The organism is Salegentibacter sp. BDJ18, assembly GCF_017579965.1.
Taxonomy (GTDB): domain Bacteria; phylum Bacteroidota; class Bacteroidia; order Flavobacteriales; family Flavobacteriaceae; genus Salegentibacter.
In genome coordinates this window covers 1-57,671 of record NZ_JAFLQX010000006.1, presented here as the reverse complement: position 1 = coordinate 57,671, position 57,671 = coordinate 1, and the positions used below count along the sequence as shown (strand labels likewise).

Sequence of the window (57,671 nt, the reverse complement as noted above, 5' to 3'; positions counted from 1 at the left end):
ATTTCCCGCATACTGTATTTGCCGGCAGTACCGGTGAATCTGAAGTAGCACTTTTAAAATCGAGATTTAAAGCAAATAAAGATTTAATCTATATCTGCACCGACGGAAAATGTGATCTTCCTTTAAATTCCGTAGAAGAATCTATTAAAAAAATTAAACATTTTTAACAAAACTTAAACATAAAAGGTTCTGCCAAATAAAATATTTATAGTCAATTTGTTGATTGAAAAATTAATGATATTATGGATAAATTAAACGATTGGGGCGCCATCGCAAGAGAATACGCAGAAAAATTTATCGATTACCTACCAACCTTATTAGGAGCACTTGCGCTTCTAATTATTGGTCTTTGGGTAATTGGCATAATAGTTAAATATGTAGATAAATTATTTCAAAGAAAAGATTACGATGAAACTTTAGAAGTTTTTACGCTTAATGCTCTTAAATGGGGTTTACGCATCCTGCTTTTTGTTCTTTTTATTACTCAATTGGGAGTAGAAAGCGCTTCTTTGGTTGCCGCAATTGGTGCCGCTGGTTTAGCTATAGGTCTTGCAATGCAAGGCTCACTTTCTAACCTTGCCGGAGGTGTACTTCTTATTATATTAAAACCTTTTAAAGTAGGAGATTGGATAGAAGTTCAGGGAGTTTCGGGTACTGTGGTTGAAATTTCTTTATTCTACACTAAATTAGACACCTTTGGAAATCAACGTGCAGTAATTCCCAATGGCGAGTTAAGTAATGATAATATTATTAACTATAGCTTTAATGGTACGAGAAGGGAAAACCTAACTTTTGGTATTTCTTACGATGATGATTTAAAGAAAGCAAAACAAGTGCTTAGAGATCTTGTGGAAGAGCAGGAAGATGTACTTAAAGATCCCGCCCCACAAATTATTGTGACTGAACTTGGAGACAATTCAGTAAACTTTGGAGTAAGATATTTTGCAGAAAACAGTAAATTCTGGGATCTTCACTGGTATATGATTGAAGAAGGAAAGATAAGACTGGAAGAAGCCGGAATGACTATTCCTTATCCTCAGCGAGATGTTTATTTATACGACCAAACTAAAATGAATGGTACGATAGAAAAGAAATTGAACAAGAACAACTCAAATACTGCAGATTAACCGGCAATAAAATCTTTTAAGTAATAAGGCTCAAAATAAGCGACATCTTCGGTGTCGCTTATTTTGTATTTAGCTTCAGCCAAACTGCACATTTCACGTGCAGAGGGTAATTTATCTGATATAAATTTAGCGTTGGAATGTTTGCAAATTTCTTCAAACTTTTCTACGCCATTTCCTATAAAAACTGTTTTCTTCTTTTCAAGAAATTCAATAAAGGAACTTTCATCTAAAACCTCAGCTTTAGTTTCTCTAATATTCTTCAAATTTTGATCAAAGACTGCTGAATAAACTTCCATTCTACGCGCGTCTAACATTGGAATTATAAATCCTTTTTCCAATTCTACCTGCGCCGCTAAAGAAGCGAGCGTAGCGATAGAAATTAGAGGAATATCTAATGAAAAGCACAATCCTTTAGCAGTAGAAACACCAATTCTTAGACCGGTATAGGAACCAGGCCCTTTACTTACCGCAATTGCATCAAGATCTGTTACGGCAAAATTATTTTCTTTTAGAATTTCATCTATAAAAACGTGCAACTTCTCGGCGTGCGAATAATTGTTACTCTTATCTTCTTTAAGCGCAAGTTGAACGCCATCTTTTGAAAGTGCGACAGAGCAGTTTGTAGTAGCGGTTTCTAAGCAAAGTATTAATGCCAAATCTTCAAATTTTTCTTATTCTTATTTATTAGTCACCTCAACATCATCACCTTCTTTCAGGCTTTTTGTCACGGTATTATAAGGGCCGGTTATTACCGTTTCCCCTTCTTCCAGGCCTTCGGTAATTTCAATATTACTATCGTCCTGGATTCCCGTGGTAACTTTTCTAAGTTCGGCTTTTTCTCCTTCTTTTAGAAAAACGGCCTCATATTTTTGATCTTGATTTTTACCTGCCGTGGTATCATTTTTAATCACAATAGCACTAATAGGCACTCCAATTATATTGTCTTTTCTATTGGTAATTATATCTACAGTAGCTGTCATCCCCGGTCTAAATGGAGAATAATTCTCATCTTTTCCCGCTAAAAACTCTTTGTAAGATTCTTCTATAATACGAACTTTCACTTTAAAATTGGTTACCTGGTCTGTAGTAAGAGCAGCATCAGCCGAATTAGAAATTTCAGTAACAATTCCGCTGAATTCTTTTCCTAAATAGGCATCAACTTCAACAATTGTAGAATCTCCTACCTGTACTTTTACAATATCATTCTCGTTTACATCTACTTCAACTTCCATATTGGTGAGATTGGCCACCCTAAGAATTTCGGTACCGGCCATTTGCTGGGTTCCTACAACCCTTTCACCAAGTTCGGCATCAAGTTTTGAAATGGTTCCGCTCATAGGCGCGTAAATATTGGTACGTCCAAGATTATCTGTAGCTTCTTTTACCGTAGCCGCTGTACTTTGCATATTGTAATAAGCCGATTCTTTATTGGCCTGTGCTACTTCATATTCTGAAACGATCCTGTCCCATTCTGCTTTAGAAATTACACCCTTTTCAAACAAGCTTTTGTTTCGGTTATAGTTAGCTTCAGCTTGCTTTAAACTTGCCTGGGCCTGGGAATAATTTGCTCTTGAAGTTTCTAATCCTGCCTGGGCTCTATTTACGTTAGACTGGTAAATATCTGGATTTACCCTCACCAATAGGTCACCTTTTTCTACCGCCTGACCTTCAACCACGGGAAGCTCTATTATTTCTCCTGAAACTTCTGAAGAAAGTTTTACTTCAATTTCCGGTTGAATTTTTCCGGTAGCCGAAACTGTTTCTATAATATCTATAGGTTCAATTTTGGTTATTTCTACTTCTTTAAAATTGCCAGATTTACCAAACCAACCGGCTTTTTTCCCTACTATAAGTAAGACAATAAGCGCGAGAGCAATTCCGATAATTATAAAAAGAGTCTTTTTCTTCATGGTTTAAAATTTAAGATCGGTCACCGGTACTCCAAAATATAATTCAAGTACTTTTAGTTTAAAAATGTAATCGTATTTAGTTCTTAGCACTTCACTTTGTGCATTTTCATATCTCAATTTTGCCTGGCTAAATTCAAAAGCATTAGAAATTCCCACATCAAAACGTTGTGTAGAATATTCAAAAGCCTGCTCTTGCGCGTTTGCTGCAACCAGGGCCGCTTCGTAAGCTTCAAAAGCTCCTTCGGCATCTACATAAGCCTGATAAACATTCGCTTCAAGATCTAATTCTGCCTGCTCCAATTCATATTCCGCACGCCTGGCATTTACCTGGCTTCTTCTCACCTGGTTCCTGGTGGCAAATCCGCTAAAAATTGGTACACTAACCTGCACCCCGTAAGTCATACCATCGTTACGTTGTAATTGTTCAAAAAATGGTAGCGGGCTACCAATAGTAGTAAGCGTATTTGGTGCCACAACAATGTCACCGGTTTCTTCTACCACACCAATCTCCCGGGTAGGATCGTTAGGATCTATTTCTGCACCCACTATTCTTCCCTGTCCAGATTCCCTGGTATTATAGTTAAAGAAAGCTCCTACACTTGGGTAGTAAGCTCCTTTGGCAATTTCTACGTCTTTTTGAGCAAGTTCACGGTTTGCTTCAGCAATTTTAATTTCAGAACGTTCTTCTTTGGCTTGTTCTACTATATCCTCTACCGGGTTATCTAGAATTTCGGTTCCAAAAATATTATAATCTCTTTCTACGATATCAAAATTCTCATAATCTTTAATAAGCAGGGTTTGAGCTAAACTTATAAGAGAAATTCTAATATTATTTTGGGCCACAATTATTCGCTGTCTTTCATCGGCATTGGTAGCTTCAATTTCCAAAAGATCTCCCTGCGGTAAAGAACCGGCTTCTACGAGTTCCCTGGTTCTTTCCATTTGTTCCTGGGTAACTTCATTTTGCATTCTAAGAATTTCCAGGTTTTGCTTGTTAAAAAGCACCTGTAAATAAGAATCTGCTACAAACAACGTAATATCATCTTTCATCCTGTCTAGCGCATACTGGCTGGCAAGTTCAGATATCTTTGCACGTTGCAATTGTTTAAAGTTTCTTAGCCCATCAAAAAGGTTTAGACTTGCAGTTACTCCTGCAGAAAAGTTCCTGGTGGTTTGCGTTTGTAAAACTCCAGTAGTTACGTTTTGGGTAAGACCCGTATTCCAGGAATTTGTTGCAGATGCATTTATATTAGGCAGAAAATTACCAATTGCGTCTCTTCTACCAAGCTCTGCCAACTCCACATCGAGTTCGCTTTGTTTTACTGAAATATTATTTTTCAGGGCGTAATTAACGCACTCCTGGAGTGTCCATTTTTTGCCTTCCTGTGCTTTTAGCACTAAAGCAGAAAATAAAAATATGATTAGTAAGCTGTATTTTTTCATAATAGGAATTGTAGTTGATGAGTCTATGAAGTTCTAAACTTGTTACATTTTGAATTAAAAATCTAATTACCGGCAAACTCCGGACTAGGTTTTACAATGTTCCAAACCTTAATTTTATCGTCTTTAGAAATGCCATTTATTACCTGAACCTGAATTCCATCGCTTATTCCTAATTCCAAATCCCGTCTTTCAAATTCCTGATCTCCGGTTTGCACTTCTACAAAAGGCTTCTGGCTGTCTGGATCAAATTGAACAAGTGCTTCTTTAATAGCTAAAACCTCATCTGCCCGGTCTAAAATAATAGAGGCATTTGCACTTAAGCCGGCACGAATAAAGGTAGTATCGGCTTTATCTAAAGTTCCTTTTATCTCAAACTGAATGGCTCCGTTTTCGTCTACACCTTTTGGTGCTATATAATCTAAAATGGCATTAAAAGTTTTATTTTCTATGGCACCCACAGTTACCTCAAGCGGTAAATCTTCTTTAATTTTCCCCACTTCACTTTCATCAACTTTTCCTTCAAAAATCATTTCGTTAACATCGGCAAGCGTGGCTAAGGTAGTACCATCGTTAAAGTTGTTACTTTCAATAACCTGGTTTCCTACTTTAACCGGAACATCCAGCACCATTCCATCTACAGTAGATCTTATAAGCGTGTTGGCTGCACTACCAATACCGCTTGTGGTACCGGTTTGAACAATTTCAAAATTCTGCTCGGCAGAGCGGAAGTTTTGCTGCATTCTTTTAAAATTAGCTTCAGCATTATCAAAATCGTTTTGAGAAATCACTCCTTTTTCAAACAAAGATTTCTGTCTTTCAAAGGTTTTCTTTTCATTTTCTAAATTTATCCTCGCTGTAGCTACGGCATCTTTCGCACTTTGTAATGAATTTACATTGGGGATCACCCTAATTTTGGCAATAAGGTCACCCGCCTTCACTTTCTCACCGGCCTCAATATATATTTCATCTATAATTCCTGAAATATTTGGTTTTATTAGCACTTCTTCTTTCGGAACAATATTTCCCGTTGCCACCGTTTTCTTCACGATGGTTTCTATTGAAGCCTGCTCGGTTTCATAAACCGTAGGATCTTCCTGATTTTTTTGAAACAAATAGTATAACGCCCCTACAAAAACCACGGCGATCAATACTAAAATTGAGATGGTAACTGTTTTTTTCATTTTTTGATTGAATTTGTATTCTTTACTTTTTTTTGTTATTCGGTTCTAAGGGCATCTACAGGCTTGATCTTAATTGCGTTTTGCGCCGGAATAAGCCCGGCCAGCAAACCAGAGCAAATTAAAATCATTAAAGCAGTAAGTACCACTCCCAGGTCTACACTTGGATTGGCAAACATCATTTCTGAAGTATCCATACCGCTTAAGGCATAATTTATTGCGGCAATAATTCCGGTGGCAAAAATTATCCCTGCCATTCCTGAAATTATGGTAAGAAAAATAGATTCCATTAAAATTTGCCCCCTAATAGACCAGGGTGTGGCGCCAAGTGCACGCCTAACCCCAATCTCGTTGGTTCTTTCTTTTACTACAATGAGCATAATATTGCTAATTCCAATTATCCCTGATAGCAGTACTAAAATCCCTACAAAATAAGCCACTGCTTTTAAGGCTATAAACAAACCGTTTATTTTGTTGAATTCTTCGTATAAATCAAAATTACCTACGGCTCTATCATCTTCAGGATGAATAGAATGCCTGCTCTTTATGAGATCTAAAACGCTGGATTTTAAGCTGGTAATAGAATTTTCATCTTCGGCAGTGATCGCCATCCAACCTACGGTATCTCCCATATTAAAAGCCTGGGAAAAAGCCGTAAAGGGCACATAAATTTCTTTCTGTGCTTCTTCTGAATTTCCACCTCCGCCACCTTTCTTTTTGTATGTGCCAATTACCATAAAATTTACACCATTAATTTTGAGATAAGTTCCCAGGACTTCTTCCTCCTTTTCGTACAATTCGCGCCTTACCCCTTCACCAATTATGGCAACTTTACGCTTTTCCTGAATATCCAGATAATTAATAAACCTTCCAGAAGTAACATCCATAGGCTCCTGCTGAATGATTTCGGGATAATCTCCATACACGTTAAAGGCACCGGTTTGTAAACCGCGAACCACATTGTTATTTCCACCAAATCCCCCTAACTGGTTCCTGGGAGATATAAACCTAAGTCCAGGTACATTTTCCCGCAAGGCTTCAACATCAGAAGTTTTAAAATTATAGCGCCTGCCTTTGGGAAGGCCTTTATAAGGTTTAGAAGCCGTTTGTGTCCACATAAACATAGTATTGGTAGCTATACCTCCAAAACCTTGTTTTACGCCATTTTCAAACCCTTTACCGGCAGCCAGTAAAATAACCAGGATGAAAATTCCCCACATTACCCCAAAAGCCGTAAGTAAAGTTCTAAACCAGTTAGCACTTAAGGCTTCAATTATCTCGTTCCATTTATCCCTGCTAAACATATTATTCGTCTCTTAATGCTACAATAGGTCTAATTCTCGCAGCCCTCCAGGCAGGGAAAAATCCGGCGATTGCACCGGCCAAAACCAGGATAAAAACGGTAGTAAGGGCTACATTGAAATTAACCGAAGGATTGGAAATATACTGGGTTTCTATAAGCGGACCCACAAACTCCAATAGTAACAAACTGGCAATTAAACCTATAAACCCAGCAATTGCGGTTACAAAAATAGATTCGTGAAGTACCATTCCAACTATAGAAAGTGGCTCGGCGCCAAGTGCTTTTCTAATTCCAATTTCCCTGGTTCTTTCTTTTACAATTATGAGCATAATATTACTTACACCAACAATTCCGGCTATAATAGTACAAATACCAACTCCCCAGAAAAAGAATTTTATCATATCCATAAGATCGAAGAAACGCTTGGCATTTTCCAGAGAGTTATTAATGCTAATGGCACTTTCATCGTCTGGCGCTATGGTGTGGGTTTCTTTTAACTGATTTTCTATAGCTTCAGAAAAACGAGTAGAAGCGGCCAGGGCTGCTTCAAAGTTTTCTGCAGGCTCTAAGGTAAAAGCCATATTTGCAATATTATTACCGCCTCCAAAAACACGTTGTGCGGTAGAAAGTGGCATAAAAACCCTACTTTCTTCTCTTTCCCCACCCGGATCGGTAAAAACACCTATTACTTTAAAATTTACTCCTGAAATTTGAACATACTCACCAATGGGATCTTTTTTGTCTTTAAAAAGGTCGTTGCGTACTTTATTACCAACAACTACAACTTTTTCGAAATTTTGATGGTCTTTAAAATTTACAAATCTTCCTTCCACCATCCCACTGTTTTCCAGAAACTGATAATCTGGATAAACACCTTCTACACGATAAGAACCAGATTCTTTTCCAAAATTCACTATTCCATTCCAAATTCTGTAGATAGAAGATCTATATTCTAAATCGTCCTGATATTTAACGGCGGTGTAATTGAAGTCTTCATTTTTCATCTGAATTCTTCTCCCGGGATTCAGGCCCTTATATTCTTTAGAAGTCACCCCGGTATAAACATACATTATATTGGCGGCATCCCTTTCAAACTCTTGCGCAATACCATTGCGCATTCCTTCGCCAATTCCCAGAAGAACTACCAAAATAAAGATGCCCGAAGCCACAGAAAGCCCGGTTAGAAACGTTCGTAATTTATTTTTACGAATTGTTTCAAAAATTTCTTCCCAACGTTCAAGATCAAACATTTTGTAGCGCTCTAACCTGGTTAACGGGGGTGTCCTGTATAATTCTACCGTCTTTTAAATTGACGATTCTTTTGGTCATTGCTGCAATATCGGGTTCGTGTGTTACAACAAGTATGGTACGGCCTTCATCGTTAATTTCCTGAATTAAATTCATCACCTCGTAAGAGGTTTTTGAATCTAAGGCACCCGTAGGTTCATCGGCTAAAAGTACTTTTGGGTCGCTGGCAAGTGCTCGTGCAATTGCTACACGCTGCTTTTGCCCTCCAGAAAGCTCATTGGGTAAGTGCCCTGCCCAATCTGCAAGACCTACTTTTTCAAGGTAACTCATTGCCTTATCTATACGTTCACCACGTTTAATTCCCTGGTAATACAGCGGAAGTGCAACATTATCCAGAGCGTTTTTATAAGAAATAAGGTTGAAGGATTGAAATATGAAACCCAAAAATTTGTTACGGTACCGGGCCGCTATTTTTTCGTTTAGATTTTTTATAGGAACGCCATCTAAAGTATAAGAGCCTCCATCGGCTTCATCTAGCATCCCTAAAATATTAAGTAAAGTAGATTTTCCAGATCCTGAAGATCCCATGATAGAAACGAGTTCCCCTTCAGCAACGCTAAAATTAATTCCTTTTAAAACGTGTAGTGAATTACTACCCATTTTATAGGATTTATGAAGATCTTTAATTTCTATCATCGTAGTGAAAAATTACAGGTTGTTAACTTTTAACTAAAAGTGTCACCCATAAGACTCTACGAAAAGCGAAATGTTACATATAATTGAAGAAAATATTTTAAAAGCTGCTTATGCGTTTCCAGACTTCTTCGCTTTTTTTCGGGAACGATATATAAAATATCCCAGGCCACCCACCAACAAATAGGGAAAAGCCATGAGGTAAAGAATCCCGTTATTAATACCTTCGGCAGCACTGGTGTCTGTATCACTTTCTAAAACTGCGCGGCACATAGAACATTGCGCTTCAGCTAATTCAGGAAGAAGAAGTAAAAAGAAAAAGATAAATAAAAACCTGATTTTCATAGCAGTAATTTCTAAATGCAAATTTAATAAATTTTACTATTAAGCTCTCTTTGCAGTTGTTAAGACTTGAATTACTTCAGAAGAAAAATTAATAATACGGAAACATAAAAATATAAACCAAAACCCCTGTAATTGCAACATAAGACCAGATTGGAAAGGTCCAGCGGGCAATTTTCGCGTGTTTATCATATTCGCCGGTTAAGCCGCGATACATAGTAAAAAGTACCAGGGGAACAATAATTGCTGAAAGCACTATATGCGTAATTAAAATAAAGAAATAAATAGGACGTAAAATTCCTTCTCCACCATAAGGCACGGGATCGTTACTAATTTTAGAGATCACATAACTCACCAGAAATATGGCTGAAAGTACAAATGCAGTGATCATCACATTTCTATGCAGTTTATATTCCTTAATGCTCATAAAGAAGTAGCTAAGCATTAGTAAAACAGCCGTAGAACCATTTAAAACCGCGTGAAAAAACGGGAAAGTTCCTGTTTGTGCGCCAAAAATATTATAACGCTCTGGGAGGTACATAAGAATAAGTACCAAAACCGGCACAAGTATAGATAATGCAATTATTACCGGCACCGCAATTTTATCGCTTTTTGTTAGTGCTTTTCTCACAGTAGTTTTTTAATATCTTCAATTAAAATATCAATTTGCGGTTCTTCTTCACCTTCTACAACCGATTTATTTCTTTCTACAGATCCTCGATAATAAATTATTGGGTTTCCAAAATTATCTAAACGTGATCTAATATAACCTTCTTTATCAACAAGCGCAAAAAGGCCCTGGTGAGCAAAACCACCGGGAACTTCACTATTTTCACCGGCATAAATATTATATCCGCCATTTGCCAGCCCGTAAATGGAATCTTTTTCTCCGGTTAATAGATTCCAGTTGGGATGATCTATTCCATAATTTTCAGCATAAGCATTTAAAACTTCTGGTGTATCATGTTTTGGATCTATTGAAAATGAAGCAATTCCAAAATCTTCTTCATTTTTAAATTCTTCCTGAACTTCTACCAGGTTTTGATTCATAATTGGGCAAATTGTAGGGCAGGTTGTAAAAAAGAATTCGGCTACATATACCTTCCCACGGTAATCTTTACTACTAACCGTGTCACCATCCTGATTTATTAATTGAAATTCTGGGGCTTTTTTCTTTCTCCCGTTTATTTCGATATAAGAAAGTGCCTTATCGGTATTCAATTTTTTGTCGGCTCCTTTAATATTTAATCGGTCAGATTTTACTACTTCATCGCTACTAATCGTTTCAACTATTTTTGGAATAACAATTATTCCGAAAATTAAAATGATAAGCGAAAGCCCTATATAAGAATACTTTTTTTTCATGCTAATTGTTTTTTCTTTCGGCGTTGTTCTTTTTTAAAGCCAGCCTGTATTCAGCAAGAATAACTTTTACATCGTCGTTCATTTTATCACTCAATTCTGCCACCGAACGGGAGTCATACCCATAAACCTTTCCAAAATCTTCATCTTCATCACGCCCTCTTAAATTAAGGTCTTTATCTACAATAAAAACGTAAGGCGTATAAGTATTATTAAGCTGGTGTGGAGTGTTGAAACTTTCAAATACCTGTTCTACCTGTGCTGAAGTTCCAAAAATGAATTCCCATTTTTCAGTTTCAGAAATACCGCTAAATTCTTCTTTAAATTTTTTAGCTTCTTCCCTGGCTTCTTGTGGTAATACCACTACAAACTGAAAATCTTTGAATTCGTAATATTTTTCAAGTATTTTCTGGTCAAGATTAAAGGTGTTTCCCTTTAGGTTATCTAGATCTTTACCAAAAAAAGCTACAATGCTAATTTTATCTTCTAAACTAATAGGTTCCCCATCAAGACTTTCAAATTTAGAAACATCATCAACTTCCGGAGTTAACACAGGTAATTTTGCGAAATTATTTTGACCTGAAGCAAAAAACATATAAGCAATAATGGGCAATGCAAAAAGCACTAAAAGCACTAAAAACTTTTTCATAATCGGGTCTATAGAAGTGAGTGCAAAAATAAAAAGACGGTTTCACAAAACCGCCTTTCTCTAAACTTTTAACTTTTAAGCCAGATTAAAAATCCCAGGCTACGTGATTAGATTTAAACACCTCATAAATATAGTCACCTTCTGTTAGAAGAATAAAAATAAGGTAACTTATAAGAAAAACTGAGGTCCAAACAATTGCTCTTCGCAATCCTTTGGTTTCGCCTTCAAGGTGCATAAAAGACCAGGCGATATAATATGCTTTATAAATTGTAAGAATTATAAATATCCAGTTAAGAAGAGACATGCTTAAAAAAGAAGTTCCTGTAAGAAATTCTGGTTTAAAAATCCCTAAAACAACTTCTATAAGTGTAACGATAGATAGGATTACAAATACCGTCCAGATCTTCTTTGTATTAGATTCGTGATGATGTGCTGTACCGTGTGCCATTTTTAATATTTTCTGAAATTATACCAGGTAAAAGAATGTGAAAACAAATACCCAAACTAAATCTACAAAGTGCCAGTAAAGACCAACTTTCTCTACCATTTCGTAATTCTTTCTTCGCTCGTAAGTACCAAGAAGTACATTGAAGAAAATTACTATATTAATAAGTACCCCAGTAAAAACGTGAAAACCGTGGAAACCGGTAATAAAGAAGAAAAAATCTCCAAATAATGGCGGGCCGTATTCATTACGGGTAAGGTTAGCACCTTCTACCACTCCTGCTGCTTCACTATCTAATTTAGCAAGAGACTCTTCACGGGAAAGGATGGTTTTTTCACCCTCCTCGGTCATTATCTGCGTTCTTATTAAAAGGTCTGGATTTGCAGCAAAACCAGCTTTTACTTCTTCTATAGAATAAGATGGCATGGCTTTTTCAGATTCAAACCATACTCCATTTTTAGATTCGTGCTCTACCCTATCTGAAGCTGCCGGGATAGCAATATCTGCCAGTGCTACCCTATGACCGTCGCCATCAATAAACTGAAGAACGTTACCTCCATTAGTGTACACCGCGCCATAAGTTCCATTGATAAAATTTTTCCATTCCCAGGCTTGAGAACCAAGGAAAATAATTCCCCCAATAATGGTAAGAAACATATAAAAAGTAACTTTGGCTTTATTTAACTGGTGACCGGCATCTACTGCCAATACCATGGTTACCGAAGAAAAAATAAGGATAAAAGTCATTAATGCCACATAATACATTGGCGCATCTACCCCGTGTAAGAATGGAAAGTGATTAAAAACTTCGTCGGCAATTGGCCACGAATCCATAAATTTAAAGCGGGAAAACCCATAAGCTGCAAGAAAACCAGAGAAGGTAAGTGCATCGGAAACGATGAAAAACCACATCATCATTTTGCCATAACTGGACTTTAAAGGCTCATTTCCACCACCCCAGGTTTTACCTTCGGTGCCTGTTCTAACAACAGTAGCTTCCATAGAAGAGTATTTAAATTTTAAGTATTGCGCAAAAATACGCAATTTTATTATCTAAAGAAATATAAAAACACAAACAGGTAAATCCACATAAGATCAACAAAATGCCAAAAAGTCGCACCTAGCTCAATTCCAAGCATTTGACCTTTTTTATAACGTTGTTTAAAATGGTTATAAATTACTACCAAAAGCGTGATAATGCCCGCCAACAGGTGAGCCATATGCACTAGAACCAGTACGTAAATAAAGGAAGTGGTAATACTACTTTCACTACCGGTAAAGTAATAACCTTCGGCAATAATTTCAGTAAATCCATTAAATTGAAGCGCCACAAATAAGACCGCAAGCACCAGTGTGCCAATAAGTAAAGCCGAGGCGTTTCTTCGGTTTCCGGTTAAAACACTTTGTTTTGCTAATATAAACGTGAGGCTGCTTAAAACTATAACAAGGGTACTCCACATGAATGCATTTGGAAGATCAAATTCTGTTAACCAGTCTGGTCTTGTTTTACTTACTACATAAGCACTGGTGAGCCCACCAAAGGTCATAATCATACTAATTATCCCAAACCAGAGCATCATCTTCTTTGCTCTATCGTATTTGTGCTTTTCGGCACCTTGAGTTAAATCCATTCTCTTATAAATTTATCAAAAACATATACTATTTGAAGTAGCGTAATATAAGATACGCTTGCAAACATCAATTTCTTAGCGGCCTGCGCCGTCTTTTCCTTATACAATTTCAAAGCATAATACAGCATTCCCAAACCGAGTAGAAGAATGAGCCCACCAGCTACCGGCGACAGAAAAAGTTTACCTGTAACTCCAAAAACAGGAATTAAAGAAACTAAAATGGTCCATACGGTATAAAGAATTACCTGTATGGCCGTTCCCTTATCACGCTTTCCAGTAGGTAGCATAAAAAAACCTCCTTTTTTATAATCGTCAAACAACCACCAACCTATTGCCCAAAAATGAGGAAACTGCCAGAAAAATTGTATCATAAATAAAGTTCCGGGCTCTATACTAAAATCTCCTGTGGCCGCTACCCAACCTAGCATAAAAGGAATTGCTCCCGGAATTGCACCTACAAAAACTGATAACGGGGTTTTAGTCTTAAGTGGAGTATAAACACTTACATATAAAAATATACTAATTGCCCCAAACATAGCCGTCTTGGGGTTTATAATGTATAAAACGATAAGCCCGGCGATGGTAAAAACACTCGCTATTAAAAACGCTGTACTTACCGACATTCTACCATCGGGAATAGGTCGGTTTTTGGTGCGATCCATAAGTGCATCAAGATCCCGCTCTATAATTTGGTTATAAGCATTTGAAGCGCCCACCATAAAGTAACCGCCAATGGCAAGTAAAAAAACAGTAACAAAGTCTATGCTATCTGCACCCAAAAAATAACCTGCAACCGAAGAAAAAACCACGCTTACGGCAAGCCGCACCTTGGTAATTTCTTTAAAGTCTGTTAGGATAGAAGCCGAGGAAGTATGTACACCGGTGCTGCTCAAAAATAGGTTTTTTCAATTGGCGCAAAGATACTCCTTAATTGGGTTTTGGCAAGGGTGCAAAAATGTTAATTTTCAGCACTTAACAAAATGAAAAAATATTGAATAAAACTGCTTAAAATACTATAGTAATTTAGCAATTTATTTAATAATCGTAATACCAGTTAAAAATATCGGTACGTAAACCAAAATTTATCCAGGAAGTTGTATTCTCATAATTTTGATGCGTCTTTACATCGGGGTTAAAAGAGCGATAAATAAAACTACCGTAAAGCTTTAAATTTGTTGCCGGGTTTACAATATAACCTGCTTCAATATTCGAAAAGAAAGAAGTTGTAGTATTTCCCTGGCCAATTTTCACACCGACATCAAAAGGCCGCTGGCGCTCGCTGGTATAGATGTCTCCTCCATAGGCAGCCTGGTTTGTTGCCATATTATAATCAAAACCTCTTTTGCCGTAAATTACTTTGGCACTTCCATACCATCTATCATTTTTATAGCGGGCAATAGCTAAAATCTCCCTGAAATTAGAGCCCCACAAGTGAGCCATAGACTGGTTATTATGCCCATAATTTAAAACCCCTGTGTTATGCGAATAAGTGTAAGGCCGTACCTGGTTATATTCTGCCTGTAGAAATAACCCGGGGATTTTGAAAGCATCAAAATATTTCACTCCCAATTGATACCCAAGTTTGTTTTTCCAACTTTGATTCCCACCAAAAACATCAGAGGTAGAGAATTCATCTATAATCATTTGACCATAGATATTAATTTCATCTGAAAATTTATATTTTGAAGTAAGGCCAATAATTGCATTGCCGCCACGTGCCCCGGTAGAAAATTCTATAGCCCGATAAAAAATTACCGGGTTCAAATAATTTAAATCGAAGCCCCGGCTATTATCATTTTCCCAAACCACAGATTCAAATAAACCAATATTAAGTCTTTTGGTAACATTATAACTCAAGTAATGGTTGGCCATATATTTTGTTCTAAAGGAACCATTTTCTGTAACTGCCGGTCTCACATCACGCAAAGACATCCAGGTATTGGTGTATTTTAACTTCCAAAATGTGGTGTTGAGTTTAAAATAAGGATATGGTGAAGCATTATCACTCATTAAAAGGGAGCGATAACCGTCTCCAATAAAGTTTTTGCAGTGGCCAAATTGAAGATTAAAAAACTTATTAGGTGTGTAAGATAAATACCCTTCAGCTACAGGATAATCATAACCTTCGTCCATAAAAGGTTTTGCAATTCCCCGGCCGGGTATTATAGCAGGATCGCCGCCATCTGGCCTAATAGATTCGGCAAACCTATTGTAATAATCGGCAAACCTGCCCTGATTTTCGTAAGCTACCGTATAAAAATTAAAGTTTTTCCCTAAACCACCCTGAAAAATAAGAGCGCGGGTGTTATTATACGTAAAATCGAAGTCTGTTTGCTGAAAATCTTTTCCTAACTGAAGATCTAAAGCAAAATCCAGGGTAAACCAATAATCCTCGGTTTGATATTGCACCAAATGCTCATTCCATAACTTTTTGCCAAACCAGGATTCTGCATCCCGCAGCATTTTATCTTCTTCAGCTTTAAAATTATAATATTTAGAAACTTCAGAAAAAAGCAAAGGCTTTGAAGCCGAGTGAGTATTCACTCCTATTTTGTTGAATTCAGCATCAAAACGGCTGTAGTATTCATGCGATAAAGGAATATTTATCTGACTTTCATACCGAGGGCGCGTAAATTCTTCCGATTGAATTTGATCATATTCATTAGTCAGATCATCTTCTTGAGGTTGCTGAAAATTGATTTCTGAAATATCAGGTTCAACCTGGGAGGGAGTAGAAAAATCTTCAGTATTTAATTCCAGCGGAATTTTTACAGGCATTTTAAATTGAACAAAAATTGGTCGGGAATTATAAGTGGCCGGCTTAATTTGAGGCAACATATTAAAAACACGCTGCATTTCTTCCTTTAATTCTGCATAAGCTGCATCAGTATAAACAATATTAAAATTTCCGGTTTTATCAACTTCAAAAATAACAATGATTTCTCCCCTATAATTTTCTCGTATTACCTCTAAAGGAACTTCAAAATTATTCAGTACAAATTTGGTAAGGGTATTTTTAAAGCAGGTTTCTTTATTAGCAAAATCTACATTGGTACATTGAGGAAATTCAGGAAAACGCTGGCTATTATCCTGGGCCTGAGATTTTAAAATAATCGCACTTAGCAAGAAAAGAAGAAACAGGTAGTTCTTCATACTTAAAGTAGGGAAAGATTGGTTACACCTTCGAAATATACATTTTTTTAGATAGAGTAAACCAGCTTAAAATAAAAAATCCCGGGACAAGCCCGGGATTTAAATTTATACTAAATAAATTTCTTAGTCCTGAATTTGGAATACAATTGGTAAAGAGTACATAACCCCTACTGCCTTACCACGTTGTTTACCCGGTTGCATACTAGGCAATTTATTAATTACCCTTGCTGCTTCACGCTCTAACCTTGGGTGTGGCGCTCTGGATTGCACATTGGTAATATTTCCTTTTTCATCTATCTTAAACTGAACGATTACCCTGTTTACACCAGAAAGGCCAAGTTCTGCACCAAGATCTGTATCGAACTCACGGTTTACAAACTGACTAATCTTTTGGCTCATACATTGCTTACGCTCTTCGTTGTTATTTAGGTTTTCACAACCCGGGAAGATTGGCACATCTTCAATTACAGCGAAGGGAACATCTGCAACCTCTTCTTCTACGGGTGCTTCAACAACCTCTTCTACCTCAACAATTTCATCCATATTGGTTTCAGTAGACTCAATTTCGTCTTCTTCTACCTCTTCCTCATCCTCTACAACTTCAATAACCTCTGGTGCCGGAGGTGGAGGTGGTGGAGGTGGAGGTGTATTCTGCATCTCTGTAATTGGGATTTCTTCATCGTCTAAATCGTCCATATTTAACTGGCCGGTATCAATGGCTTCCTTGTCATAAGTCTTCCATTCAATTGCCCTCCAGGTAATTAATAGAACAACAATAAGCCCCAATTGCAGAAAAAATACACTTCTTCTGGTTAAATCGGCTTTTGGATTTTTCTTTGGTTCCATAATAGGTTATTGATTAATAAGGATTGCTAAATTAAATATTTTTTCTAAAAAATTAAATTAATCTTACTATTTAACCTTTTTAGACTCTTTTCAAAGAGAAGAAAGATAAGAACAGCAAGCAAAATTCCAGCAGTATTCGCCAAAATATCATACCAATCTGGTTCTCTATAACTGGTAAGTATACCCTGTAAAACCTCAATTAACATACCAAACAGTATAGAGAGGCCGGCTATTTTAAATAGGTTACCTTTATAAGTAGCTTGAGGTCTATTTTTTTGCATAAAATATACCTTCCACAATGCTACAAGTCCAAAATAGGCTCCAAGATGTAAAAGTTTATCTGTAGGATTAAAACTCCCAACACTAATCTTACCCAGTTTAACTAAAGAAGAAACCGTTAGTAATATAGTATAAAGGCTCGCTACAAATAAAGTTATTTTAGCTACCAAGAACTTCTTTGTAGGCATCTGCACTTAAAAGATCTTCCAGCTGAGATTCATCAGAAAATTTAATTTTAATCATCCAACCTTCTCCGTAAGGATCTGAATTTACTTTTTCCGGCTCATCTTCAAGGCTCTCGTTAAATTCAATAATTTCGCCAGAAAGAGGCAAATAAAGGTCTGAAACTGTTTTTACAGCTTCAACTGTTCCAAAAACCTCTTCTCTTTCAAGGGTTTCGTCTACGGTTTCTACTTCTACATAAACGATATCACCTAATTCGCCCTGGGCAAAATCTGTAATACCAATTGTAGCCGTATCACCTTCTACCTTAATCCATTCGTGGTCTTTGGTGTACTTTAAATCTTGTGGAATATTCATTAGTTCTATTTTATATTAGAGCAAAGTTAATTTTTTAAAGCAATACTTCAAACAAGCCTCAATTAATTTCCAAAATTATATCTAAGTGTAATACCCGATCTTATGGTTGTTTGCGGAAATGCAGTAGATACCGCATATTCAGAGAAATTATGTTCGTAATAAAATATTGCCGTTAGATTACTGGAAATCGCATAATCTGTTGTGAAATTAATACGCCATATATCCTGGCCGGCAATTACCTGGCTGGTTTCTAAATCTAAATACCTTATAATACTTTTATTTCTTCTAAAGGAAACATCTGCTTTAAAATTAAGATCGCTGCTTAGAATACGATTGGTGCCTCCAAGGCCGGTGGCAATTCTTAAATCGCTAATTCTATAACCCGCACCTAAAATATATTCGTTTCCGGTGGTTTCAGTCAATAAGTTATTATCAAAACTCAGGGAAAGCATTCGGTCTTTTCTTACTTCTGCTAAAAGCTGAATAGCATTTTTCGTTTCCAGGTCTAATCGGAAAAGCGGCGTGAATAATTCGGTTAAAACAATATTAGAATACAGCATTGGGTTTTTAAAATCCCCGGCCTGGTTGGTTTCAAATTCATTCTCGGGATCGTAATCCAGGTTTGTTTGAAATTGATTAATGGTATAGTTAGACTGATAGCCATGATTGATAGAAATTCTTCTGAATTTATCTTTAAACCAACCAATTCGCATTAAACCGGTATACTTCATATTCCAGTTTGGCAAAGGCATATCTCTAAAAGCTCCCAACTTAATATCTTCGGGATCTTTCCCTGCATAGGCCGAAACAAAAGCCGGTAATAAAACGGCCTGGTTTGTTTTTCCTATTCCCACCGGATAACCGTCTTCATCTACATTATTGGGATCTAAACCTCTCTCTTGAGCAATACGGCGAGCAATATTTAGACGATTTTCCCTGAAGTTTTCAAAAGTTTCAGAAGATTGCTCATCTGACTGATTAAAGGCGGTTTTTATAAGAATGGTAGAAATATTAAAATTCCCATAATTATAAGGCGTCAAAGAAATATATTCCATGGTAGTAGGATTTACCCTATAATTCTCTGAGAAATTTTCTGAATAATTCCTGTTCGCGCTAATATCTACCGTAAGATCTGGAACAATATCCAGCGAAGCCTGCACGTCTAATTGCTCATTCTTTAAAGTAGAATACTGCTGATTAAAATTTTGAAACAGGGTTAACCAACCTCTTCTTGCAGCAGTATATCTAACTTCATCCTGCCAACCAAAAGTAAAGGCTGTACTGGGCTGCAAGGTGCCCATAAACCCTACGCTGGGAGTATAACCAGGAAGAAAAGTCCCTTCATTTTCGCGATAGTTTACCTGCAGTCTACTTAAAATAGTTACAAAATCTACAAACGTATTAAAGCCCTTGCTGGTTTTTTCAAGCACTTCGGTATTTTTGGCACGCTCTGCATCTCGTGGACTTCCATCTAATGTAGGCACCCCGGCACTTCGTTGCTTTATAGTTTGGCCTCCACGCCCTTCTTTCTTTTCCAGACCCAGGTACGAATACAGGCTCTCCATATCTAAACTTGCATTTATTTGGTGAGAACTTGAATTCTGAACACTATTTCCTATATCTGGAATTCCTTCCAGGTTTTCGTAAATCCTGGAACCGCGTTGCCATTGGAAATCGCCTGTATAAGAATACGTAGCATTTATAAATTCCAGCACAGGAATTTTATCAAAAGGAAGATCGTAATTAACCTGCAGGTTTTGATAATGTAAATCTGGTGTGCCTATACTGAAAAAATTATCCCAAACCCCAATGGTATTGTTGGCAAAACCATCTTCATCTATATAATTTCTTACTATTCGATTATTGGAAGCGTTGAAGCTGAAATTTAGAGAATTGGTAAGATTATAATTTATACCATATTCCCAGTTAAACATATAGTTTCGCTGGTAAAGTGTTGGAATTCCCAAATCATCGTCTGAGAGTTCCAGGGATCTAAATTTTTGTTCGTTGTATTGTCTTAAAATCGTAGAACTGGCATTTATATTAGAAGGCAGTAAATTCACATTAAAATCTCTTACCAGGGAATAATAATCGCTGCTATCTAAAGCCGAAATATTTTTGAAAGGTTCTACCTGTTTGGGTTCAAAATTAAACTCGTAGGTTGCCCCGGCTCTTACATTTTGGTTTAAAGACTCTTCAATTTCAAAATCCCGATGATCTACCTGATTATAAGAAGTTGTAAAAGCAAAATTCTCTATATCGTAAGGCATGGGTTTTGCCTCGCCAGTGCGCTCCTTCCGCAAGCCTATAATATTTACACTTTGCCGTTTTGTATAAGACTGCGATTGTTTTTTTACCCTATCTCTTTCTACAGGATCTACAATATCGGCAAGTCTAGTTTCCAGTTCTAAATCAAGAAATTCCTGGTCGTATTTTGGTGTAATTAACTCCTCGCCCCTACTATAATTAAACGGAATTTTTACACCCCATTTTTCTGGAAGTAACTGGCCTGCATTTATATTAGTAACCACATCATATTGCTGTGAATTTTCCCGGCTTCGCTGATTTGGCCCCTGTTCTATTGTCCCAAACCCCACGGTACTTTTTCTACCGGTAGCGGCAACCGTAGCAAAATCTGAAAAATTGGTGTCCATATTAACTATTGTTGCCCAACCGCCTTCATTATCAAGATCTGAAAGTCTTAATTCGTTAAACCAAACCTCTCCACATAAATCCTGAACCCCATTAGTGGGAGTTCCGTTTTTTAAACCTAACATTAATACTCTTACATTTCCAAAACTGGGGTTTCCTTTTATCCCAAGGCGTAATTGATCCATTTCATAAGAATCTTCTTCATCTATCAATTCTAAATTTTCGGTAAAGAAATTTAATTCTCCAGAATTTAAAGAAGGATCTCCCAAAACACCCGTTTTTACGCGTTGAAGTAGTTCCAACGGAAGATTCATTCTGTTAATTTCCGGCCAGATATCTTCAGCAGTCATCGCGCCAAAAGCCGTTGGACTTAATGGAATTTCAATTTGATAATAATTATCGGTAAAATCGGTTCCCATTCTTACAAAAGCTACCAACTGTCCCTCTTTTAAAGGAGTTTGGTTGGGTAGCGATTCAGCGTGTAAAAACATTTCAAGGTTTTTATACTGCCGCATATCTATCTGGAAATTTTTGTAAACCGCCCTTGCATCCTGTGGTTCCAGATCACAAACCCTAAGAGAAAGGGATTGTTCGTTTTGCCTTATATTGGTGTTATTTTCAAAAAGCTCTTCTCTAATTACGCCCGGAGGTAAAACATAAGGCACCGGTTGCCGATTTTCGTTTTCCTCAATATTTACTGCTGAAACTTCAAAAAGAGTGTTTTGATTTTCCGGAAGAATATTTCTATCTCTTAAACCTCGATTATACCTTCGGTAGTCACCTCTCACCAATTCCATAGTTCCAAAGCGCAATAAAGTTTCTTCTTCAAAGCCACTAAGAAACATTCTCATAAAACGAATAGATCTATAATCGGCTATACCTCCTTTAGCATCTGTAGGCTCGTAAATTGGAATTTTAAACTGAAGCCAGCGTACAGGGAGTTCATTTCCATTTCTAAGCGTGGTGGTAAGTTCTTTCTCGTCAGTTATATATTGATTATTTTCTACGCCCATCCCCGGGAAGAAAGGTATTTTATATTCAAAATAACTATCTATAGTGTTCATCGTATTATCCCGGTTCACATCTTCAGTAGTTGGCAATGTTGTATTCCCCCTATTGGTATCGCCAACTTCTGGCGGCGAGTTGCCATCTGGCCCATTATAATTCCTATAGCGATTAACTATATCGCCGTCGGTATTTAGAAAATACTCGTAATTATCTGCCGCAGGATCGGGCAAATTGCTGAATTCAGGAAATTTTAATGATTCTTGCGCATCTGAAAGACCATCGTAACCCACATCCTGGTTGGTTCGCTCTTCCCCTTCAGAATCAAAAGCATAAATTAAGGATTGGTCTGCAGGGACTTTGGCAACCTGCGTTTCTATGATATTTTCTGCGCCACCACTAGCGGGCAAACCGTTTTCATATTGTTTACGACCATCTTTCAGAACATCTTCAGAAATATTCCCTAGATTAAAATTGATAGTTCCCGCTGAATTTCCCCTATTTTCAGAATAAATATAAGGGTCCATTACCCAAAATTCTATAAACTCTACATTGCTTTGTTCAAAATTGGTAGTATTTATTCCGCGCATTATTCCTCCAAAACTTTCCGAAGGATTGGGCAGGGATCCATTTGTGGCTGCAGGGTTAAAATTATAAGGCCCACGTTCTTCAGGAAAATAAGCTACATCCATAGTGTACACCACCTGGGGCTGTCCTTGCACTACATCGGTATTCGGAAAAATTTCGCTCAAGGCAACTCTTCTTGTTGCGTAGGTAGAAATATCGTTATCTGTAATCCCATTGGGGCGGTTACTGCTATAAAAAATAGGATCTATAGTATACCAGGCCAATTTCGCCCTTTTATCACCCACCTTTATATCGCCATTGGCGCGTTCCCCACCATACCCAAGCGGAACACTACTTAATTCCCAACTTAATGGAGCACTAATATCTATTGTAGTTTGCGCTGCTTCAAAATCGTCTATATAGGTGGTTGCTTTTCCCTGAAAATCGTTAATTGCCGGTGCCCCAGGTTGTAAATAGGCAAATTCTCCAGTTACCGAAAAGTTAGAAGGTACATCGGTATCTATGTTGGGCAACTTATTTACCAGCCTAGTAAACAAAGGAACCTCGGTAGAATAATTCACATTAAAACCGAAAATTGAATTATTTATGGGCTCGTAACTATAATTTGCTTTTTGGGTTAGCGGGCGTTCCTTGAGGTTTAAGAAAGTAGCACCAACCAGGAAATTTTCATTAAACTGATGTTCTACATTTATCCCTGTAAAACGTTTGGTTTGCTGTCCAAACAAGGCATTATTTTCGGTATTTACCTGGATTGGAATATCTGAAGCTAACAAAGCTTCGTCTATAATTTGAACTCTTCCCAATTCATAATTCACTACATAATCTACACCTTCCTGCAACAGCCTACCCCCGGCAGTTACGGTAACAGATCCCGGCGGAAGGTTAAAGCCAATAGGAATTCCTTCAACTTCGCCCGATTTATATCTCCCTTTTAACTGAAATTTATTCTTATCGGCATCCTCCTGTTCTGCCTGTGTTTTCGTGGTTCGATATAAAGACCTAAAAACATATTTTTGTTGATTGGCATTCCAGGTTTCAGGGTTATTATAATCTTCAGTTCCCGTATTGGGGGAGTTATCAAGTTTTTCAAATAAATGCCGCCCAAAGGGTTCTACCGAAGTAAAAATTATATTTCCATTTTGTGGATCTATTGTTAGACCAGGCACATAATCAAAGAAACCATCTCCACCATTTATAGGGTCGTTATTGTTATTTAATTTATCGAGGTTAAAAACCCTAAGCAATGGGGTTTCCCTAACATCTTCAGGCAATGGCACCGAGCCATCCCCAGCAGGTTTTATATAATTTAGTGGCTGCGGATCTGTATATAAAATATTCATTCTAAAATCTTCCCGCTCTAATTGATAAGCGCCAAGACTATAAATATTTTTCATCATTAAATCCCAAACAGGCTCATCTACATTTGTAATGGTGCTTTTTAGCATTTTAACCACCAGGTTCTGGTTTATTCTCTGGTTGGTTACGGGCTCATTGGGATCTTGTGTTGGGTTTTGAGCAGGATTATTGTCTCCTGTTGCATTCACGCCATCGTTGGCGAATTCTCCAACCTGGTAAACTTCACCGTTTACCGTATACTGAAAGGCGATGGCTAAAATTTCATCATTGCTTAATCGCTGGTTTAAGGAAATATAACCAAGTTGGGTGTTCAAACTATACTCGTTGGGCTGCAATTGTCTTGCATTCTCCAACTTTACATAATCCAGCCCTTCTGAAACCTGAACTCCGCCAAAACCGTTATCTACCGTTGCCACATCTCTAATTGCAGACGTAAGAACAGATTCTGCCGAACCATTTATACCAAATGGATTAAAATCGTTATTCTCGTTATCTGGAAAACTTCCACCTGGCTGATTAAAAAACCCTGCTGGAATATTATCTAAACCTATATTTCCCGGTAAATTAGTTTCGCCCAAATCCTGAATAGCAACAATATTCCTCGTATCGGTTAGGTTTTGAACATTATTGGTTCTATTGGTTACCCAAACCTGCACCCTTTTAATTTGAATATTGGTATTTATAAAAGGATAATTTTTAAGCGCCTCATCATAGTTGTCTCTAAAATAATGAGAAAGAAAAAAGTGACGATCCTGGTCGTAATCCAGGGCAAACTTTTCAAACTCTTCTACAGTAGAGCCACCTTCCACATTTACCGTTCTTCGTTCTGATTTCTGTTCAGAAAAAACACCGGTAATTCGGGTTTTACCAAATTGTAATTCGGTTTTAAATCCGAACAAACTTTGTGCGCCCTGCATTAGCGCATTATTGAGCGGCATATTTACATTTCCTACTTCAATTTTTCTTACAATATCATCTTCGGTAGGCGTGTATTCTAACTTTAATTGATTTTGAAAATCAAATGTAGATTCGGTATCGTAATTGGCGGTAATTTGCAAACGTTCTCCAATTTGCCCAAGCAGGCTTAAACTAATTCGCTGATCGAAATCGAAAGTGAGGTTTTGCCTGTTCCTGGGAGAAAAAGCAGGGTTATCCTGTTTGGTGTAAAGTAAGCCCAAATCCATCTCTACCGTTCCCTGCGGAACAATATTAATTTCTGAACCACCAAAAATGCTTTCAAAAAAACTATTATTTACGTAAAAGTCTGGCAATAAATCTCGCTGAATTTCCGCTGCTCCTTCTTTTCGCCCGGCCTGCGCATCAATTTTCTGCTTAAAATAATTGCGCATTTCTTCATCTAAGACCAGGTTTTCGTATTCTTCAGGAGTTAAAATTAAAGGGATAGAAAGATCTAAATCTCCCAACTGCTCCCGATAAATATACCGGTCTAAAATAGGATCGTATTCGTAGAAAGAAGAGATTAATTCAGAATCAGGCAGCGTTATTTCACCCAAAGTATACCCGGTTTCGGTGGTATCCTGAGGGGTTTCCTGTGCAGTGGAACTCAATGAAATTATCAATGACAACAACAAGCTGAGCTTAACCGAAGTTGACAATTTCCAGTAATTGTGCCTCAATTCTTTACAAATTTTTAAGAGCCATTTTTATAATAGATTCTACGGTAGGGCTGTTAGAATCTTTCATTATCTTATCTACTACCCTTGTAGCCTGCTTTCTTGCGAAGCCGAGAGTCTCTAATGCAGATAACGCTTCTTCTTTTATAGTATTGTCCTGAGGAACAAAAACTTCGTCTTCCCCATAGACTTTCAATATTTTATCTTTTAGGTCCAAAATTACGCGCTGTGCGGTTTTAGCACCAATTCCTTTTACACTTTGTATGGTGGGAACATCGCCATTTGCAATAGCATCTTTAACCTGGTTGGGTTCTAAAGAAGATAACATTGTCCTGGCCGTACTGGTACCCACACCCGAAACCGAAATTAGCAGCCTAAAAATATCCCTTTCAGACTTTTGATAAAAACCATAAAGCGTATGGGAATCTTCCTTAACGTGTAAATGGGTATAAATACTTATATTTTCTGAATCTGGTATGAGAGAAAAAGTATGAAGAGAAATATTGACCATGTACCCCACGCCGTTGCAAGCGATTACTATGTAGGTAGGATTCTTCTCTATTAATTGCCCCTTAAGATGATGAATCATAAAATTTTAAACTTAACGAGCCAAATGTAGTAAATAAAAGTTAAGCCCGAAATCTTTGCTTCGGGCTTAACTACTGTATATGCAACTTATTTTACTCGATAAGCGAATTTAAAAATCCTTCGGACTTACCTCAAAATTGAAATAATTCTACTTATGTACGAATTTGTAAACTTACTTCTTTTGTTTCTTTTCTTTTTCCTGTGCATCAACTACAGTTACCGCAGTCATATTCACAATTTCTTCTACACTTGCGCCAAGCTGAAGAATATGCACTGGCCTACGCATTCCCATCATAATCGGCCCAATAGAGTCTACTTTGTTCAGCTCCTTTATAAGTTTGTAAGTACTGTTGGCTGAATCAAGATTAGGATAAATTAAAGTATTTACTTTTTTCCCTGCCAGTTTTGAAAATGGGAACTTATTTTGAAGCATTTCACGGTTAAGCGCGAAATCGGCCTGTAACTCTCCATCTACATTTAGTTCAGGATGATTACGGTGTAAATAAGAAACAGCTTCTTTCACTTTTGTAGCACGCGGATCTTTAGATGAACCAAAATTGGCATAAGACATCATAGCAACTACCGGCTCCAAACCAAACAGCTGCACAGTTCTCGCCGTCATTTGGGCAATTTTAGCAAGATCTTTTGCCGGCGGATCTATATTAATAGAAGTATCACTTATAAAAAGAGGACCTCTAGACGTATTCATAAGGTTGGTGGCAGCTACACGTGTTACTCCCGGAGCCATTCCAATAAGTTCCAGCATAGGTTTTACTACTGCAGGATAGGCCCTGGAATATCCTGAAAGCAAGCCATCGGCATCACCTTCGTTAACCATCATGGCGGCAAAATAGTTACGTTCCCGCATTAGTTTTTCGGCATCATAAAGCGTTACACCGCTACGGTTTCTCGTCTTCCAATAAACCTGCGCGTAAGCTTTTCTATGCTCTTCTTCCTCATCAGATTTTGGATCTATAATAGCAACTTCTTCGTGAAAGTCTATTTCTGCCATTAATTCTTCAATAAGCTTTCTGCGGCCCAGTAAAATTGGAATAGCGATTCCTTCATCGTGCACAATTTGTGCGGCTTTCAGCACATCAAGATGATCAGCTTCAGCAAAAACAATTCGTTTAGGATTCATTTTTGCACGGTTTAGCAACAACCTTGTAATTTTGTTATCACTGCCCATTCTTTCAAGCAGTTCTTCTTCATACCTATCCCAATCCTGAATAGGTTGTCTCGCCACACCGCTTTCCATTGCAGCCCTGGCCACTGCCGGTGGCACTTTAGCAATTAAACGCGGATCAAATGGCTTTGGAATAATATAATCTGAACCAAAATTTAAACGGGTTTCTCCATAAGCGATATTCACCTGCTCTGGTACGGGTTCCTTGGCCATTTCGGCTAAAGCTTTTACCGCGGCCATTTTCATTTCTTCGTTAATCTTTGTGGCCCTAACATCCAAAGCTCCCCTGAAAATAAACGGAAATCCAAGTACATTGTTTACCTGGTTGGGGTGATCACTTCTTCCCGTAGCCATAATAATATCCTTACGGGTATCCATTGCCAGTTGATAATCGATCTCGGGATTTGGATTGGCCATGGCAAAAACGATAGGGCGTTTCGCCATACTTTTTAGCATCTCTGGAGAAACAATATCGGCGATAGAAAGGCCAACAAATACATCGGCATCTTTCATGGCTTCTTCCAGGGTATCTATTTTCCTGGAAGTAGCAAACTCTATTTTTTCTTCAGAAAGATTTGGACGATCTTTTCTAATTACGCCCTTACTATCTGTCATTATAATATTTTCAGCTTTTGCTCCAAAAGCTTTATAAAGTTTAGTACATGACACCGCTGCCGCACCGGCACCGCTTATCACGATCTTCACTTTTTCCATCTTTTTCTTAGCAAGCTCCAGTGCATTTAGCAAAGCCGCAGCCGAAATGATGGCTGTCCCGTGCTGATCGTCATGCATTACGGGAATATCCAGCTCAGCTTTTAATCGCTTTTCTATCTCAAAAGCTTCGGGAGCTTTAATATCTTCAAGGTTAATTCCGCCAAAAGTTGGAGCGATATTTTTAACCGTTTCAATGAATTTATCTACATCTTTAGTATCTACTTCAATATCAAAAACATCAATATCGGCAAAAATCTTAAAGAGCAAACCTTTACCCTCCATAACCGGTTTAGAGGCTTCCGGACCAATGTCTCCAAGACCTAAAACAGCGGTTCCGTTAGAGATAACGGCAACGAGGTTTCCTTTTGTAGTATATTTATAAGCGTTTTCTTTATCTTTTTCTATCTCCAGGCAAGGTTCTGCCACCCCAGGGGAATATGCCAGGGAAAGATCCCTTTGTGTTGCATACTTTTTTGTAGGTACTACCTCTATTTTCCCGGGCTTGGGTTTGGCGTGGTAAACCAGTGCTTCTCTTCTTTTTCTAGGATTATTGCTCATAATTTAATTTTTCTACTTACTACAAAGGTAGCAAGCTTGGTTTCAATATTGAACTCTAGCGGAAAAAAGAAAACTTAAAATTCAGAAAATTGACGGATTATTCCATCTCCCGTATTTTAATGAAAATTTAATAAAAGAGGAGCTGTTTTAGCCTGAAAAGCTTATAAATTCTAATGATTCTTGCAATTTACTGAGGTTAAAACTTCAACATTATTTGCTTATAAATTCAATATTTCGTTTTAACCCTTCAAATTTTGTTCTTTTCACAGCCGATTTTCTAAAGATCTCATTAAAAGTTTCTTTGGTAAGTTCTTCCCAGCCCTGTTTATCTTTTTCTAATAATTCTGGATGCGGATTAAACAATGGTTCGTTGTGCGGTTTTGAAAAACGGTTCCACGGGCAAACATCCTGGCAAATATCACAGCCAAACATCCAGTCTTCAAACTGGTTTTTATAGGAGTTAGGCAGTTCATCTTTTAACTCTATCGTGAAATACGAGATACATTTGCTACCATCTACTTTGTAAGGTTCAACAATAGCATCAGTTGGACAGGCGTCTAAACAAGCGGTACAGCTTCCGCAATGATCGGTAACCGGTGTATCGTATTCAAGTTCCAGGTCTACAATTAATTCAGCTATAAAATAGAAAGAACCGGTTTGTTTGGAAAGTAAATTAGAGTGCTTTCCAATCCAGCCCAATCCGCTTTTTGCAGCCCAAACTTTATCCATAACCGGTGCCGAATCTACAAAAGCCCGACCGTTAATTTCCCCAATTTCATCTTGCATAAACTGCAATAGTTGCTTCAGTTTATCTTTAATTACAAAATGATAATCCCGGCCATAAGCGTATTTGCTAATTTTATAAGAATCTTCCCTCTGGGTTTCTTCAGGATAATAATTCAGCAAAAGTGAAATTACACTTTTAGAACCTTCTACAAGTTTTGTAGGATCCAAACGCTTATCAAAGTTATTCTCCATCCAGCGCATTTCGCCGTGACGATTTTTCTTGAGAAATTCTTCAAGGCGCGGTGCTTCCTTTTCAAGAAATTCTGCTTTAGAAATTCCACAAGATAAAAATCCGAGGCGTTCGGCTTCGGATTTTATCAACTTTGTGTAAGCTTCCTTCAGAGTATCCTTCATAGTTTTACAAAGATGCGATTTTTAAAACATTTGAAGGATTTAAAAACCAGGAGCTCTGGAAACAATAATATCCTGGCTCTAAAAAATATGGGATATTTGCCTATGGCGTAGCTTCTGCAAGCGGAGCCATATGCTCATGGGTAATTTTCCAGCCATCACTGGTTTTAATAAAAAGTAAAGTTCCCTGCATCTTAAGATCATAAGCTTCTTCACCCCTTTCAAATTTGAAATTAGCATGAAAAGTTACATTAGCAACATCACCACCATATATATGGATTTCCAGATCTTCCCAGTCCCACTTTTCGACTTCAGTAATGCTACCAAGAAAATTTCGTTCGAATTCTTCATTTTCTTTAGGACCCTGCCTTTCACCGCCATCCTGGAATTCGGTAAATTTTGGCCCGTAGGCGTGCATCGAGATTAGTTTATCTGTATCATTATTTCTTATGCTTTGCTCTATCTCCTCAAGAGCATCCTTCACTTCCTCCTTTTCTTGCGCGTATTCCTTACTCAGATCAATTTGGCAGTAAGCCGAGCTGAATCCAAAAAGTAAGGCAATTAGAATAAACATTTTAGTTTTCATGATACTTTGTTTTAAGGTTACTTTTTTTTCAAATACGTGAATACTTAAGATACAACCATTTGATTTACAAAATAATAAGGGTTTGCAGGGGTTTTAAGTTGTTTTCTGAGAGATCTCTCGGAACAATAGCTTTTTAGAAAACTTAAGTGCGCTCAGTAAGAATTAAAAGGAAGTAATGATTGTTTATTGATCTAAAGTCAGGTCAATAATAAAGTAGATGGTCTTAGTGGAATATAAAATCAGGATCTTGATTGAAATTTTAGAATTGCATTTTTTGGTTTGAGCGTAATGAGTGGCTTAATATCGATCTCATCAAAACCAGGAACTATTTTATACTGGCTTACCAATTCGGTAACTGCAATGATCATCTCGAACATGGCAAAGTTATTACCTATACATTTCCTGGGACCGGCACCAAACGGGAAATACTGAGATGAATATTTTCTTCCTCCCTCAGCGAAGCGTTCCGGCTTAAAAGCTTCGGGATCCTCCCATAGTTCAGGATGACGATGAACCTCATGAATGGAGAACAATAAATTTGAACCAGGCTCGAAATATTTTCCTTCGAAATTATCTTCTTCCAGGTTAACCCGGTCTATAAAATATGCCGGCGGATATAATCTCATAGACTCTTCAATCACCTGCTGGGTAACCTGGCATTTGGTCACATAGCTCATTAAGTCCAGGTCCTGTTCCTTTAAAGAAGTAATTTCTTCATAGATCTTCTCCTGCCATTCCGGATTTAGTGCTAGCAATTGAGCCGTAAAAGTCAGGGAATTGGAAGTAGTCTCGTGACCGGCCGTGAAAAGTATCAGGATCTCATCAATAAGTTGCTCCTCATCCATAAAATTCCCGTCATCATACTTCGCATCCAGCAGCATATCTAAAAGGTCATCATATTTTTCTTTTGAATCCCTCCTTTCCTGAACAATCTTTCTTAGAATGTTCCGGGCTTCGGCAGTAAGTTTAAGATAGCTATCAATTTTTCCGCTTGCTTTAAACCACCAACCCAGATAAGGCTGTCGCAGTTCCTTAACAAGCATTTTCTGGGTCTCTTCTGTAATATATTGCAACCTGTTGATCTCTTCCTGATTCGCAGCACTGCTAAACAAAGATTTCACAACGGTTTGAAAAGCTAGATCATTATAAATAGGAAAAATATCCAGTTCTTCATTTACTGTGATCTTTTTATATTCCAGTAATATTGCTTGCTTAATGGAATCAAGCAGATTAGCAAGTTGTTTTTTATGGAATGCAGGTTGAATCAGCTTTCGCTGTTTTTTCCAGTATTCACCTTCTGAAGTTAGCAATCCTTTTCCAACATATTTAACCAAATCCTTAGTCTGGATCTCAGACTTCACGAAGTTCTTCTGATTTTTTTGAAGTACATATTCCACCAGTCCCGCATCCCTGGAAAATATCACCGATTTATTAAATCCAATATTTAACCGAAATGTATCTCCTTTCTTCTGAAAATTATCATGATGAAAAGGCAGAGGATTCTTTAAGATATTAGCGGAATGCTTTAGGAATTTCAGTAAAGATACTTCAGGTATTTTGCCAGATTCAGTCATCAATTATTGATTAAAGAGTCCGCCCTGAATACCTCCTTTAACCCTGCCCAAATGTTTGTAAGCAGCCTCGGTAACTTCCCTTCCTCTTGGAGTTCTATAGATAAAACCTTGTTGGATTAGAAAAGGTTCGTAAACCTCTTCAATAGTTTCGGCACTTTCACTTACTGCGGTAGACAAGGTAGTTAATCCTACCGGGCCACCTTTAAATTTATCTATTATGGTTTCCAGGATCTTATTATCCATTTCATCTAAACCGTGGGCATCTACATTTAATGCTTTAAGCCCGTATTTAGCGATCTCCATATCTATTTTTCCATTCCCTTTAATTTGGGCAAAGTCGCGCACTCTACGCAGTAAAGCATTGGCAATTCTGGGTGTTCCGCGGCTTCTACCGGCAACTTCTATGGCAGCATCCAGGCTAATAGGAACACGAAGTATCTCTGCACTACGCTGCACGATGTCTGAAAGCAATTCGGTTGAATAATATTGCAAGCGACTGGAAATACCAAAACGTGCCCGCATAGGCGCCGTAAGCAATCCTGAGCGTGTTGTAGCTCCAATAAGTGTAAACGGATTTAAATTGATTTGAACTGTTCTCGCATTTGGCCCAGATTCAATCATAATATCTATTCGATAATCTTCCATTGCCGAATACAGGTATTCTTCAACAACGGGACTCAACCTATGGATTTCGTCTATAAATAAGATATCACGTTCTTCGAGATTAGTAAGTAAACCGGCAAGATCACCGGGCTTATCCAAAACGGGACCTGAAGTTACTTTTATTCCAACTCCTAATTCGTTAGCCAGGATATGGGCCAAAGTAGTCTTCCCTAATCCGGGAGGCCCGTGAAATAGCGTATGATCTAAAGCTTCTTCCCTTTGATTAGCGGCTTCAACAAATACCTTAAGATTCTCCAAAACCTGATCCTGGCCGGCAAAATCATCAAAACTTAAGGGGCGTAACGCCCTTTCGATATCAAATTCTTCTGGGGAGAAATTTTCTCCTGAAGGATCAAGATTTTCATTCATAAAACATCAAAATTATGGAGCTGTGTATAAGCAAAGATAAGTAAAATCCTTTGGGGCAAGTCTGTAAGAATTTAGCGAATTAATTATCGCTAAAAATAAGTCTAAAAGCAAAAAACCTCTCCGTTTCTGGAGAGGTTTTTATATATTCTATTTATCAAGCTTAATGATTTAATTCTTCTTCGTGATCCTGAAGTGGAACGTTCTGCGGAACAAAATCCTGACCAGGAATTACGTAATCTGTTCCATCAAGGTTCATCTTACTATAATCGTAAGACCAACGGTAAACTGAAGGGATTGCTCCAGGCCAGTTTCCGTGAATGTGTTCTACCGGAGTAGTCCATTCTAAGGTAGTAGCATTCCAAGGGTTTTGAGTAGCCTTTTTTCCGTAGAAAATAGAGCTAAAGAAATTATAAAGGAAAACTACCTGAACACCAGCGGTAATAAGTGCGAATACCGTAATAATCACGTTTACATTCGCAAGATCATCAAAATAAGGGAATGCAGTGTTTGTATAATAACGTCTTGGCAAACCGGCCAGACCTATAAAGTGCATTGGGAAGAAGACCCCGTAAGCACCTACAGCCGTGATCCAGAAGTGAACATAACCAAGGTTCTTATTCATCATTCGGCCAAACATTTTTGGGAACCAGTGATACACACCCGCTAGAAGACCGTAGATCGCAGATATACCCATTACAAGGTGGAAGTGAGCAATAACGAAATAAGTATCGTGAACGTTAATATCTAATGTTGAATCTCCAAGAATAATCCCTGTTAGACCACCGGTGATGAATGTTGATACAAAACCAATGGAGAACAACATTGCGGGGTTCATTTGCAGGTTTCCTTTCCAGAGTGTCGTGATCCAGTTAAAGGCTTTTACGGCAGAAGGAATAGCAATTAATAAGGTTGTAAATGTAAATACAGAACCTAAGAATGGATTCATCCCTGAAACGAACATATGGTGACCCCATACAATCGTAGAAAGGAATGCAATTGCAAGAATTGAAGCAACCATCGCACGATAACCAAAAATTGGTTTACGCGAGTTTGTAGCTAAAACTTCAGATACAATACCCATTGCAGGTAGAATTACAATATAAACTTCCGGGTGCCCAAGGAACCAGAATAAGTGCTCAAATAAAACCGGAGAACCTCCCTGGTGACTTAATACTTCACCCTGTATATAAATATCACTAAGGAAGAAAGAAGTTCCAAAACTTCTATCCATTATAAGCAAAAGCGCTGCAGATAACAGAACCGGGAAAGAAACCACACCAATAACGGCAGTAATAAAAAATGCCCAAATGGTAAGCGGAAGTCTCATCATAGACATTCCCTTAGTTCTAAGGTTAAGTACCGTAACAATATAGTTAAGTGAACCTAAAAGTGACGAAGCAATAAAGATAGCCATGGAAATTAACCAAAGCGTCATTCCCATACCAGAACCTCCAATAGCCTGTGGTAATGCACTAAGCGGCGGATAGATAGTCCAACCTGCAGAAGCAGGACCAGACTCTATAAACAGCGAGCTTAACATAATACAACAAGATATAAAGAACAACCAGTAAGAAAGCATGTTCATAAATCCAGATGCCATATCCCGTGCTCCAATTTGAAGTGGAATAAGTAAGTTACTAAAGGTACCACTCAAGCCGGCAGTTAATACAAAGAACACCATGATGGTACCATGTATGGTTACCAAAGCAAGGTAGATTGAGGGTGTCATCACACCTTCGGGAGCCCATTTATCTCCTAAAAGCCATTCGAAGATCATAAAAGATTCTTCTGGCCAGGCTAGTTGCAAACGGAAAAGTACGGACATCATAATCCCTACAATACCCATTAAAATACCTGTGATAAGATATTGCTTGGCAATCATCTTATGGTCTGTACTAAATATGTATTTAGTAATAAAAGTTTGTTTATGATGATGTCCGTGATCCTCGTGGTGATCGTGAGCCGGTGCTGTTGCTATTGCTGACATATCTAAAGTATATTCTTTTTAGTTCTGTTATTCTTGTGATTCCATAACGGTAGCAAACTCATCTTGCTCGCTTAACCATTGGTTGTATTCTTCTTCGCTTTCTACTACAATCTTCATCTGCATATTATAGTGTGCATCTCCACAAATCTTGTTACAAAGCAAGAAGTAATCAAATTCGTACGAATCTAATGGAGCTTCTCCTTCAGCCATTAAGGCCTTACTATTCTCTTTTCTTATTTCATTAATGGTTTTTACTTTATCAACCATATATTCTGAATCTCGCATCTCTGCAGTAGTAATATCTGGAGTAAAGGCAAATTGGGTTACCATACCAGGTACTACGTTCATTTGTGCTCTAAAGTGAGGAAAATAAGCAGAGTGAAGTACATCCTGAGATCTGAATTTAAACAGAACCTGCTTTCCAACCGGTAGGTGCAGTTCTGTAGTGATCTTATCATCATCGGCATACGTATCATTCACGTTAAGTCCTACGGTGTTTATACCTTCAATAAAACGCACGTTAGCTTCCCCTAAGGTATTGTCCTCTCCGGCATATCTTGCCTGCCAGCTAAACTGCTTAGCGTAGATCTCAATTACAATTGGATCATCGTCTTCGCTAATATTCATAATATCACTCCAGGTAAATAATCCGTAGATAATTAAACCTGCAAGAGTAATTACCGGAATAATGGTCCAGATAAATTCCAGTTTATCATTATCTGCAAAGAAAAGAGCTCTGTTTCCCTTTTTCCCCTGATACTTATATGCGAACCAGTGAAGCAATGCCTGTGTAATAACCTGCACTACCATAATAAGTCCGATAGATATAAACATTAATGTATCTACCTCGTTTCCGTGCTCTGAAGCAGCTTGAGGAAGGTATAATTTACTCCAATGCCAAAAGCTATAAGCCATCCCCACGTAAAGGAAGATCATAAACCAAAGCATAAGCTTGGCTTGTTGCCTATTATCATTATCGTTAGCTATCTCAGCACTTTCGGCACCCGGGCCTTTAGATAGCTGAAAAATTTTTGACATTTGCCAACCGGTAACGGCCAATAGGGCTAGTACAATTATTACTAAAAATACGGTCATTTTATAATTTCTTCTTTAAACAATCTTTTATTAATAGTGGAAGTGTTCACTTTCCTTAATATACGGGTTGCGTTTAGCAAGCAATGGAGCTTTAGTAAGCGCGTTAAAGATTACAAAAGTAAACAATCCTCCAAAGAAAAATACTGCACTTATCTCAGGAATTCCTATAAACCAGGATTCTCCCACAGTTGAAGGCATAACCATTGTAAATATATCTAAATAATGCCCTACAAGGATAATAACTCCCGTCATTACCACAAACCAATTAATTCTTTTGTAATCGCTATTCATTAATACTAATAATGGGAAAACAAAATTCAATACCACCATACCGAAGAATGGCAAGCCGTAATTCTCTATACGACTAATAAAGTACACTACTTCCTCAGGAATGTTAGAATACCAGATAAGCATAAATTGTGAGAACCAAAGGTAAGTCCAGAAAATACTAATTCCGAACATAAACTTAGCTAAATCGTGTATATGACTGTTGTTAACAAAAGGCAGGTGACCTCTTGATTTCAGGTAAATACTTACTAATGCAATAACAGTAATTCCTGAAACAAACATACTTGAGAATACATACCAACCAAATAGAGTACTAAACCAGTGCGGATCTAAACTCATAATCCAGTCCCAGCTCATCACAGATTCTGAAACAAGGAAGAATACTAAAAATCCTGCCGCAAGTTTAAAGTTCTTTTTAAAGTAATGATTATCGGTAGCTTCATCAAGTCTTCTTGAATTTCTAACCAGAAAATGTCTAAAAATAAACCAACCTCCTAAAAATATAGCTGCTCTTATTAAGAAGAAAGGCACATTTAAGTAAGCTGTTTTATTCTGAATAATTTCATCGTGAGCTACTACTTCTGGATCCATCCAAATAAATAAATGATTCCAATGTAGACTTGAGAATACTAAAAGTACAAACATAATAATCCCTCCTGGAACAATGTAAGCCGAAATAGCTTCCATAACTCTAAACAACACTGGAGACCAACCTGCTTGCGAAGCATATTGTAGCGCATAAAATGCTAAAACTCCCAGTGAAATCATAAAGAAAAAGAATGCAGCAACATAAACTGCAGCCCAGGGCTTGTTCTGTAATTGATGCAATTTATGCTCAAGATGTTCGGTATCATGCCCTCCGGCTTCAGCAGCGTGAGCTTCATCCTCATCAGCATTTCTGCTAGGTTCATCATCTAATAAAAGCCCGTGTTCGGCTTCTGCAAAGGTAGCATCAGCTTCCTCTTCTGCATGGGGTGTTTCACCGTGATGTTCTTCTGCAGCCATCATTTCTCTAACATCATCCAAATCTGATGGCGCCTGAAGAAACCCAATTACGAGCCCAATAGCACCAACAATCATAAAAATAAATGCTGTTAATTTTAATTTACTGGATAGCGTATACATATTTATAGATCTAAATGCTTTGTTCTTAATTATTGTTTTCTTCTTCAGGAGTTAGCGCTGCACCTTCACCCTGAGATTCTTCTGCATTTTGCTGAGCTCTTTCTACTTCTACAGGATTGGCTTCAGCAATAGAGGCTTCTTTTTCTTCCTCAAAAGGTATTTCTTCACCACCTTCCAGCTCATTCTTAAGATTCATTACATAATGAGTAATTTTCCAACGCTCTTCTTCACTGGTTTGTGCTGCATAAGAACCCATTGAATTCAACCCGTAATAAATTACGTGATAAACACTTCCTTCGGTGATAGCACGCCCGGCATCATCGTATGAAGGAATACCAAGAATCTTTTCCCTTTCAGCAAGAATTCCCTTACCATCTCCATTATCTCCGTGGCAAACCGCACAGTAAATAGTATACAGTTGTTTCCCTTCATTAAGGTTGTCTTCTGTATACGGAAGTGGATTATTAAGATTGGCTTTAGCATTAGCCATACCTTCTGGTGTATTCTCGTAATCGTAAGGCATCCATCCTCTTGGAATAGTTCCTTCTACCGGAAGTTTGGCTTCCTGGCCGTTTACAAAAATATCGTATTCCCCATAAGCTTCATAGCCTATTGGTTTATACATATCTGGCATATATTGGTAATTGGGCTCGTCACTATCTGCACAAGACATTACAACGCCCCCAACCAGGAACAATACTATCGTTTTATAGAACAAATTTTTCATTCTGTCTATTTATTATCTATTAATTTAATTTCAGCAGCTCCGGTATCGTAAAGGAATTTTGTTAACTCATCTACGTTATGATTCGCAACATCAACTTCCATAAGGAACATATCATCAGTTGTTCTAACATCTGGATTTTCTGCTTGTTTAAAAGGCCATAACTTACTTCTCATATAAAAAGTAATTACCATAAGGTGAGCTGCAAAAAATACGGTAAGCTCAAACATAATAGGTACAAATGCAGGTGAATTCTCGATGAAACTAAAACTTGGTTTCCCTCCAATATCCTGCGGCCAGTCTTCAATCATTATAAAATTCATCATTGCAACTGCCACCACAAAACCAACAACACCGTAAAGAAAAGAGGTAATTGCCAATCTTGTAGGCGCTAAGCCCATAGCTTTATCTAAACCGTGAACAGGCATTGGCGTATAAATTTCACCAATATGATAACGAGCCTCTCTTACCTGCTTTACGCCCTGCAAAAGCAGGTCGTCATCATTATAAATAGCGTGTATAACTTTTGATGCCATCTTAATTACTTATTTTTTAGTTCAGTTGCCTGTGCTACCCAATCTTCACGTTGTGCCGAATTAGGGAAGTTTTCTATCACTTCATCAAGCAATTCAAAATCATCCTGGGTAAGTTTACTTACCTGAACATAGGTATAAAGACCTACCTGGTGTAAACGCTGTTCAAGGAAAGGACCTACTGCCTTAAGTTTTTGAAGATTATCTGCCGTTTGATTTTCCGGATTAAATGATCCGGTTCTTACTAGCATTACATCTATTCTATCCTTTTGAACCTCAGAAAGCACTAATGCATCTGCGTTTACGGTATCGTTATGCCCATCGTCACCTTCAGCTTTATAAGCATCGTCATCACCCATCTTCTTATCTACTTTTGTAGCGATGTTCTTCTTAGGCTCCCCTACATTTACCGGAGTGTAATGTTTTACATCATCTCCATGCTCTGCTCTAAGTTTTTTGTACTTAGCACCAGAAGACTTAAGTATAGTTTTTACCTCAGCCTGTGCAATTACAGGAAATGATCTCGCATACAATAAGAACAACACAAAGAAAAATCCAAGAGTACCAATAAAAATACCTATGTCTACAAATGTTGGAGAAAACATAGTCCAGGAAGACGGAAGATAATCACGGTGAAGTGAAGTTACAATAATTACAAAACGCTCAAACCACATCCCGATATTTACTACAATAGAAATAAAGAACGAGAACATAATACTGGTACGCAATTTCTTGAACCACATAAACTGCGGAGAAAACACATTACAGGTCATCATAGACCAATATGCCCACCAATAAGGGCCGGTTGCCCTATTAAGGAATGCATATTGTTCATATTCAACCCCAGAATACCACGCGATAACAAGCTCAGTAATATAAGCAACCCCAACAATAGAACCCGTGATCATAATTACTATGTTCATTAATTCTATATGTTGTACCGTAATATAATTCTCAAGGTTAGACACCTTCCTCATAATAATAAGAAGGGTATTTACCATCGCAAAACCAGAGAATACCGCTCCCGCAACAAAGTAAGGAGGGAAAATTGTGGTATGCCAACCCGGTATAACCGATGTAGCAAAGTCAAAAGATACAATGGTGTGTACAGAAAGTACCAAAGGTGTTGCCAAACCGGCAAGTACCAAAGAAACCTCCTCAAAACGTTGCCAGTCTTTTGCACGTCCACTCCATCCAAAACTTAAAATTCCGTAGATTTTTTTATTAAAAGGAGTAATTGCACGGTCACGAATCATTGCAAAATCGGGAAGTAATCCTGTCCACCAGAATACCAATGAAACAGAAAGATAAGTTGAAATTGCAAATACATCCCAAAGCAACGGCGAGTTAAAGTTTACCCATAACGAACCAAATTGGTTTGGTATAGGAAGTACCCAATAAGCTAACCATGGACGTCCCATGTGAATTAACGGGAACAAACCAGCCTGCATTACAGAGAAGATAGTCATCGCCTCTGCTGAACGGTTAATTGCCATTCTCCATTTTTGCCTAAATAATAAAAGTACGGCTGAAATTAAGGTACCGGCGTGACCAATACCTACCCACCAAACAAAGTTGGTAATATCCCAGGCCCAGCCTACGGTTTTATTAAGTCCCCAGGTTCCAATACCTGTAGAGATAGTATAAATTATACAACCTACACCCCAAAGAAAGGCAATAAGGGCAATTGAAAAGACAATCCACCAGGATTTATTAGCCCTTCCTTCTACCGGCGCAGCTACATCCACGGTAACATCGTGGTAGCTTTTATCCCCGGTAACTAAAGGCTTTCGTATAGGTGCTTCGTAATGAGACATATCCTTTTTTAATTGATTTCTTTATTAATTTATTAAGCTTCTGTTGTGTTCCTAATTTTGGTCTGGTACATCACGTTTGGTTTAGTACCCACATATTCCAATAAATGATACATCCTGTCATCTTCCTTCTTATCTCTAATCACAGCACCTTCATTGTTAATATCACCAAATGTCATTGCTCCTTTATCACAAGCTGCAGAACAAGCTGTCTGGAATTCACCATCTTCAATAACTCTTCCTTCACGCTTGGCATCAAGAATGGTTTTTTGAGTCTTCTGAATACACATAGAACACTTCTCCATAACCCCTCTTGAACGCACAGTTACATCAGGATTAATAACCATTCTTCCAAGGTCATTATTCATATGGTAATCAAACTCTTCGTTTTCAGAATAGTTGAACCAGTTGAAACGACGTACTTTGTAAGGACAGTTATTAGCACAGTATCTTGTACCAACACAACGGTTATAGATCATTTGGTTTTGCCCCTGTCTTCCGTGAGAAGTTGCAGCAACCGGACACACAGTCTCACAAGGAGCGTGGTTACAGTGCTGACACATTACAGGCTGGAAAACTACCATAGGATTATCTGCCGGCTCTTCCAATTCTCCAAATTCAGAAAGAGAACTTCCTAAACCAGAAATATTTTCTTTCTTATCAAGATCATCTATAAAGCTATCTTCCGAAGAATAATATCTATCAATACGCAACCAGTGCATATCACGAGATCGTCTCACTTCACTTTTCCCTACTACAGGAACATTATTCTCTGCGTGACAGGCAATAACACAGGCACCACAACCGGTACAGGCGTTAAGATCTATAGAAAGATTAAAATGGTGACCAATACTACGATCAAATCCATCCCACATATCAACTTCAGGAGAAGTTACCGGTTTTTCAACGTGATCTAAAGATACTTCAGGAACCGAATTCCATTCGTGTACATCTTTAGTATTAAAAACTTCTAATGTAGTTTCTTTAATAATATCTCCACGACCCATTAGAGTATTGTGAAGCTGAACGCAAGCAAATTCGTGAACTCCCGGAGCTTTCTCTATAGTTACTGATTGTACTGCGTTTAAGTTCTTATATAATGGGTAAGCATTTACACCTACCTGCATTTCTTCCTGAATCCCTTCTTTCTTACCATAACCTAGCGCAAGTCCTACCGTACCTTTGGCCTGTCCCGGCTGAATAAGCACAGGAACATTTTTAACTACAGTACCGTCTAATGTAACATTAGCATAACTTCCATTTAGGCCGCCGTTAGAAACATTTTCGTTCTCAAGACCCATAGATTCAGCATCGGCTTTGGAAATGGTAAGGTAATTATCCCAAGACGCTCTTGTTAATGGATCTGGCATTTCCTGCAACCAAGGGTTATTGGCCTGCTGACCATCTCCCATAGAAGGTTTGGTATAAAGCGTTAGCTCCATCCCATTATTTTCTGAAGGTCGAGCCAACTCACTAGCAGCTGTTGCAACATTTATAGATTCTGAAGCTTCAGATGCTCCAACTTCTACCGGAGAAGTGGCTTTAAAAACACCGTCGTGAAGTGCAGTATTCCAGGAAGGAATACTACCACTCCAGGTTTCTTTAATATACTCGTGATAAGATTTCTCATTATCAGTCCATTTTAATAAGCAGTCCTGAAACTGTCTTGTATCAAATAATGGTCTAATTGTAGGCTGCATCAAACTAAAGTCTGAAGCTGTGTATTGAATATCACCCCAGCTCTCTAGATAATGTGGAGTTGCAGCTACAAACTTACATAGCTGAGCTGTTTCATCAGGCTTCATACTAAAAGCCAAAGAAACTTCAACTTTCGCCAATGCTTCAGCAAACTCTTTCCCGTTTGGCAAAGAATACGCAGGATTCACCCCTGCCATTAAGACGGCACCTACAGAACCGGATTTCATATCCTCAACCGCCTGCATAACCTCTTCAGCATTACCCTGACGGATCATACGAGGATTATTAGTATCCATAACAGCGCTTCCTAAGGCCTCATTTATTTCTAGCACTAAAGCCTGGGCGTTAGCATCTGGAATTCCTGAAATAACTACTGCTCCACTTCCAGCTTTTCTTAGCTGACGCGCCGCTTTCACAACTGCATCATCTATTTTAGCAGGCAAATCACTGGTAGAAGAACCACCGGCAACATAACCATACAACGCAGCCAGAACAGCTTTTTGCTGAGATGGAGTTACAGGGTAACGCTTATCGGCATTCGCCCCTGTTAAACTCATATTAGATTCAAACTGAACATGACGAGACATTTTGCCATTCTTAGGCACACGACCCTTAGCATAGCCAGCATCATAACCACCGCCCTGCCAATCGCCAAGGAAATCGGCCCCTACAGAAACAATAGTTTCAGCTTTAGAAAAATCGTAATTTGGTAATGCACGCTTTCCAAATTTAGACTGGAAAGCATTTAAAGCATCGTTTTCAGAAACCGTATCGTAAACTACGTGACGTACATTAGGGTACTTTTCTGAAAATTCATTAATTAATTTTGTAGTTGAAGGGCTGGCAAATGTTTGAGTTAACAAAATCATATCACCAGAAACATTCTCAAGGGCACTTCCAACCTCACGGTCAAACTCTTCCCAGGAAACATTTCTTCCTTCAATCATTGGGCGTTTCACCCTATTAGCGTCATACATTGACAATACCGAAGCGTGTACACGGGAGTTAACCCCGCCTTTAGACTTCGATAATTCATTATTTTCAATCTTAATAGGTCTTCCTTCCCTGGTTTTTACCAATACGCTTGCAAAATCAAAACCATCTGCAATGGTAGAGGCATAGTAATTAGCTACACCAGGAACAATACGCTCCGGTTGCACCACGTAAGGAATAGATTTAATAACAGGCCCTTCACAAGCAGCCAATGAGGCCGCTGCTGTACTAAACCCAACATATTTTAAGAAATCCCTTCTTGAGGTTTTTGAACTTTCAAGGGAATTCTTATCCCCAAGAAATTCATCAACCGGAATTTCTTCAGCAAATTCTTTTTGTTGGAGCGTCTCAACAACAGAGCTGTTTTCATTTAGCTCTTCAACACTTTTCCAGTATTTTTTGTTTGATGACATATATATCTAGATATTAACTTCTTAATTAACCCCGAACACCCGGGAAAAAATTTTTAGTAATGGCATTTGGCACATTCAAGACCACCCATTTGAGCTACTGTAAGCTCTTCTACACCATACTTTTTAGACAATTCTTCGTGAATTTTCTCATAGTATTCATTTCCTTCCATTCTAACTTTGGTATCACGGTGGCAATTAATACACCATCCCATAGTTAAAGGAGCGTCTTGATAAACCACTTCCATCTCTTCGATTGGGCCGTGACATTTTTGACATTGCACCCCAGCAACCGATACGTGTTGAGAGTGATTAAAGTATGCGAAATCTGGAAGATTATGAATACGAACCCATTTTACAGGTTTTTCCTCACCAGTATAATCCTGTTCTGCCGGATCCCAACCTACAGCATCATAAAGTTTTGCAATTTCACCGTCATAAAATTCTTTTGAATATTCAGCTGTAGCAGTTTCTGGAGCTACTTCTGAAATTGATTTGTGACAATTCATACATACATTAAGCGATGGGATACCCGCCTGCTTAGATGTTCTGGCTGAAGAGTGACAGTATTTACAATCTATCTGGTTATCACCAGCGTGAATTCTATGTGAATAATGTATTGGCTGAATTGGTTCATAACCCTGATCTACCCCAACCTGCATAAAGAAGCCGTAGGCAAACCAACCAATTACCAGCAAGCCAAAAACAGCACTTACTAAAACAAGGAATTGATTTTCAACGAAAGATTTCCAAATTGGTTTTCTTTTAGGTTTTTCAGGAACTACAACACCACTTGCCTGAGCAAAATTTCTAAGTGTTTTGTTTACAAGGAATAATACCGCAAGCAGCATTACCAGAACGAACACCAGAATTGCCAGAATAACATTTACCGATACACCCCCGCCAGAAGAATCTCCTCCACCTGCCTGCCCACCGGTTTGCGCCGCTTGAGGTTCTGGTTTTGGTTGTTCTACATAAGCAAGAATATCATCAATATCAGCATCTGATAATTGAGGAAAAGCCGGCATTGCGGTTTGATTATACTCTTCGTAGATCGCAACGGCCTGGTCATCTCCAGACGAAATTAAATCCTGGCTGTTTTTAATCCAGCGGTACAACCAATCCATATCTCTCTTCTCGGTAACGCCGTGAAGAGCAGGACCAATACCCGCAGAATATGGTTTGTGACAGGCAGCACAAAGTGAATTAAACAGAGATTTTCCATTCGCAGGATCCCCGAGATCTGACGCAGCAGCTGCATCAGCTTCTGAAGATTCACCCGATGATTCATCGGTTTGCTCCTGGCCTTCCCCTGCGGCATCCTGAGAGGCCTCCTCCTGTGCAATTCCCAAAACGCTAAATGAGATAAAAAATGCTACACTTAAGAGCAATAGTCGCGAAGTTGAGTGGCGGTATTTCACCTTTTTCATATTATAAGTTGAATTAACGTCTTAACTTTGGTACGGTTTTTAAAGCCTTAAGCCTTAGTAATATTAACACTTTGTACCCTTAAATTCGGCAACAAAAGTAATACTTATAGTCGATTTTAGGAATGTTAGATAAGTGTTAATCGGTAATTTATATCAGTTCTAAATAATAAAACCAGGCTTGTTTAAGTTATTAAATTATACTTTTGCCTTAAATAAATAACTATGAGAAAATTAAGCATAAACAAAATACTCTTAAGTTGTTTTCTTTCAGGATTTTCTTTACTGAATTTAACAGCTCAGGAAGGCCAGATAAATATAAGCGAAGACGATAAGCTCTCTAAACTTTTGGAGTTAAAATCTGAAATGAGCGAGAATAACGAAATTGGAGACCGGTATAAGATTCAACTTTTCTACGGAAATAATGGAGAAGCAAACGAGGTAATAAAAGATTACCGAAGCAAATTTGAATACCCTTCACTAATCGCTTACGAAGCGCCTAATTATAAGGTTTGGGTTGGTAACTTCAGGAATCGTTTGGAAGCCGACAGGGCGCTTTTAAAAATAAAAGAAAGCTTTCCTTCTGCTTTTATTCCAAAGCCCAGACGCAGATAATTCTTCAGAAAAAATTAATTTAAATAGAGCTTTAATTTATTTTAAATAAAATCATAAAAAAAGCGGCCCTAAAGCCGCTTTTTTCTATTTAAGAGTAAAACTTAATTATTTAAGTTTCTTTTTCACTTCTACTTCACGGAATGATTCTATAACATCCCCTTCTTTAATATCGTTATAATTCTTAACCTGGATACCACAATCGTAACCTTTGGCTACTTCTTTAACATCGTCTTTAAAACGTTTTAAAGAAGCAAGTTCGCCGGTGTAAACCACCACGCCTTCGCGAATTAAACGTATTCCAGAACTTCTGTAGATTTTACCGGAAGTAACCATACAACCTGCAATAGTTCCTACTTTAGAAATCTTAAAGGTTTCTCTAATCTCTGCAGTACCAGTGATCTCTTCTTTAAGCTCTGGAGAAAGCATTCCTTCCATCGCATCTTTAAGATCGTTGATCGCGTCGTATATAATCGAGTAAGTTCTGATATCAATTTCTTCCTTATCGGCTACCTGTCTTGCATTTCCAGCAGGACGAACGTTAAATCCAATAATTACCGCATCTGAAGCCGAAGCAAGTAACACATCACTTTCTGTAATAGCACCTACTCCTTTATGAATAATATTCACCTGAATTTCTTCAGTAGATAATTTAAGGAAACTATCGGTTAATGCTTCTACAGAACCATCAACATCACCTTTAAGGATAATATTAAGTTCTTTAAAGTCACCTAAAGCAATTCTACGTCCAATTTCATCAAGGGTAATATGACGCTGAGTTCTAACACTCTGCTCACGTTGTAACTGAGTTCGTTTAGCGGCGATGTCTTTAGCTTCACGCTCATCTGTCATCACTTTAAACTTATCACCCGCTTGCGGCGCACCATCAAGTCCAAGAATAGAAACCGGCGTTGCTGGCCCTGCTTCTTTAACCTCGTGTCCACGTTCATCGTGCATTGCTTTCACCTTACCACTATGGCGACCTGCTAATACATAGTCTCCAATTTTTAAGGTTCCTGCCTGCACAATAATGGTAGCAACATAACCTCTACCCTTATCAAGGAAAGCTTCTACTACGGTACCTGTTGCAGTTTTAGACGGATTAGCTTTTAATTCAAGAATTTCAGATTCCAGTAAAACTTTCTCAAGAAGTTCTTCAACTCCCATTCCTGTTTTAGCTGATATATCGTGCGACTGAACTTTACCACCCCAGTCTTCAACAAGCAAGTTCATCCCTGCCAGTTTTTCTTTAATTTTCTCTGGATTCGCCGTTGGCAAATCAGATTTATTAATCGCAAAAACGATAGGAACACCGGCAGCCTGGGCGTGAGAAATAGCCTCTTTGGTTTGCGGCATCACATCATCATCTGCAGCAATTACAATAATCGCGATATCTGTTATCTGTGCACCACGGGCACGCATCGCTGTAAAGGCTTCGTGACCAGGAGTATCCAGGAAGGTCATTTTTTGACCGTTTTTAAGCTCTACACCGTAGGCTCCAATATGCTGTGTAATACCTCCGCTTTCCCCGGCAATAACATTTTCTTTACGAATATAATCCAGCAAAGAAGTTTTACCGTGGTCTACGTGACCCATTACAGTTACAATTGGTGCTCTTTCTTCGAGATCTTCAGGATTTTCAGGAACTTCTTCTACTGTTTCCTCGATATCTGCAGTTACAAAGTCTACTTCGTAACCAAATTCATCTGCAACAATAGAAAGTGTTTCAGCATCTAAACGCTGATTCATTGTTACCATCATTCCAAGAGACATACAGGCCGAAATTACTTTCGTTACCGGCACATCCATCATCGTAGCAACTTCACTCACGGTTACAAACTCTGTAACCTTAAGGATTTTACTATCTGTTTCCTGCTGTGCAAGATCGTCTTCTGAACGTTGACGGTGTTGATCTCTTTTATCTCTTCTATATTTAGCTCCTTTACCTTTACCAGATTTACCCTGAAGTTTTTCAAGGGTTTCTCTAACCTGCTTTTGAACTTCTTCTTCGCTAGGCTCTTCTTTAGTAATAGGTTTAGCTCTTTTTCTAGGGGCTCCTTTCTTACCACCACCCTGGTTTGAAGCTCCAGGCTTCACATCTTTACTAATTCTACGACGACGCTTTTTACGCTTTTCTTTCTCCTTTTTCTCTTCGGCAGCTTTCTTTTCGTCTTTCTTCTTTTCCGGTTTTTTAAATTGAGAAAGGTCAATTTTCTTTCCGGTAAAGTTAGGGCCGTTAAGTTTGGTATAATTAGTCTTATGAGTCATTGACTCAGCCTCTTTAGGCTCTTCTTCTTTTTCTGAAGGAGTTTCCTCTTTTTTAGAAACTTCTTCGGGCTTTTTCTCCTCTTTAGAAGGTGCTTCTTCTACAGGTTTTTGAGGTTCAGGCTTTTCTATTTCGGCTTCAGGCTTTTTAGCTTCCTCTGGCTGCTTAGATTCGGCTGGCGCTGGTTTCTCCTCTTCTTTTTCGGCTTTCTTCTCTGGTTTTTTATCCAGGTCTATTTTACCTACTTTTTTAGGACCAGCTAATTTAGCTCTGGCAGTAACTGCCTCTTCTTTGCGCTTCTCGTCCTCTTTCTTCTCCTCGGCTTTGCGCTTTTCTTCGAGCTCTCTTTCTCTTGCTAAACGCAATTCTTCCTTCTCCTTTCTTTTTTCCTCACCAACTTCTTTAGACTCGACTTTCTTAGACTTATCGGTCTCAAATTCATCAGAAAGCACCTGATAAACTTCGGATGAGATTTTGGTAGTAGGACGCGCCTCAATATCGTGACCCTTAGAATTTAAAAATTCTACAGCCCGGTCTAACGAAATATTGAATTCACGTAATACTTTGTTTAGTCGCATTGTTTTTGCTTCAGCCATAAATTGCCCTCTAAATTAACCTCTTTTAATTATTATATATTCAATGAGTTTTTTACTACTCTTCAAATTCTTCTCTTAAAACCTTCACTACTTCTCTAATGGTTTCTTCTTCTAAATCGGTAAGTCTAATAAGGTCTTCCAATTCCTGTTCCAAAACACTTTTTGCAGTGTCCAGCCCAACTCTTGAAAATTCCTTAATTACCCAATCTTCAATTTCATCAGAGAATTCCTTCAATTCTACATCTTCCTCAACCCCTTCTCTAAAAACGTCTATTTCGTAACCGGTTAACTGCCCGGCAAGCCTAATATTATGACCTCCACGGCCAATGGCTTTAGAAACTTCTTCCGGCTTCAGCATAACCTCGGCCGTTTTATTTTCTTCATCTAATTTAATAGATGTAATTTTTGCAGGACTCAGCGCCCTGGTAATATATAATTGATCGTTATTGGTGAAATTAATCACATCTATATTCTCATTCCCCAATTCACGTACAATGCTATGAATTCTGGAACCTTTCATACCTACACAGGCACCAACAGGATCAATTCTATCATCATAAGTATCTACCGCTACTTTAGCTTTTTCACCAGGAACACGAACCACATTTTGAATGGTAATTAAACCATCAAAAACTTCAGGAATCTCCTGTTCGAATAGTTTTTCAAGAAAAACCGGAGCGGTTCGAGAAAGTATAATTGTAGGCTTGTTTCCTTTAAGCTCTACACTTTCTATAATTCCTTTTACGTTATCTCCTTTTCTGAAAAAATCTGAAGGAATCTGGCGATCTTTTGGTAAAACGATCTCGTTTCCTTCGTCGTCTAACAAAATAATGGCTCTATGCCTAATATGATGAACTTCTGCGGTGTAAATTTCGCCTTCAAGCTCTTTAAAGTGCTTGAAAATATTGGTGTTATCGTGTTCGTGAATTTTTGAAATAAGATTTTGTCTTAAAGCTAAAATTGCACGGCGCCCCAAATCTACAAGTTTTACTTCTTCTGATACATCTTCACCTACTTCAAAATCGGGCTCAATTTTTCTGGCTTCAGTAAGTGAAATTTCCTGGTTAGGATCTTCTACCTCACCATCGGCCACTACAACCCTGTTTCTCCAAATCTCTAAATCCCCTTTATCTGGGTTTACAATAATATCAAAATTATCGTCTTCACCATATTTCTTCTTTAACGCACTTCTAAACACATCTTCAAGGATGGCCATAAGCGTTACACGATCTATCAATTTGTCATCTTTAAACTCTGAAAATGACTCAATCAAGGCGATATTTTCCATATCAATTTGAGGTTAAAATGTTATCATAACTTTAGCGTCTGTAATCTCAGAATATGGCAATACCGCTTCTTTTTCTACGGTATGCTTTCCTTTCCCTACCGGTTTTGGCTCCCTGGCTTTCCAGTTAAGCTTAATCCCGTCCTGATCTACATGGGTTAAAGTTGCTTCAATTTTTTTGTTATTGGTAGTCACCTGTAGTTTTCTACCCAGGTTTTTCCTGTATTGCCGTTCCAGATGTAAAGGCTCAGAAACTCCAGCCGAACTAACTTCCAAAGAAAAATCTTCTTCTTCCCTGTCTAGATTGTGTTCAATCTTGCGACTTACCGCAATACAATCGTTAACAGAAACCCCATTATCACCATCTATCACAACAGATATCTTATTGTCGTTGGTAATGTTTAGGTCTATTAAAAATAGTGAATTATTTTCCTGGAAAGCTTCCTTCAACAAATTTTCTACTTTATCCTGCAACATAGCTTATAAAAAGAGGGGACTTTATGTCCCCTCGCTGTACTTTTTTAGTTTCAACGCTGCAAATATAATAATAATTTCAGAGAAAGAAAACCAGACTTTAAATGAAATTTTATACTTAACTTTAATAAAGCAATCATTTTTAATCTTTTAGAGGAATTAATGAAAAAGATACTCGTTCCTACCGACTTTTCTGATACCGCCGAACATGCACTAAAAATTGCGGCGCAATTAGCCAAAAAACATAATAGTGAGATCTATCTTCTACATATGTTAGAGCTACCCATGCAGCTTATAGATCCTGTTGCCGGAGGCAATAGCCAAAATTTACCGGAATCTATTTTCTTTATGAAACTGGCTCACCAGCGGTTTGCAAAACTTATGCAAAGACCTTTTTTAAAAGATATTAAAGTTCACGAAACCGTAATGTTTCACCAGGCTTTTGACGGAATTATGGAAGTTAGCGAGGATTATGATTGTGATATAATTATTATGGGTTCTCACGGCGCAAGCGGTTTTAAAGAAATGTTTATTGGGAGTAATACCGAAAAAGTGGTGCGTTCTTCCCATATACCGGTACTTGTAATTAAAAATGAACACGGGAATTTTGAAGTTGAAAATTTTATTTTCGCTACAGATGCCGATGGCAGCAACAAACATACACTAGAGAAAGCTTACAACTTTGCGCAATTAATAGAAGCAAAATTCCATTTACTTTTTATAAACACCCCTAATAACTTTATTACCAGTACCGAGGTAAGGGAGCGTATAGATAATTTTATTTCAGGTTTTAATATTCACGATTACGAGATGCATATTTATAACGACGTGAGTGTAGAAAAAGGAATTTTAAACTTCGCCATGAAACAGAAAAAAGCTTTAATTGGGATTAGTACTCACGGCCGCAAAGGTCTGGCTCACTTTTTTAATGGTAGTATTAGTGAAGATTTAGTAAACCACGCCAATATGCCGGTTGTTACCTTCAAAATTTAAAGAAAGGATTTTAGAGCACCGTTTCTAACATTTTTCCAGAGGTAATTCCAGAAAGATTTATTTTGGGTTCGTTGGGTTTTTATGCCTTCCTGCTCTTTTTCTTCTGAAGTGGCATCGTTATTTACAATTAGATTGGCTAATGCCGAAAGAAACTTATTCTCCTCTTCCCCGTCATTTTGCAGCACTTCTACTTTAAAATCTTTGTACACAAGTTTCATATCTCCGGTAGAATTCTGATTGTTCCCCGTAAAATTAAATCGCATATCTCTAATTCCACCTTCAGCTTTCACGTTTAAGGCCGGCTCCATAAACTGGTTAATCCCTTCGCTGGAAATCCTATCCATTTGCCCGGAAATTGAGAATACATCAGCTCTATTTGAGATATCAAAATTCCAGTTTACATTTAATTTGGCCTCCCCCTGAAACTGAGTTTGCACATCAATATCTGTTCTGGGGAAATCTTCAGCATCCATATTTACATTGCTAATATTATAAATACTGGCATTAAGATTTTTAAAGGTTACTTTTCCAGGTCCTCTCTTTGGATTCACCAACTCCTGGTACTGTATTGCCAGGTTATTAACTTTAAGCGTATCTAGTTTTAGCTTAAAAGGCAGTTCTCTAATCATTTTACTATACATAGGCTTTTGCCGGGGATCGTCTTTCACTTGCTTATCCCGGTATATCTTAATATCGCCATTTGTTATTGTGGTTGCGCTACTTTCAAGACTAAGGGAATCGTTCTTAAAACTCCAGTTAAAAGATTCTAAAGCTAATTCTCCCAGACTCAAATCAAACCTGTCTTTTTCATAAGGAATATGTTTCTGAAATTCCTGCTTATCATATAAAGGTTTCATTTTAATATTGCTGAAGCTAAGAGAGTTCTCATTCATTTCCATCTTTTCAACATACATATCATGCAAATCGTTGAGATTGAAAAATAAACTATCTGAAGTCATTTCGAGCTCCTCGTAATTAAAAGGTAGTGCACTTTTTAAAGATTCTCGATTTACACTTACTTGTTTTAAATTTAGCGAAGGGATATTTGCAAAAAGCTGCTCTTTAACCGAATCGTTTTTAGCCATTTTAAAATTGCCATCAATCACCTCAACCGATTTGATTAAAAGGTCTATTTCAGCAGAATTTCCTTCTTTTGAAGTGTCTTTTTCTTTTTCAGCTTCAGTATAAATTGTCACTTCCGGTTTAGTGAATTTTAAGGTATTTATTTCAATATTTTTATTGCTTATATATTCAAAAATATCAATCCCGTCTATCTTAATTTCTTCCGCATTAATTTGCATTCCGTTCTTTTTATAAACGGGATTACTTATTGATGCACTTCTGCCAAGGAGGCTTGCATTAAGGTCTTCATATTTAAATTCGGCCTTTTTAAGATTTTCTTCCAGGGCAGTTTCCATTTTGTTTTCAATAAACATATTGCCTCCAATTATAGCAATAGCCAGAACAATAAGAATAACAATAAAACTCAGGAATAATTTAGATTTTTTCTTCAAACTCGCATTTTTTATGACCGAAATTTACAATTTCAAAACACTTAGCCTCACTGTTTAAGAGTTTTTAACTTAAAAATTTAACCCCAAAGTTTTCTTTGCGTTAAATTTTAGCAAAAGCCTATAAGTATCAAATTTTCGATGGTTTTTGATTGTATATTTGCCCCATAACCTAATAGAAATTATGATTTTTAAGCTTAGTATAAAAATAGTATTTATTGCCGTAGAAATTTTTCTTGCGGTGTATAGTTTTGCACTAAGCGACAGCCTTCTTATTAAGTTTCTATTTTTTGCAGTTACTGCAGTAATTGTGGCATTTTCTGTAACTAAAATAACTAATAAATTACTACCTATAGATAAAGACTATATTTCTTCGGAAGAAGAATCTGAAGAAAATTAAGAGTCAAAGTTTTAAAAGAGTAAAATCCGGAAGATTCATTCTTTCGGATTTTTTTATATTTTGCCCTTACGTATGAAGTTAATTTGCATTTCAGACACTCATAATAAGCACGAACAAATTCCTATCCCCGGGGGAGACATTCTAATTCATGCGGGAGATATTACCGAAGGAGGAACTAAAAGGGAAGTAGTAGATTTTCTAAAATGGTTTGCTTCACAGCCACACAAACACAAAATTTTTATTGCCGGCAATCACGATTTCTTTTTTGAAAAATCCAGCAAAGAAGAAATTCAGGAAATTATCCCTGAAAACGTTCATTATCTAAAAGAAAATGGAATTACAATTAAGGGAATTAAATTTTGGGGTTCCCCGGTAACTCCCGGTGATGGTACCTGGGCTTTTAACCAACCACAATCCCAGGAAATAGATGCTCACTGGGAAAAAATTCCAGCAGATACTAACGTTCTAATATCTCACACTCCACCTTATAAAATTAAAGATGTTTTAAATAATGGAAGGCATATTGGTTGCGCTTCGCTATTTAAAACCATAGAAAATCGAGAAATTAAGTTTCATATTTTTGGCCACGTGCACGATTCTTATGGAATTACTACTGTAGGAGGAACAAAATTCGTAAATGCGTCCTGTTTAGATAATAAATACCGATATCTTCACCCGCCACTCGAAATAGCGATTAATTAGATACAAAAAACTTCGTTTCATCGCTATAAGGGAAACCCCTTAAACTTACTGTAGTACTTTTCTCTCACATAAATAGCTTCTAAGTTTAAAAAAAATACAAAAAGTTTATTTAGTCGTTAAATATTTGCTAATCATAGGATTATTAGAACTTTTTTAACAGAGAAAAGGAAATCATGGTGTAATTTAGCGAACGCTAACACCTAATACCAACACCTATGAATAATAATACTAACCCAAATACCACATTAGATGAGGTAAAAAACCTGATTTCTTACAGTATTTATAATTTTGATTCTGAAGAGAATTCAAATTATAATCTTATGCATCGTGCTATTATCAAAAAATATTTTGATGCAAAAAATGTAAAAATTAATTACAAGGAACAAACGGTAGATTTAAAAATACCGGTTGGAAAACGTAAGTATACAGGAATTACTTTTGAATGCCAGGATTTAGAACGTTTTTTAAAATCCTGTCTAAAAAAAGACGAAAAAAGTATGGATTTCTACCAGGAAATCCTGAATCACTACAACATTTACCACGCGGCTTAAAATTTTAAGCCCTTAAAGACTAAAGCCATACGCCCTACCGTATGGCTTTTTTATTATTTTATTTTTAATTATTTCCATACTACTGTTTCAACATAAATTAGTTAATTTTGAAGCTTTAACCCTGGAATTAAAAATACACGCTTTATACCTTATCGCTTACTATGAGTAAAAAACAGCAACCCACAGATCATAAAAAATACTTCATTTTTGAAAAGAAGAATTACCAGTTTATGTTTATAGGGCTGGCGGTAATAGCTTTAGGTTTTATTCTAATGGCCGGTGGTGGAAGCGACGATCCAAATACTTTTAATCCAGATATTTATAATTTTCAGCGTATTCGCCTGGCTCCAACTTTAGTACTTCTTGGTTTCGCAATAGAAGTATATGCTATTTTATTAAATCCCAAAAAGTAAACTACATTGAACGAATTAGATGCTGCCATTCTGGGTATAATCCAGGGGCTAACCGAATTTCTACCTGTTTCTTCCAGTGGCCATCTGGAACTTGGTAAAGCAATCTTAGGAGATAATAGCATTCCCAGTGAATCACTACTTTTTACCGTTATTCTCCACGCTGCCACAGCACTTAGTACTCTTGTTGTTTTTAGAAAAGATGTAGCAGAAATTTTTAAAGGACTCTTTCAATTTAAATGGAACGATGAATTCAAATTTTCATTAAAGATTATTCTTTCCATGATTCCCGCTGCCATTATTGGGGTTTTCTTCGAAGAACAATTAGAGAGTTTATTTGGTGGCAATATTATTTTTGTAGGCTTTATGCTTATTGTTACTGCCTTACTATTGTGGCTGGCAGATAAAGCCAAAAACACCGATAAACCTGTAAGTTATAGTAATGCTTTTGTTATTGGGGTAGCCCAGGCCATCGCAATTTTACCCGGAATTTCCCGTAGCGGCGCTACAATCTCTACTTCTGTATTATTAGGAAACGATAAAACCAAAGCGGCAAGATTTTCATTTTTAATGGTTGTTCCTTTAATTTTAGGAAAAATAGCCAAAGACCTTTTAGATGGCAACTTAATGGAAAGCACAACTTCTTTCTCTATTTTAGCCATTGGTTTTATTGCCTCTTTTCTTGCCGGGCTCGCGGCCTGTACCTGGATGATTAGTATTGTAAAGAAGAGTAAGCTCTCTTATTTTGCCATATACTGCTTTATCGCAGGAATTGTTTCTATAGCGGTTGCTTATTATAATTAAATAAATTTTTCTTGGAATTACTTTTCTAAGGAGAAACCAAATAAACTTTTATGACCACAGAAATTGAAAAATTCACTCCTGAAGATTTTAAAACCGGCCAGATCCTGGTTTTTGATAAGCCCTTGGAGTGGACATCATTTCAGTTGGTTAACAAGGTGCGTTGGTTAATTAGAAAAAGCTGCGGAATAAAAAAGATAAAAGTAGGCCACGCCGGTACTTTAGACCCTTTGGCTACCGGAGTTTTGGTAATATGCACTGGGAAATTCACCAAAAAGATTCCCGAGCTGCAAGGAACCGAAAAAGAATATACCGGAACTTTTACCCTGGGTGCCACAACCCCTTCTTACGATATGGAAACTGAAGTAAATAAAACCTTCGAAACAACTCATATTGCAGAGGAAGATTTAGATGGCGCCGCGCTTCAGCTTACAGGAGAAATTGAACAAACCCCGCCGGTATTTTCTGCTTTAAAAAAAGATGGGAAACGCCTTTATGAATACGCCAGGAAAGGAGAAGACGTGAAATTAGAGAGCAGGCCGGTTACCATACACAAATTTGAAGTAGATGCCCCACGGTTTCCCGAAGTAGATTTTAGAATAGTTTGCAGTAAAGGCACCTATATAAGAAGCATGGCGAACGATTTTGGAATTGCACTTGGCTCTGGTGCTTACCTCTCTTCCCTTAAACGAACGCGCGTTGGCGAATTCACTATAGAAGAAGCTTTAGACCTTCAATCTTTTGAAAAATTATTACCTTCAGCATAAAATAGAACATTACACGTTTTATTTTATAGCATGGATTTTTTCGATAAACATAAAGCCCTTATAATAACCGTACTTTTTTGTTCGGTTTTAATTCTTGGCCTTTATAATTTTAACCTTTCCCAAAAACAAAAGTACCAACAAGAAATGTTGGTAGATCTAGAAGAATATACACCAACTGAGGAGGAAGAAGAAATTCCGGAAGAAGAACCTGAACCTCAAACTTCTAATAATTCACCCGAAACACACAGGGCTTTTAATGAAAACCAGGAAGCGCGGGAAGAAAATTTTAACCGGGAATTAGATGAAATCTTAGAACAGAATAGTGCGCAACAGGAAGAAAGTTCAGAAAGCGAAACGGAAAGTTCTACTAAGGGTACTTTCGCTACCGGAAGTAAATCTGAAACAAAAAAACAATCTGATGGCGATGCTTCTTCCAAAGATATTTCTACCCAATCGGGAAGTTTAAGAAATAGTTCTATCTCATTTTCGCTGCGCGGAAGAAATGTCATCTCAATTCCTAATCCCATTTATACCTGCGACAGGGCCGGAAAAATAGTGGTGAATATCACTGTAAATGCTGAAGGCCGTGTAATTGATACCGGAATTAACAAAGCAAGTTCAACTTCAGACAACGAATGTCTGATAGAAAACGCATTAGAATATGCCGCCAATGCCGTATTCTCCCAATTGGCGGGAAGAAACGAACAACCAGGCACTATTACCTACAATTTTAAACCTTAATTAAAATGGAAAAATTACAACGCTGTGGCTGGTGTGAAGGCGATACACTTTACGAAGCATATCACGACAATGAATGGGGCGTACCTGTTTATGATGATGAAACAATCTTTGAATTTCTAATCTTAGAAACATTTCAAGCCGGTTTAAGCTGGATTACCGTGTTGCGAAAACGAGAAAATTTCAGAAAAGCTTTTGATAATTTTGACTACAAAAAAATTGCAGATTATTCTGAAGAAAAAATTCAGGAATTATTGGGAAATCCGGGAATTATTCGGAATAAATTAAAAGTGAGATCTACGGTTACCAACGCTAAAAATTTTATAAAAATTCAGGAAGAATATGGGAGTTTCAGTAAGTATATATGGAGTTTTGTAGATGGCGAGCCAATTCAGAACGCAATAGAAGATTACAAAAAAGCTCCTGCAACTACCGCTATTAGTGATAAACTAAGCAAAGATTTAAAGAAAAAGGGATTTAAGTTTGTAGGTTCTACCGTAATGTATGCCCATATGCAGGCTACCGGTATGGTAAACGATCACGAAGTAACTTGTTTTAGGTATAAAGAAGTTAAAAAACTCTTTTAATATAGGACTATCTCATAAACTGTGTAAATAGAAAAATAACAGGGGTCGCGACCCCTGTTATTTTTTTGTCTAATTTTAAATTTTACACAGTATGAAAAAAGAGGATTTATTTAACGATGAATTTT

At 37.6% G+C, this 57,671-nt stretch carries 50 protein-coding genes (1 of these 50 running past the window's edge); 12 read left to right on the top strand and 38 right to left on the bottom strand.

Annotation, left to right across the window (positions count from 1 at the left end; genetic code table 11):
* Positions 1–167: the end of a thioredoxin domain-containing protein gene (locus J0871_RS05895; RefSeq protein WP_208224189.1), read on the top strand. The gene continues 1,876 nt to the left of window position 1, outside the view; the window shows 167 of its 2,043 coding nt (coding positions 1,877–2,043); the start codon falls outside the window, past its left edge; its stop codon occupies positions 165–167.
* Between the two features lie 75 nt (positions 168–242).
* Positions 243–1,127: a mechanosensitive ion channel family protein gene (locus J0871_RS05890; RefSeq protein WP_208224188.1), complete on the top strand. Its 885-nt coding sequence runs from the start codon at positions 243–245 to the stop codon at positions 1,125–1,127.
* Here the strand turns inward: J0871_RS05890 and tsaB are convergent.
* The 34 genes from tsaB to J0871_RS05720 form a co-directional block, all read right to left on the bottom strand.
* A complete protein-coding gene (tsaB, locus tag J0871_RS05885) occupies positions 1,124–1,783 on the bottom strand; it encodes a tRNA (adenosine(37)-N6)-threonylcarbamoyltransferase complex dimerization subunit type 1 TsaB (RefSeq protein ID WP_208224187.1) in 660 nt (219 codons plus the stop codon). The genes J0871_RS05890 and tsaB overlap by 4 nt on opposite strands.
* A gap of 21 nt (positions 1,784–1,804) precedes the next feature.
* Entirely contained in the window at positions 1,805–3,037 is a 1,233-nt protein-coding gene (locus J0871_RS05880; RefSeq protein WP_208224186.1) for an efflux RND transporter periplasmic adaptor subunit, read from the bottom strand.
* Positions 3,038–3,040: 3 nt separating this feature from the next.
* Entirely contained in the window at positions 3,041–4,480 is a 1,440-nt protein-coding gene (locus J0871_RS05875; protein WP_208224185.1) for a TolC family protein, read from the bottom strand.
* Between the two features lie 62 nt (positions 4,481–4,542).
* Positions 4,543–5,661 (bottom strand): efflux RND transporter periplasmic adaptor subunit, encoded by a 1,119-nt coding sequence (locus J0871_RS05870; RefSeq protein ID WP_208224184.1) that lies wholly within the window; start codon positions 5,659–5,661, stop codon positions 4,543–4,545.
* Between the two features lie 35 nt (positions 5,662–5,696).
* Complete coding sequence (locus J0871_RS05865; protein ID WP_075325668.1) at positions 5,697–6,962, bottom strand: ABC transporter permease; 1,266 nt, start codon at positions 6,960–6,962, stop codon at positions 5,697–5,699.
* A gap of 1 nt (position 6,963) precedes the next feature.
* On the bottom strand, positions 6,964–8,211 hold the full coding sequence (locus tag J0871_RS05860; RefSeq protein WP_075325667.1) for an ABC transporter permease: 1,248 nt from the start codon (positions 8,209–8,211) through the stop codon (positions 6,964–6,966).
* The gene (locus tag J0871_RS05855; RefSeq protein ID WP_075325666.1) at positions 8,204–8,905 is read right to left on the bottom strand and encodes an ABC transporter ATP-binding protein; all 702 of its coding nucleotides are present in this window, start codon (positions 8,903–8,905) and stop codon (positions 8,204–8,206) included. Before J0871_RS05855 ends, J0871_RS05860 begins: the two co-directional genes overlap by 8 nt.
* Positions 8,906–9,013: 108 nt before the next feature.
* Positions 9,014–9,247 carry a hypothetical protein gene (locus J0871_RS05850; protein ID WP_208224183.1) on the bottom strand — a complete coding sequence of 78 codons (234 nt, stop codon included), beginning with the start codon at positions 9,245–9,247 and terminating at the stop codon, positions 9,014–9,016.
* 88 nt (positions 9,248–9,335) lie between these two features.
* Positions 9,336–9,875, bottom strand: a complete 540-nt coding sequence (locus J0871_RS05845; RefSeq protein ID WP_208224182.1) for a DUF420 domain-containing protein — start codon at positions 9,873–9,875, stop codon at positions 9,336–9,338.
* Positions 9,872–10,609, bottom strand: coding sequence for an SCO family protein (locus tag J0871_RS05840; protein ID WP_075325663.1), 738 nt, complete (start codon positions 10,607–10,609; stop codon positions 9,872–9,874). Before J0871_RS05840 ends, J0871_RS05845 begins: the two co-directional genes overlap by 4 nt.
* A 1-nt stretch (position 10,610) precedes the next feature.
* Complete coding sequence (locus J0871_RS05835) at positions 10,611–11,255, bottom strand: hypothetical protein (RefSeq protein WP_208224180.1); 645 nt, start codon at positions 11,253–11,255, stop codon at positions 10,611–10,613.
* Positions 11,256–11,340: 85 nt separating this feature from the next.
* Positions 11,341–11,703 (bottom strand): cytochrome C oxidase subunit IV family protein, encoded by a 363-nt coding sequence (locus tag J0871_RS05830; RefSeq protein ID WP_208224178.1) that lies wholly within the window; start codon positions 11,701–11,703, stop codon positions 11,341–11,343.
* A gap of 18 nt (positions 11,704–11,721) precedes the next feature.
* A complete protein-coding gene (locus J0871_RS05825; RefSeq protein ID WP_208224176.1) occupies positions 11,722–12,702 on the bottom strand; it encodes a cytochrome c oxidase subunit 3 in 981 nt (326 codons plus the stop codon).
* 47 nt (positions 12,703–12,749) lie between these two features.
* The gene (locus J0871_RS05820; protein ID WP_208224174.1) at positions 12,750–13,331 is read right to left on the bottom strand and encodes a cytochrome c oxidase subunit 3; all 582 of its coding nucleotides are present in this window, start codon (positions 13,329–13,331) and stop codon (positions 12,750–12,752) included.
* Positions 13,322–14,224 carry a heme o synthase gene (gene cyoE / locus J0871_RS05815; protein WP_208224172.1) on the bottom strand — a complete coding sequence of 301 codons (903 nt, stop codon included), beginning with the start codon at positions 14,222–14,224 and terminating at the stop codon, positions 13,322–13,324. The genes J0871_RS05820 and cyoE overlap by 10 nt, the downstream gene beginning before the upstream one ends.
* Before the next feature lie 142 nt (positions 14,225–14,366).
* On the bottom strand, positions 14,367–16,484 hold the full coding sequence (locus J0871_RS05810; protein ID WP_208224170.1) for a gliding motility protein RemB: 2,118 nt from the start codon (positions 16,482–16,484) through the stop codon (positions 14,367–14,369).
* 123 nt (positions 16,485–16,607) lie between these two features.
* Positions 16,608–17,330, bottom strand: a complete 723-nt coding sequence (locus J0871_RS05805) for an energy transducer TonB (protein WP_075325656.1) — start codon at positions 17,328–17,330, stop codon at positions 16,608–16,610.
* A gap of 44 nt (positions 17,331–17,374) precedes the next feature.
* Positions 17,375–17,797: a VanZ family protein gene (locus J0871_RS05800; protein ID WP_208224168.1), complete on the bottom strand. Its 423-nt coding sequence runs from the start codon at positions 17,795–17,797 to the stop codon at positions 17,375–17,377.
* Positions 17,769–18,149, bottom strand: coding sequence for a glycine cleavage system protein GcvH (gene gcvH / locus J0871_RS05795; RefSeq protein WP_208224167.1), 381 nt, complete (start codon positions 18,147–18,149; stop codon positions 17,769–17,771). Before gcvH ends, J0871_RS05800 begins: the two co-directional genes overlap by 29 nt.
* 62 nt (positions 18,150–18,211) lie before the next feature.
* A complete protein-coding gene (gene sprA / locus J0871_RS05790; RefSeq protein WP_346014330.1) occupies positions 18,212–25,327 on the bottom strand; it encodes a cell surface protein SprA in 7,116 nt (2,371 codons plus the stop codon).
* 64 nt (positions 25,328–25,391) lie between these two features.
* On the bottom strand, positions 25,392–25,973 hold the full coding sequence (ruvA, locus tag J0871_RS05785; RefSeq protein WP_075325653.1) for a Holliday junction branch migration protein RuvA: 582 nt from the start codon (positions 25,971–25,973) through the stop codon (positions 25,392–25,394).
* Positions 25,974–26,144: 171 nt separating this feature from the next.
* Positions 26,145–28,430, bottom strand: a complete 2,286-nt coding sequence (locus tag J0871_RS05780) for an NADP-dependent malic enzyme (RefSeq protein WP_093305046.1) — start codon at positions 28,428–28,430, stop codon at positions 26,145–26,147.
* Between the two features lie 210 nt (positions 28,431–28,640).
* A complete protein-coding gene (queG, locus tag J0871_RS05775; protein ID WP_208224165.1) occupies positions 28,641–29,570 on the bottom strand; it encodes a tRNA epoxyqueuosine(34) reductase QueG in 930 nt (309 codons plus the stop codon).
* Positions 29,571–29,670: 100 nt separating this feature from the next.
* On the bottom strand, positions 29,671–30,153 hold the full coding sequence (locus J0871_RS05770; RefSeq protein ID WP_208224164.1) for a nuclear transport factor 2 family protein: 483 nt from the start codon (positions 30,151–30,153) through the stop codon (positions 29,671–29,673).
* Positions 30,154–30,392: 239 nt separating this feature from the next.
* The gene (locus J0871_RS05765) at positions 30,393–31,727 is read right to left on the bottom strand and encodes a cytochrome P450 (RefSeq protein WP_208224163.1); all 1,335 of its coding nucleotides are present in this window, start codon (positions 31,725–31,727) and stop codon (positions 30,393–30,395) included.
* 3 nt (positions 31,728–31,730) lie between these two features.
* Positions 31,731–32,759 (bottom strand): Holliday junction branch migration DNA helicase RuvB, encoded by a 1,029-nt coding sequence (gene ruvB, locus J0871_RS05760; RefSeq protein WP_208224155.1) that lies wholly within the window; start codon positions 32,757–32,759, stop codon positions 31,731–31,733.
* 160 nt (positions 32,760–32,919) lie between these two features.
* A complete protein-coding gene (locus tag J0871_RS05755; RefSeq protein ID WP_208224153.1) occupies positions 32,920–34,746 on the bottom strand; it encodes a cbb3-type cytochrome c oxidase subunit I in 1,827 nt (608 codons plus the stop codon).
* Between the two features lie 27 nt (positions 34,747–34,773).
* Positions 34,774–35,841, bottom strand: coding sequence for a cytochrome c oxidase subunit II (locus J0871_RS05750; RefSeq protein ID WP_208224152.1), 1,068 nt, complete (start codon positions 35,839–35,841; stop codon positions 34,774–34,776).
* A gap of 30 nt (positions 35,842–35,871) precedes the next feature.
* Positions 35,872–37,254: a quinol:cytochrome C oxidoreductase gene (locus tag J0871_RS05745; protein ID WP_208224150.1), complete on the bottom strand. Its 1,383-nt coding sequence runs from the start codon at positions 37,252–37,254 to the stop codon at positions 35,872–35,874.
* Between the two features lie 25 nt (positions 37,255–37,279).
* The gene (locus J0871_RS05740; RefSeq protein ID WP_208224148.1) at positions 37,280–37,981 is read right to left on the bottom strand and encodes a cytochrome c; all 702 of its coding nucleotides are present in this window, start codon (positions 37,979–37,981) and stop codon (positions 37,280–37,282) included.
* A 5-nt stretch (positions 37,982–37,986) separates the two neighbouring features.
* Positions 37,987–38,514 (bottom strand): DUF3341 domain-containing protein, encoded by a 528-nt coding sequence (locus tag J0871_RS05735; protein ID WP_208224147.1) that lies wholly within the window; start codon positions 38,512–38,514, stop codon positions 37,987–37,989.
* Between the two features lie 5 nt (positions 38,515–38,519).
* Positions 38,520–40,328 (bottom strand): NrfD/PsrC family molybdoenzyme membrane anchor subunit, encoded by a 1,809-nt coding sequence (nrfD, locus tag J0871_RS05730; RefSeq protein ID WP_208224146.1) that lies wholly within the window; start codon positions 40,326–40,328, stop codon positions 38,520–38,522.
* Positions 40,329–40,360: 32 nt separating this feature from the next.
* Positions 40,361–43,429 (bottom strand): TAT-variant-translocated molybdopterin oxidoreductase, encoded by a 3,069-nt coding sequence (locus J0871_RS05725; protein ID WP_208224145.1) that lies wholly within the window; start codon positions 43,427–43,429, stop codon positions 40,361–40,363.
* Positions 43,430–43,482: 53 nt separating this feature from the next.
* Positions 43,483–44,856, bottom strand: a complete 1,374-nt coding sequence (locus J0871_RS05720) for a c-type cytochrome (RefSeq protein WP_075325641.1) — start codon at positions 44,854–44,856, stop codon at positions 43,483–43,485.
* A 222-nt stretch (positions 44,857–45,078) separates the two neighbouring features.
* Here J0871_RS05720 and J0871_RS05715 point away from each other — a divergent pair, with 222 nt between their 5' ends.
* Positions 45,079–45,468 (top strand): SPOR domain-containing protein, encoded by a 390-nt coding sequence (locus tag J0871_RS05715; protein ID WP_075325640.1) that lies wholly within the window; start codon positions 45,079–45,081, stop codon positions 45,466–45,468.
* A 105-nt stretch (positions 45,469–45,573) separates the two neighbouring features.
* On the opposite strand, the gene infB is transcribed toward J0871_RS05715, so the two are convergent.
* The 3 genes from infB to rimP are packed head-to-tail and all read right to left on the bottom strand — an operon-like array spanning position 45,574 to position 50,089.
* A complete protein-coding gene (gene infB, locus J0871_RS05710) occupies positions 45,574–48,327 on the bottom strand; it encodes a translation initiation factor IF-2 (RefSeq protein ID WP_208224140.1) in 2,754 nt (917 codons plus the stop codon).
* Positions 48,328–48,382: 55 nt separating this feature from the next.
* On the bottom strand, positions 48,383–49,615 hold the full coding sequence (gene nusA / locus J0871_RS05705) for a transcription termination factor NusA (protein ID WP_075325638.1): 1,233 nt from the start codon (positions 49,613–49,615) through the stop codon (positions 48,383–48,385).
* Positions 49,616–49,627: 12 nt separating this feature from the next.
* Complete coding sequence (gene rimP, locus J0871_RS05700) at positions 49,628–50,089, bottom strand: ribosome assembly cofactor RimP (protein WP_208224138.1); 462 nt, start codon at positions 50,087–50,089, stop codon at positions 49,628–49,630.
* Between the two features lie 159 nt (positions 50,090–50,248).
* Here rimP and J0871_RS05695 point away from each other — a divergent pair, with 159 nt between their 5' ends.
* Entirely contained in the window at positions 50,249–51,079 is an 831-nt protein-coding gene (locus J0871_RS05695; protein WP_208224136.1) for a universal stress protein, read from the top strand.
* Here the strand turns inward: J0871_RS05695 and J0871_RS05690 are convergent.
* Complete coding sequence (locus tag J0871_RS05690) at positions 51,076–52,593, bottom strand: hypothetical protein (protein ID WP_208224134.1); 1,518 nt, start codon at positions 52,591–52,593, stop codon at positions 51,076–51,078. The genes J0871_RS05695 and J0871_RS05690 overlap by 4 nt on opposite strands.
* A 181-nt stretch (positions 52,594–52,774) precedes the next feature.
* Here J0871_RS05690 and J0871_RS05685 point away from each other — a divergent pair, with 181 nt between their 5' ends.
* The 8 genes from J0871_RS05685 (at position 52,775) to J0871_RS05650 (ending at position 57,546) form a co-directional block, all read left to right on the top strand.
* Positions 52,775–52,990 carry a hypothetical protein gene (locus J0871_RS05685; protein ID WP_075325634.1) on the top strand — a complete coding sequence of 72 codons (216 nt, stop codon included), beginning with the start codon at positions 52,775–52,777 and terminating at the stop codon, positions 52,988–52,990.
* 72 nt (positions 52,991–53,062) lie between these two features.
* Complete coding sequence (locus tag J0871_RS05680) at positions 53,063–53,692, top strand: metallophosphatase domain-containing protein (RefSeq protein WP_208224132.1); 630 nt, start codon at positions 53,063–53,065, stop codon at positions 53,690–53,692.
* A 215-nt stretch (positions 53,693–53,907) separates the two neighbouring features.
* Positions 53,908–54,243, top strand: a complete 336-nt coding sequence (locus J0871_RS05675) for a hypothetical protein (protein WP_075325632.1) — start codon at positions 53,908–53,910, stop codon at positions 54,241–54,243.
* Between the two features lie 161 nt (positions 54,244–54,404).
* Positions 54,405–54,656 carry a DUF3098 domain-containing protein gene (locus tag J0871_RS05670; RefSeq protein WP_079711187.1) on the top strand — a complete coding sequence of 84 codons (252 nt, stop codon included), beginning with the start codon at positions 54,405–54,407 and terminating at the stop codon, positions 54,654–54,656.
* Positions 54,657–54,662: 6 nt separating this feature from the next.
* A complete protein-coding gene (locus J0871_RS05665; RefSeq protein WP_208224130.1) occupies positions 54,663–55,457 on the top strand; it encodes an undecaprenyl-diphosphate phosphatase in 795 nt (264 codons plus the stop codon).
* Between the two features lie 50 nt (positions 55,458–55,507).
* On the top strand, positions 55,508–56,221 hold the full coding sequence (truB, locus tag J0871_RS05660) for a tRNA pseudouridine(55) synthase TruB (RefSeq protein WP_208224128.1): 714 nt from the start codon (positions 55,508–55,510) through the stop codon (positions 56,219–56,221).
* A 30-nt stretch (positions 56,222–56,251) separates the two neighbouring features.
* A complete protein-coding gene (locus J0871_RS05655) occupies positions 56,252–56,962 on the top strand; it encodes an energy transducer TonB (protein ID WP_208224126.1) in 711 nt (236 codons plus the stop codon).
* A 5-nt stretch (positions 56,963–56,967) separates the two neighbouring features.
* The gene (locus tag J0871_RS05650; protein WP_208224125.1) at positions 56,968–57,546 is read left to right on the top strand and encodes a DNA-3-methyladenine glycosylase I; all 579 of its coding nucleotides are present in this window, start codon (positions 56,968–56,970) and stop codon (positions 57,544–57,546) included.
* The last annotated feature ends 125 nt before the right edge of the window (positions 57,547–57,671 follow it).

Coding starts and splice junctions, on each gene's coding strand:
- J0871_RS05870 (WP_208224184.1), bottom strand. CDS start 5,661: ATGAAAAAAACAGTTACCATCTCAATTTTAGTATTGATCGCCGTGGTT.
- J0871_RS05800 (WP_208224168.1), bottom strand. CDS start 17,797: ATGCCTACAAAGAAGTTCTTGGTAGCTAAAATAACTTTATTTGTAGCG.
- J0871_RS05720 (WP_075325641.1), bottom strand. CDS start 44,856: ATGAAAAAGGTGAAATACCGCCACTCAACTTCGCGACTATTGCTCTTA.
- J0871_RS05830 (WP_208224178.1), bottom strand. CDS start 11,703: ATGGCACACGGTACAGCACATCATCACGAATCTAATACAAAGAAGATC.
- J0871_RS05770 (WP_208224164.1), bottom strand. CDS start 30,153: ATGAAAACTAAAATGTTTATTCTAATTGCCTTACTTTTTGGATTCAGC.
- J0871_RS05725 (WP_208224145.1), bottom strand. CDS start 43,429: ATGTCATCAAACAAAAAATACTGGAAAAGTGTTGAAGAGCTAAATGAA.
- J0871_RS05865 (WP_075325668.1), bottom strand. CDS start 6,962: ATGTTTAGCAGGGATAAATGGAACGAGATAATTGAAGCCTTAAGTGCT.
- ruvA (WP_075325653.1), bottom strand. CDS start 25,973: ATGATTCATCATCTTAAGGGGCAATTAATAGAGAAGAATCCTACCTAC.
- infB (WP_208224140.1), bottom strand. CDS start 48,327: ATGGCTGAAGCAAAAACAATGCGACTAAACAAAGTATTACGTGAATTC.
- J0871_RS05860 (WP_075325667.1), bottom strand. CDS start 8,211: ATGTTTGATCTTGAACGTTGGGAAGAAATTTTTGAAACAATTCGTAAA.
- J0871_RS05650 (WP_208224125.1), top strand. CDS start 56,968: ATGGAAAAATTACAACGCTGTGGCTGGTGTGAAGGCGATACACTTTAC.
- J0871_RS05835 (WP_208224180.1), bottom strand. CDS start 11,255: ATGAAAAAGTTTTTAGTGCTTTTAGTGCTTTTTGCATTGCCCATTATT.
- J0871_RS05675 (WP_075325632.1), top strand. CDS start 53,908: ATGAATAATAATACTAACCCAAATACCACATTAGATGAGGTAAAAAAC.
- J0871_RS05685 (WP_075325634.1), top strand. CDS start 52,775: ATGATTTTTAAGCTTAGTATAAAAATAGTATTTATTGCCGTAGAAATT.
- J0871_RS05890 (WP_208224188.1), top strand. CDS start 243: ATGGATAAATTAAACGATTGGGGCGCCATCGCAAGAGAATACGCAGAA.
- J0871_RS05850 (WP_208224183.1), bottom strand. CDS start 9,247: ATGAAAATCAGGTTTTTATTTATCTTTTTCTTTTTACTTCTTCTTCCT.
- J0871_RS05840 (WP_075325663.1), bottom strand. CDS start 10,609: ATGAAAAAAAAGTATTCTTATATAGGGCTTTCGCTTATCATTTTAATT.
- truB (WP_208224128.1), top strand. CDS start 55,508: ATGACCACAGAAATTGAAAAATTCACTCCTGAAGATTTTAAAACCGGC.
- nrfD (WP_208224146.1), bottom strand. CDS start 40,328: ATGTCTCATTACGAAGCACCTATACGAAAGCCTTTAGTTACCGGGGAT.
- J0871_RS05765 (WP_208224163.1), bottom strand. CDS start 31,727: ATGACTGAATCTGGCAAAATACCTGAAGTATCTTTACTGAAATTCCTA.
- J0871_RS05825 (WP_208224176.1), bottom strand. CDS start 12,702: ATGGAAGCTACTGTTGTTAGAACAGGCACCGAAGGTAAAACCTGGGGT.
- J0871_RS05755 (WP_208224153.1), bottom strand. CDS start 34,746: ATGTCAGCAATAGCAACAGCACCGGCTCACGATCACCACGAGGATCAC.
- J0871_RS05735 (WP_208224147.1), bottom strand. CDS start 38,514: ATGGCATCAAAAGTTATACACGCTATTTATAATGATGACGACCTGCTT.
- rimP (WP_208224138.1), bottom strand. CDS start 50,089: ATGTTGCAGGATAAAGTAGAAAATTTGTTGAAGGAAGCTTTCCAGGAA.
- J0871_RS05880 (WP_208224186.1), bottom strand. CDS start 3,037: ATGAAGAAAAAGACTCTTTTTATAATTATCGGAATTGCTCTCGCGCTT.
- J0871_RS05670 (WP_079711187.1), top strand. CDS start 54,405: ATGAGTAAAAAACAGCAACCCACAGATCATAAAAAATACTTCATTTTT.
- J0871_RS05750 (WP_208224152.1), bottom strand. CDS start 35,841: ATGACCGTATTTTTAGTAATAATTGTACTAGCCCTATTGGCCGTTACC.
- J0871_RS05820 (WP_208224174.1), bottom strand. CDS start 13,331: ATGGATTTAACTCAAGGTGCCGAAAAGCACAAATACGATAGAGCAAAG.
- J0871_RS05805 (WP_075325656.1), bottom strand. CDS start 17,330: ATGGAACCAAAGAAAAATCCAAAAGCCGATTTAACCAGAAGAAGTGTA.
- J0871_RS05740 (WP_208224148.1), bottom strand. CDS start 37,981: ATGAAAAATTTGTTCTATAAAACGATAGTATTGTTCCTGGTTGGGGGC.
- J0871_RS05780 (WP_093305046.1), bottom strand. CDS start 28,430: ATGAGCAATAATCCTAGAAAAAGAAGAGAAGCACTGGTTTACCACGCC.
- nusA (WP_075325638.1), bottom strand. CDS start 49,615: ATGGAAAATATCGCCTTGATTGAGTCATTTTCAGAGTTTAAAGATGAC.
- J0871_RS05875 (WP_208224185.1), bottom strand. CDS start 4,480: ATGAAAAAATACAGCTTACTAATCATATTTTTATTTTCTGCTTTAGTG.
- J0871_RS05680 (WP_208224132.1), top strand. CDS start 53,063: ATGAAGTTAATTTGCATTTCAGACACTCATAATAAGCACGAACAAATT.
- ruvB (WP_208224155.1), bottom strand. CDS start 32,759: ATGAATGAAAATCTTGATCCTTCAGGAGAAAATTTCTCCCCAGAAGAA.
- queG (WP_208224165.1), bottom strand. CDS start 29,570: ATGAAGGATACTCTGAAGGAAGCTTACACAAAGTTGATAAAATCCGAA.
- J0871_RS05745 (WP_208224150.1), bottom strand. CDS start 37,254: ATGTATACGCTATCCAGTAAATTAAAATTAACAGCATTTATTTTTATG.
- J0871_RS05810 (WP_208224170.1), bottom strand. CDS start 16,484: ATGAAGAACTACCTGTTTCTTCTTTTCTTGCTAAGTGCGATTATTTTA.
- J0871_RS05715 (WP_075325640.1), top strand. CDS start 45,079: ATGAGAAAATTAAGCATAAACAAAATACTCTTAAGTTGTTTTCTTTCA.
- J0871_RS05695 (WP_208224136.1), top strand. CDS start 50,249: ATGAAAAAGATACTCGTTCCTACCGACTTTTCTGATACCGCCGAACAT.
- gcvH (WP_208224167.1), bottom strand. CDS start 18,149: ATGAATATTCCACAAGATTTAAAGTACACCAAAGACCACGAATGGATT.
- J0871_RS05855 (WP_075325666.1), bottom strand. CDS start 8,905: ATGATAGAAATTAAAGATCTTCATAAATCCTATAAAATGGGTAGTAAT.
- J0871_RS05655 (WP_208224126.1), top strand. CDS start 56,252: ATGGATTTTTTCGATAAACATAAAGCCCTTATAATAACCGTACTTTTT.